The 54,306-nt window shown below is 74.6% G+C and carries 51 protein-coding genes; 20 read left to right on the plus strand and 31 right to left on the minus strand.

Annotated elements, in window-relative coordinates; all coding sequences use genetic code 11:
* Positions 1-144: 144 nt before the first annotated feature.
* The 8 genes from ACLFMI_RS25390 to ACLFMI_RS25425 all read right to left on the minus strand — a co-directional run bounded on the left by ACLFMI_RS25390 (position 145) and on the right by ACLFMI_RS25425 (position 8,564).
* Positions 145-1,464 (minus strand): M16 family metallopeptidase, encoded by a 1,320-nt coding sequence (locus ACLFMI_RS25390; RefSeq protein ID WP_410950526.1) that lies wholly within the window; start codon positions 1,462-1,464, stop codon positions 145-147.
* Between the two features lie 69 nt (positions 1,465-1,533).
* A complete protein-coding gene (locus tag ACLFMI_RS25395; RefSeq protein ID WP_410950478.1) occupies positions 1,534-3,843 on the minus strand; it encodes a polyribonucleotide nucleotidyltransferase in 2,310 nt (769 codons plus the stop codon).
* A gap of 246 nt (positions 3,844-4,089) precedes the next feature.
* Entirely contained in the window at positions 4,090-4,359 is a 270-nt protein-coding gene (gene rpsO, locus ACLFMI_RS25400; RefSeq protein ID WP_410950479.1) for a 30S ribosomal protein S15, read from the minus strand.
* 202 nt (positions 4,360-4,561) lie between these two features.
* Positions 4,562-5,158 carry a 2'-5' RNA ligase family protein gene (locus ACLFMI_RS25405; RefSeq protein WP_410950480.1) on the minus strand — a complete coding sequence of 199 codons (597 nt, stop codon included), beginning with the start codon at positions 5,156-5,158 and terminating at the stop codon, positions 4,562-4,564.
* A gap of 53 nt (positions 5,159-5,211) precedes the next feature.
* A complete protein-coding gene (locus tag ACLFMI_RS25410; protein WP_410950481.1) occupies positions 5,212-5,850 on the minus strand; it encodes a hypothetical protein in 639 nt (212 codons plus the stop codon).
* Between the two features lie 64 nt (positions 5,851-5,914).
* Entirely contained in the window at positions 5,915-6,934 is a 1,020-nt protein-coding gene (locus ACLFMI_RS25415) for a bifunctional riboflavin kinase/FAD synthetase (protein ID WP_410950482.1), read from the minus strand.
* A 49-nt stretch (positions 6,935-6,983) separates the two neighbouring features.
* Positions 6,984-7,880, minus strand: a complete 897-nt coding sequence (gene truB, locus ACLFMI_RS25420) for a tRNA pseudouridine(55) synthase TruB (RefSeq protein ID WP_410950483.1) — start codon at positions 7,878-7,880, stop codon at positions 6,984-6,986.
* Positions 7,881-7,904: 24 nt separating this feature from the next.
* Positions 7,905-8,564 (minus strand): response regulator transcription factor, encoded by a 660-nt coding sequence (locus ACLFMI_RS25425; protein WP_410950484.1) that lies wholly within the window; start codon positions 8,562-8,564, stop codon positions 7,905-7,907.
* 119 nt (positions 8,565-8,683) lie between these two features.
* On the opposite strand from ACLFMI_RS25425, the gene ACLFMI_RS25430 reads away from it, so the two are divergent.
* Both ACLFMI_RS25430 and ACLFMI_RS25435 read left to right on the plus strand, forming a co-directional pair.
* Positions 8,684-10,150 (plus strand): cation:dicarboxylate symporter family transporter, encoded by a 1,467-nt coding sequence (locus ACLFMI_RS25430; protein ID WP_410950485.1) that lies wholly within the window; start codon positions 8,684-8,686, stop codon positions 10,148-10,150.
* A 75-nt stretch (positions 10,151-10,225) separates the two neighbouring features.
* Entirely contained in the window at positions 10,226-11,983 is a 1,758-nt protein-coding gene (locus ACLFMI_RS25435) for a sensor histidine kinase (protein ID WP_410950486.1), read from the plus strand.
* Here ACLFMI_RS25435 and ACLFMI_RS25440 read toward each other — a convergent pair.
* The 9 genes from ACLFMI_RS25440 to rimP all read right to left on the minus strand — a co-directional run bounded on the left by ACLFMI_RS25440 (position 11,904) and on the right by rimP (position 21,115).
* Positions 11,904-13,268 (minus strand): MATE family efflux transporter, encoded by a 1,365-nt coding sequence (locus tag ACLFMI_RS25440; RefSeq protein WP_410950487.1) that lies wholly within the window; start codon positions 13,266-13,268, stop codon positions 11,904-11,906. The two genes, ACLFMI_RS25435 and ACLFMI_RS25440, sit on opposite strands and share 80 nt — an antisense overlap.
* 3 nt (positions 13,269-13,271) lie before the next feature.
* The gene (locus ACLFMI_RS25445; RefSeq protein WP_410950488.1) at positions 13,272-13,898 is read right to left on the minus strand and encodes a class I SAM-dependent methyltransferase; all 627 of its coding nucleotides are present in this window, start codon (positions 13,896-13,898) and stop codon (positions 13,272-13,274) included.
* A gap of 117 nt (positions 13,899-14,015) precedes the next feature.
* Entirely contained in the window at positions 14,016-15,026 is a 1,011-nt protein-coding gene (locus ACLFMI_RS25450; protein WP_410950489.1) for a DHH family phosphoesterase, read from the minus strand.
* Positions 15,027-15,033: 7 nt separating this feature from the next.
* Positions 15,034-15,480, minus strand: coding sequence for a 30S ribosome-binding factor RbfA (gene rbfA, locus ACLFMI_RS25455; protein ID WP_410950490.1), 447 nt, complete (start codon positions 15,478-15,480; stop codon positions 15,034-15,036).
* 44 nt (positions 15,481-15,524) lie between these two features.
* Positions 15,525-15,824, minus strand: coding sequence for a DUF503 domain-containing protein (locus ACLFMI_RS25460; RefSeq protein ID WP_410950527.1), 300 nt, complete (start codon positions 15,822-15,824; stop codon positions 15,525-15,527).
* Positions 15,825-15,942: 118 nt separating this feature from the next.
* Positions 15,943-18,996, minus strand: a complete 3,054-nt coding sequence (infB, locus tag ACLFMI_RS25465; protein WP_410950491.1) for a translation initiation factor IF-2 — start codon at positions 18,994-18,996, stop codon at positions 15,943-15,945.
* 96 nt (positions 18,997-19,092) lie between these two features.
* Complete coding sequence (locus tag ACLFMI_RS25470; RefSeq protein WP_410950492.1) at positions 19,093-19,470, minus strand: YlxR family protein; 378 nt, start codon at positions 19,468-19,470, stop codon at positions 19,093-19,095.
* A gap of 29 nt (positions 19,471-19,499) precedes the next feature.
* Positions 19,500-20,534, minus strand: coding sequence for a transcription termination factor NusA (gene nusA, locus ACLFMI_RS25475; protein WP_410950493.1), 1,035 nt, complete (start codon positions 20,532-20,534; stop codon positions 19,500-19,502).
* Positions 20,531-21,115, minus strand: a complete 585-nt coding sequence (rimP, locus tag ACLFMI_RS25480) for a ribosome maturation factor RimP (protein WP_410950494.1) — start codon at positions 21,113-21,115, stop codon at positions 20,531-20,533. Before rimP ends, nusA begins: the two co-directional genes overlap by 4 nt.
* 253 nt (positions 21,116-21,368) lie before the next feature.
* On the opposite strand from rimP, the gene ACLFMI_RS25485 reads away from it, so the two are divergent.
* Together ACLFMI_RS25485 and ACLFMI_RS25490 are read left to right on the plus strand one after the other, a co-directional pair.
* Positions 21,369-21,911, plus strand: coding sequence for a hypothetical protein (locus ACLFMI_RS25485; RefSeq protein ID WP_410950495.1), 543 nt, complete (start codon positions 21,369-21,371; stop codon positions 21,909-21,911).
* A 28-nt stretch (positions 21,912-21,939) separates the two neighbouring features.
* On the plus strand, positions 21,940-22,419 hold the full coding sequence (locus ACLFMI_RS25490; RefSeq protein ID WP_410950496.1) for a ferritin-like domain-containing protein: 480 nt from the start codon (positions 21,940-21,942) through the stop codon (positions 22,417-22,419).
* Positions 22,420-22,426: 7 nt separating this feature from the next.
* Here the strand turns inward: ACLFMI_RS25490 and ACLFMI_RS25495 are convergent, their stop codons facing one another.
* Positions 22,427-23,497 (minus strand): aminotransferase class V-fold PLP-dependent enzyme, encoded by a 1,071-nt coding sequence (locus ACLFMI_RS25495; protein ID WP_410950497.1) that lies wholly within the window; start codon positions 23,495-23,497, stop codon positions 22,427-22,429.
* Positions 23,498-23,535: 38 nt separating this feature from the next.
* Here ACLFMI_RS25495 and ACLFMI_RS25500 point away from each other — a divergent pair, with 38 nt between their 5' ends.
* Both ACLFMI_RS25500 and ACLFMI_RS25505 read left to right on the plus strand, forming a co-directional pair.
* The gene (locus ACLFMI_RS25500; RefSeq protein WP_410950498.1) at positions 23,536-23,946 is read left to right on the plus strand and encodes a secondary thiamine-phosphate synthase enzyme YjbQ; all 411 of its coding nucleotides are present in this window, start codon (positions 23,536-23,538) and stop codon (positions 23,944-23,946) included.
* Positions 23,947-24,104: 158 nt separating this feature from the next.
* Positions 24,105-24,869, plus strand: a complete 765-nt coding sequence (locus tag ACLFMI_RS25505; protein ID WP_410950499.1) for a hypothetical protein — start codon at positions 24,105-24,107, stop codon at positions 24,867-24,869.
* 67 nt (positions 24,870-24,936) lie between these two features.
* Here ACLFMI_RS25505 and ACLFMI_RS25510 read toward each other — a convergent pair whose 3' ends face one another.
* The gene (locus ACLFMI_RS25510) at positions 24,937-26,679 is read right to left on the minus strand and encodes a proline--tRNA ligase (protein WP_410950500.1); all 1,743 of its coding nucleotides are present in this window, start codon (positions 26,677-26,679) and stop codon (positions 24,937-24,939) included.
* A gap of 86 nt (positions 26,680-26,765) precedes the next feature.
* On the opposite strand from ACLFMI_RS25510, the gene ACLFMI_RS25515 reads away from it, so the two are divergent.
* A complete protein-coding gene (locus ACLFMI_RS25515) occupies positions 26,766-27,188 on the plus strand; it encodes a PPOX class F420-dependent oxidoreductase (protein ID WP_410950501.1) in 423 nt (140 codons plus the stop codon).
* 6 nt (positions 27,189-27,194) lie between these two features.
* Here the strand turns inward: ACLFMI_RS25515 and ACLFMI_RS25520 are convergent, their stop codons facing one another.
* From ACLFMI_RS25520 to ACLFMI_RS25530, 3 genes are all read right to left on the minus strand, one after another.
* Complete coding sequence (locus ACLFMI_RS25520; protein WP_410950502.1) at positions 27,195-28,253, minus strand: acyltransferase family protein; 1,059 nt, start codon at positions 28,251-28,253, stop codon at positions 27,195-27,197.
* A 223-nt stretch (positions 28,254-28,476) separates the two neighbouring features.
* Entirely contained in the window at positions 28,477-29,622 is a 1,146-nt protein-coding gene (gene metX / locus ACLFMI_RS25525) for a homoserine O-acetyltransferase MetX (protein WP_410950503.1), read from the minus strand.
* A gap of 45 nt (positions 29,623-29,667) precedes the next feature.
* Positions 29,668-30,978, minus strand: a complete 1,311-nt coding sequence (locus tag ACLFMI_RS25530; protein WP_410950504.1) for a bifunctional o-acetylhomoserine/o-acetylserine sulfhydrylase — start codon at positions 30,976-30,978, stop codon at positions 29,668-29,670.
* 285 nt (positions 30,979-31,263) lie between these two features.
* Here ACLFMI_RS25530 and yaaA point away from each other — a divergent pair, with 285 nt between their 5' ends.
* The 3 genes from yaaA to ACLFMI_RS25545 all read left to right on the plus strand — a co-directional run bounded on the left by yaaA (position 31,264) and on the right by ACLFMI_RS25545 (position 35,239).
* A complete protein-coding gene (yaaA, locus tag ACLFMI_RS25535) occupies positions 31,264-32,013 on the plus strand; it encodes a peroxide stress protein YaaA (protein WP_410950505.1) in 750 nt (249 codons plus the stop codon).
* 242 nt (positions 32,014-32,255) lie between these two features.
* Positions 32,256-33,188 (plus strand): serine protein kinase RIO, encoded by a 933-nt coding sequence (locus tag ACLFMI_RS25540; RefSeq protein WP_410950506.1) that lies wholly within the window; start codon positions 32,256-32,258, stop codon positions 33,186-33,188.
* Between the two features lie 254 nt (positions 33,189-33,442).
* Positions 33,443-35,239 carry a DEAD/DEAH box helicase gene (locus tag ACLFMI_RS25545; protein ID WP_410950507.1) on the plus strand — a complete coding sequence of 599 codons (1,797 nt, stop codon included), beginning with the start codon at positions 33,443-33,445 and terminating at the stop codon, positions 35,237-35,239.
* Positions 35,240-35,300: 61 nt separating this feature from the next.
* Here the strand turns inward: ACLFMI_RS25545 and ACLFMI_RS25550 are convergent, their stop codons facing one another.
* Both ACLFMI_RS25550 and ACLFMI_RS25555 read right to left on the minus strand, forming a co-directional pair.
* Complete coding sequence (locus ACLFMI_RS25550) at positions 35,301-35,747, minus strand: LapA family protein (protein ID WP_410950508.1); 447 nt, start codon at positions 35,745-35,747, stop codon at positions 35,301-35,303.
* 61 nt (positions 35,748-35,808) lie between these two features.
* Positions 35,809-36,267: a GNAT family N-acetyltransferase gene (locus ACLFMI_RS25555; RefSeq protein ID WP_410950509.1), complete on the minus strand. Its 459-nt coding sequence runs from the start codon at positions 36,265-36,267 to the stop codon at positions 35,809-35,811.
* Positions 36,268-36,320: 53 nt separating this feature from the next.
* On the opposite strand from ACLFMI_RS25555, the gene ACLFMI_RS25560 reads away from it, so the two are divergent.
* Positions 36,321-37,712, plus strand: a complete 1,392-nt coding sequence (locus ACLFMI_RS25560) for a mycothione reductase (RefSeq protein WP_410950510.1) — start codon at positions 36,321-36,323, stop codon at positions 37,710-37,712.
* Positions 37,713-37,721: 9 nt separating this feature from the next.
* Here the strand turns inward: ACLFMI_RS25560 and ACLFMI_RS25565 are convergent, their stop codons facing one another.
* Positions 37,722-38,537 (minus strand): lysophospholipid acyltransferase family protein, encoded by an 816-nt coding sequence (locus ACLFMI_RS25565; protein ID WP_410950511.1) that lies wholly within the window; start codon positions 38,535-38,537, stop codon positions 37,722-37,724.
* A gap of 323 nt (positions 38,538-38,860) precedes the next feature.
* On the opposite strand from ACLFMI_RS25565, the gene ACLFMI_RS25570 reads away from it, so the two are divergent.
* From ACLFMI_RS25570 to ACLFMI_RS25600, 7 genes are all read left to right on the plus strand, one after another.
* Positions 38,861-39,640 (plus strand): alpha/beta hydrolase, encoded by a 780-nt coding sequence (locus tag ACLFMI_RS25570; protein ID WP_410950512.1) that lies wholly within the window; start codon positions 38,861-38,863, stop codon positions 39,638-39,640.
* Positions 39,637-40,914, plus strand: a complete 1,278-nt coding sequence (locus tag ACLFMI_RS25575) for an NAD(P)/FAD-dependent oxidoreductase (protein ID WP_410950513.1) — start codon at positions 39,637-39,639, stop codon at positions 40,912-40,914. The genes ACLFMI_RS25570 and ACLFMI_RS25575 overlap by 4 nt, the downstream gene beginning before the upstream one ends.
* Positions 40,911-41,684 (plus strand): DUF1365 domain-containing protein, encoded by a 774-nt coding sequence (locus ACLFMI_RS25580; protein ID WP_410950514.1) that lies wholly within the window; start codon positions 40,911-40,913, stop codon positions 41,682-41,684. Before ACLFMI_RS25575 ends, ACLFMI_RS25580 begins: the two co-directional genes overlap by 4 nt.
* Positions 41,681-42,991, plus strand: a complete 1,311-nt coding sequence (locus tag ACLFMI_RS25585) for a class I SAM-dependent methyltransferase (protein WP_410950515.1) — start codon at positions 41,681-41,683, stop codon at positions 42,989-42,991. Before ACLFMI_RS25580 ends, ACLFMI_RS25585 begins: the two co-directional genes overlap by 4 nt.
* A 62-nt stretch (positions 42,992-43,053) precedes the next feature.
* Complete coding sequence (locus tag ACLFMI_RS25590) at positions 43,054-44,436, plus strand: class I SAM-dependent methyltransferase (protein WP_410950516.1); 1,383 nt, start codon at positions 43,054-43,056, stop codon at positions 44,434-44,436.
* Between the two features lie 4 nt (positions 44,437-44,440).
* Complete coding sequence (locus ACLFMI_RS25595) at positions 44,441-45,283, plus strand: DUF1295 domain-containing protein (protein ID WP_410950517.1); 843 nt, start codon at positions 44,441-44,443, stop codon at positions 45,281-45,283.
* A 29-nt stretch (positions 45,284-45,312) separates the two neighbouring features.
* Positions 45,313-45,780, plus strand: a complete 468-nt coding sequence (locus tag ACLFMI_RS25600) for a peroxiredoxin (protein WP_410950518.1) — start codon at positions 45,313-45,315, stop codon at positions 45,778-45,780.
* 43 nt (positions 45,781-45,823) lie between these two features.
* On the opposite strand, the gene map is transcribed toward ACLFMI_RS25600, so the two are convergent.
* The 3 genes from map to ACLFMI_RS25615 all read right to left on the minus strand — a co-directional run bounded on the left by map (position 45,824) and on the right by ACLFMI_RS25615 (position 49,122).
* Complete coding sequence (map, locus tag ACLFMI_RS25605) at positions 45,824-46,681, minus strand: type I methionyl aminopeptidase (protein WP_410950519.1); 858 nt, start codon at positions 46,679-46,681, stop codon at positions 45,824-45,826.
* 97 nt (positions 46,682-46,778) lie between these two features.
* Positions 46,779-47,165: a DUF3054 domain-containing protein gene (locus ACLFMI_RS25610; RefSeq protein ID WP_410950520.1), complete on the minus strand. Its 387-nt coding sequence runs from the start codon at positions 47,163-47,165 to the stop codon at positions 46,779-46,781.
* 118 nt (positions 47,166-47,283) lie between these two features.
* Positions 47,284-49,122: a penicillin-binding transpeptidase domain-containing protein gene (locus ACLFMI_RS25615; protein ID WP_410950521.1), complete on the minus strand. Its 1,839-nt coding sequence runs from the start codon at positions 49,120-49,122 to the stop codon at positions 47,284-47,286.
* A 171-nt stretch (positions 49,123-49,293) separates the two neighbouring features.
* Between ACLFMI_RS25615 and ACLFMI_RS25620 the strand changes: the two genes are divergently transcribed.
* Positions 49,294-50,256 (plus strand): IS481 family transposase, encoded by a 963-nt coding sequence (locus ACLFMI_RS25620; protein WP_410950528.1) that lies wholly within the window; start codon positions 49,294-49,296, stop codon positions 50,254-50,256.
* On the opposite strand, the gene ACLFMI_RS25625 is transcribed toward ACLFMI_RS25620, so the two are convergent.
* On the minus strand, positions 50,253-50,705 hold the full coding sequence (locus ACLFMI_RS25625) for a MarR family winged helix-turn-helix transcriptional regulator (protein ID WP_410950522.1): 453 nt from the start codon (positions 50,703-50,705) through the stop codon (positions 50,253-50,255). The two genes, ACLFMI_RS25620 and ACLFMI_RS25625, sit on opposite strands and share 4 nt — an antisense overlap.
* A gap of 59 nt (positions 50,706-50,764) precedes the next feature.
* On the opposite strand from ACLFMI_RS25625, the gene ACLFMI_RS25630 reads away from it, so the two are divergent.
* Positions 50,765-52,003, plus strand: coding sequence for an FAD-dependent monooxygenase (locus tag ACLFMI_RS25630; protein ID WP_410950523.1), 1,239 nt, complete (start codon positions 50,765-50,767; stop codon positions 52,001-52,003).
* A 46-nt stretch (positions 52,004-52,049) separates the two neighbouring features.
* Here ACLFMI_RS25630 and ACLFMI_RS25635 read toward each other — a convergent pair whose 3' ends face one another.
* Both ACLFMI_RS25635 and ispG read right to left on the minus strand, forming a co-directional pair.
* Positions 52,050-52,883 carry a GNAT family N-acetyltransferase gene (locus ACLFMI_RS25635; RefSeq protein ID WP_410950524.1) on the minus strand — a complete coding sequence of 278 codons (834 nt, stop codon included), beginning with the start codon at positions 52,881-52,883 and terminating at the stop codon, positions 52,050-52,052.
* Between the two features lie 20 nt (positions 52,884-52,903).
* Positions 52,904-54,058 (minus strand): flavodoxin-dependent (E)-4-hydroxy-3-methylbut-2-enyl-diphosphate synthase, encoded by a 1,155-nt coding sequence (ispG, locus tag ACLFMI_RS25640; RefSeq protein ID WP_410950525.1) that lies wholly within the window; start codon positions 54,056-54,058, stop codon positions 52,904-52,906.
* Positions 54,059-54,306 lie beyond the last annotated feature (248 nt).

Raw genomic sequence — 54,306 nt, forward strand, 5'->3', positions numbered from 1 at the left:
CTGTTCTGCCCACACGGGGCAGGCTGACCGGATCCGACCGGCCCGCCCACCCCGCTGGGCTTGATCAGTGTCCGCGATGTGGTGAGACATCAACTGTCTCGGATGTCCTGAGCACAGACACGCGGTCAGGACCGCGATAACCACTCACAGGTCGCGGAGCGGCGCGGGGAGGTCGGAGGCGTCCTCGTAGGGCCCGACGACGGCGGCGGTGAGGGGCTGGTCGAGCAGCTCGGCGGCGAGCGCGGCCACCTCGGCCGGGGTCACGGCGTCGATCCGGGCCAGGCTCTGCGCCAGCGAGCGCTGCCGGCCGTGGTCCAGCTCGGCGCGGCCGAGCCGGTTCATCCGCGAGGCGGTGTCCTCGCAACCCAGCACCAGCCCGCCGCGCAGCGCGCCCCGGGCCCGGGTCACCTCGGCCTCGTGCAGGCCCTCGGCGGCCACCCCGGCCAGCACGTCCCGGACGACGGCGGCGACCTCGCCGAGCCGCTCCGGGGCGCAGCCGGCGTACACCGACAGCGCGCCGGCGTCGGCGTAGCGCACGGTCGAGGAGTAGACCTGGTAGGCGAGCCCGCGCTGCTCGCGGACCTGCTGGAACAGCCGCGAGGACAGCCCGCCGCCGAGCGCGGTGTTGAGCACCGCCAGCGCCGGACGGCCCGGCGCGTGCCGTCCGGGTGTCGGGACACCGAGCATCACGTGCGCCTGCTCGGAGTCGTCGGGCTGCAGGCTCAGGTTCCCGGTCCGGGCCGGGCGAACCCCGGTGGCGGTGCGCGGCGGCACCGCGGCCGTGTCCCGGTGCCGGTCGGCGGCCGCCGACAGCGCGACCGCGACCAGCTCGGCCACCGAGGAGTGCTCCAGGTTCCCGGCCGCGGCGACCACCATCCGCGGGGTGGTGTACTCACCGCGCCAGAAGTCGTGCAGCGTGTCCCGGCTCATCGCCCGGATCGACTCCTCGGTGCCGATCACCGGGCGGCCCAGCGGGTGCTCGCCGAACAGGGTCTGGTCGAACAGGTCGCCGAGCAGGTCCTCCGGGTCGTCGTCGCGCATCGAGATCTCCTCGAGCACGACGCCGCGTTCCAGCTCGACGTCGGTGTGCGCGAGCTCGGCGTCGGTCACCACGTCCGCGAGCAGGTCCACCGCCAGCGCGACGTCGGTGTCGAGCACGTGCGCGTAGTAGCAGGTGTGTTCCTTCGCGGTGAACGCGTTCAGCTCACCGCCGACGGCGTCCATCTCCTCCGCGATCCCGGCCGCGGAGCGCCGGCGGGTCCCCTTGAACAGCAGGTGCTCCAGGAAGTGCGCGGCGCCGGCCCGCTCGCCGACCTCGTCCACCGAGCCGATCCCGATCCAGATGCCGATCGCGACCGACCGGACCCCGGGCACCGCCTCGGTGACCAGCCGGACACCGCCGGGCAGATCACTGCGCCGGACGGCGCCGTCGACGGTGTCCGGGTCGGCGGCGGGGGCCGACACACGGGCGGCGGCCCGGGAGCCGTACTGCTCCCGGGCCGCCGCCGCGTGGTCGTTCTCTCCCGGCACGGATCAGCTCGGGTTGGCGGCCTCGGCCGGAGCCTCGCCGGCCTCGGCCTCGGCCTCCACCGCGTCCCCGTCCGTGGCGGCGCCGCCCTCGGCGTCACCCTCCTGGACCGGGACCAGGCTGATCTTGCCGCGGTTGTCGATGTCGGTGACCTCGACGCGGATCTTGTCGCCGACCTTGCAGACGTCCTCGACCTTGCTGATCCGCTTCCCGTTGCCGAGCTTCGAGATGTGGACCAGGCCGTCCTTGCCGGGGACCAGCGAGACGAAGGCACCGAACGCGGCGGCCTTGACCACCGTGCCCAGGAACCGCTCGCCGATCTTCGGCAGCTGCGGGTTGGCGATCGAGTTGATCATGCCGATCGCCTCCTCCGCGGAGGGGCCGTCGTTCGCACCGACGTAGATCGTGCCGTCGTCCTCGATCGAGATGTCGGCACCGGTCTTCTCGGTGATCGAGTTGATCATCTTGCCCTTCGGGCCGATGACCTCGCCGATCTTGTCGACCGGGACCTTCACCGCGGTGACCCGCGGCGCGTACTTGCTCATCTCGTCCGGGCCGTCGATGGCCTCGCCGATCACCTCGAGGATGGTCAGGCGGGCGTCGCGGGCCTGGCCCAGCGCGGCGGCCAGCACCTCGGACGGGATGCCGTCCAGCTTGGTGTCGAGCTGCAGCGCGGTCACGAACTCCTTGGTGCCGGCGACCTTGAAGTCCATGTCGCCGAACGCGTCCTCGGCGCCGAGGATGTCGGTCAGCGCGACGTAGCGCGTCTGGCCGTCGACCTCGTCGGACACCAGGCCCATCGCGATGCCCGCGACCGGCGACTTCAGCGGCACGCCGGCGTTGAGCAGCGACATCGTGGACGCGCAGACCGAGCCCATCGACGTCGAGCCGTTCGAGCCCAGCGCCTCGGAGACCTGCCGGATCGCGTACGGGAACTCGTCGCGGTTCGGCAGCACCGGCAGCAGCGCCCGCTCGGCCAGCGCGCCGTGCCCGATCTCGCGGCGCTTGGGCGAGCCGACCCGGCCGGTCTCACCGGTGGAGAACGGCGGGAAGTTGTAGTGGTGCAGGTAGCGCTTGGAGGTCTCCGGACCGAGCGAGTCGATCGTCTGCTCCATGCGCAGCATGTTCAGCGTGGTGACGCCCATGATCTGGGTCTCGCCGCGCTCGAACAGCGCCGAGCCGTGCGCCCGCGGGACGACCTCGACCTCGGCCGACAGCGGCCGGATGTCGGTCAGGCCGCGGCCGTCGATCCGGACCTTGTCGGTCAGGATCCGCCGGCGGACCAGCTTCTTGTTCAGCGCCCGGAACGCGTTGCCCAGCTCGGCCTCGCGACCGGCGAAGCGCTCGCCCAGCTTGTCCAGCACCGACGCCTTGATCTCGTCGGTGCGGGTCTCGCGCTCCTGCTTGGGGCCGATGGTCAGCGCCTGCGCCAGCTCCTGCTCGACCGCCTCGGAGACGGCCTCGAAGGCGTCCGGCTGGTAGGCCGGGAACACCGGGTAGTCCGCGGTCGGCTTCGCCGCGACGTCGGCCAGCTGCTGCTGCGCGACGCACAGCGAGCGGATGAACGGCTTCGCGGCCTCCAGGCCGTCCGCCACGACGTCCTCGGTCGGGGCGGTGGCGCCGCCGTCGACGAGCTCGATCGTCTGCCCGGTGGCCTCGGCCTCGACCATCATGATCGCCACGTCGGCGTTGTCACCGTCACCGACGATCCGGCCCGCGACGACCATGTCGAACGCGGCACGCTCGAGCTGGTCGTGAGTCGGGAAGGCCACCCACTGGGTGTCGGTGCCGGCCTCGTTCGCGATCAGCGCGACCCGGACACCGCCGACCGGGCCGGAGAACGGCAGGCCGGAGAGCTGGGTGGACGCCGACGCGGCGTTGATCGCCACGACGTCGTAGGGGTCCTTCGGGTCCAGCGACATGATCGTCACGACGACCTGGACCTCGTTCCGCAGACCGTCCACGAAGGACGGGCGCAGCGGACGGTCGATCAGCCGGCAGGTGAGGATCGCGTCGGTGCCCGGGCGGCCCTCGCGGCGGAAGAACGAGCCGGGGATCCGGCCCGCGGCGTACATCCGCTCCTCGACGTCCACCGTCAGCGGGAAGAAGTCGAACTGGTCCTTCGGCCGCTTGGAGGCGGTCGTGGCGGACAGCAGCATGGTCTCGTCGTCCAGGTAGGCGACGACGGACCCGGCGGCCTGGCGGGCGAGCCGCCCGGTCTCGAATCGGACCGTACGGGTGCCGTAGGTCCCGTTGTCGATGACGGCGGTGCTCTCGTGCACGCCGTCCTCGGAGATAACGCTCTGTTCGGTCATACGGGGATGCTCTCCTCGTCGTTGGGAGTGTCTCGTTCTGCACACCGCCGACGACGTCCGGGAGCTCCTCGGCTGGGCCGGTCTTCGATCGAAGCCCTCGGGAACCCTGTTCCCGGGGACCACTACCGAGGACCGGCGGAGTGGACCCGTCGCCCGCGGCGGTGCGGATGCAGTTGTGCCGCACCGGGCACGGGGCCCGATGCGCGGCGACCCGGCACCGGGGATCCGGTACCGGGTCGCGGGGACTCAGCGGCGGAGGCCGAGCCTCTCGATCAGCGAGCGGTAGCGCGCCACCTCGACGGAGCGCAGGTACTTCAGCAGCCGGCGGCGGCGGCCGACCAGCAGCAGCAGGCCACGACGCGAGTGGTGGTCGTGCTTGTGCTGCTTCAGGTGCTCGGTCAGTCCGATGATCCGCTGGGTCAGCAGCGCGACCTGGGCCTCGGGAGACCCGGTGTCGCTCTCGTGCGTGCCGTACTTCTCCAGCGTGGACTTCTTCTCGGCGGTGGTCAGGGCCACTGCGGCAACTCCTTCATCATGTGCGGTCCGTGGGGCCGTGCCGCTCCCCTCGATCCGGTCCACGGATCGCCGGACACGCATCGCGGGTACCGGCGGAGCGGGCGGTAGACGGTCTCGGCCACCACGGACTGCAGCCGGACCCGGGACGAAACGGTACCAGCGACACCGCCGGCGGCCACCGCCGACCCGGCGGCGGTGCTGGTCAGGTCCGGTCGCGCGCGAGCGGCACCCGGTGCACCACCGTGTAGACGGGGCCGCTGCGGCCGGCGCCGTCCCGGCGCGTGTCACCGCGGACCGTGTCACCGCGGCTCGTGTCACCGCGGACCGTGTCACTGCGGCTCGTGTCACTGCGGACCAGCAGGACCTCGGCCGGGGTCCACCACGGCCCCGGGGCCGGGCCCGGGTCGTCGGCCAGCGCCGGCCGGCGCCGGTCGTCGCCCCGGGAACGGCGGGCCAGCGTGAGGTGCGGCCGGAACGCCACCGGATCCGCGCCCGCGCCGACCGCGAGGTCGCGCAGCGCCCCGTCCACCGTCTCCACCCCGGCCCACAGCACGCCGCGGAAGGTCCCGACGCCGGCCAGCCGCAGCCGCGGCGCGGGCCGCCCGGCGAGCGCGGCGTCCAGCACCCGGGCCCGGGGCCCGGGCTCGTCGTCGCCGTGGAATGCCAGGGTGATGTGCCGGCGCTCCGGCGGGACCGGCCGCCAGCCGCCGTCGGGGTGCCAGGGCGGGCGGACGGCGAGCGCGGCCTCGAGCGCGGCCGCCGCCTCCGGACCCGGCCACACCGCCGTGAACAGCCTCATCGGCGCCACCGGCGATCAGATCCTGTACCGCTGCGACGCGGACGGCCTGCGGGTCATCGGCGGGCGGCGGCGCGCCGGAGCACCTCGGCGATCTCCGGGAACGACGCGGCCAGCGTCGCGGCGGCGGCGACCAGGCGAGCGGGCGGCGTGACCCCGCGCAACGCGTCCTCCGCCGACGGCCCCGGCGGCGTGGACGGCCGGCGGGGCGCCGGGATCCGGGCGCCGGGCGGCGCCGTGGCCGTCCCCGGCGCTCTCCCGGACGTGCCCGCCCGGGCCACCGGCCGTGCCGCGGGCCCGGACACACCGGGGCCGCCGGCCGGATCCGGCAGGGCACAGCGGCAGCCCACGGCGGGCCCCCACGGCGTCCCGGCGGCGCGGACCCGGTCCAGCAGCGCGGCCACCTCGTCCGGCGGCACCGGCCCGCACGCCACCCGCCGGTCCAGCGCGGCCATCCGGCCCAGCACGGCCGGGTCGCCGATCTTCACCCGGCGGGCACCGGAGAGCTGGGACAGCATGGCCGGGCTGAGCCCGAGCACCGATGCGAGCCGGGCCTGGGTGATCCCGAGCGCCGCGAGCAGCCGGTGCACCCGCTCCCCCAGCGGCTCGCCGTAGAGCTCGCGCTGCCGGCGCCGGTTCGCCGCGACCGGGTCGCGGGTGGGACCGGCGGGCACCGGCTCGGCAGGATCGGTCATGGCCGGATGCTGCGCCGGGCCGCGCACGGGCCGGGTCGGTTCCGCCCCGGGTGGGGGTTTCCACTCAGCCGGTGCCGACCGGCCCCGGACCGGCGGTGGCGTCGTCCGGCCCGGTCGCGGCGCCGGCCGCGGTGAGGATCTCCCGGGCGTTCTCGACGTCGAGGTTCATCTGTGCGATCAGCGGCTCGATCCCGTCGTACCGCTCCTGACCGCGCAGCCGGGCGACGAACTCCACCTCGACCTCGTGGCCGTAGAAGTTCTCGTCGACGTCGAGCACGTAGGCCTCGACGGTGCGCACCCGCCCGGAGAACGTCGGGTTGGTTCCGACCGACACCGCCGCCATCAGCCGGCGGCCGCCGATGCCGAACCAGCCGGCGTAGACCCCGTCGGCCGGGATCGCGGTGTGCGGCGGGCACGCCACGTTCGCGGTCGGGAATCCCAGGTCGTGGCCCCGCTTGTGGCCGTGCACGACCACGCCGTCCACCCGGTGCCAGCGGCCCAGCGCGTGCGCGGCGTCCCGGACGGCGCCCGCGTCGATGCAGGATCGGATGTAGGTGGAGGAGAAGGTGACCTCGTCGGCGGTGTCGATGCTCGCTGCGCCTGCGCTCCGCTCGGTGATGAGGTCGAGCGCCTCGCAGACGAAACCGAAGCGGCGGCCGAGCTCGGCCAGCGTCGTCACGTCGCCGGCGGCCTTGTGGCCGAACGTGAAGTTCCGCCCCACCACGACGACGGCGGCGTGCAGCTTGTCGACGAGCACCTCGTGCGCGAACCCGGCCGGGGCCATCCGGGACAGCTGCTCGGTGAAGGGGATGACGCAGAAGACGTCGGCGCCGATCTCGGCGACCAGCTCGGCGCGCCGGTCGAGGGTGGACAGCCGGGCCGGGTGGGTGCCGGGGCGGACCAGCTCGGCCGGGTGCGGATCGAACGTCACGACGACCGCGGGCAGCCCCCGCTGCCGAGCTTCCTGCACCGCCCGGGCGATGAGCTGCCGGTGCCCGCGGTGCACCCCGTCGAACACCCCGACGGCCACGACGCACCGTCCCCAGCCGGGCGGTACGGCCTCCAGACCTCGCCAGCGCTGCACGGCGGTGAGCCTAGGGGAACAAGTCGGGCAGCCCACCCGGGGCCCGGGGTCAGCCGGCCGCGGCGAGTACCACGACCGGGCGGGCGACCGGGCCGCGGTCGGCCATCAGCGCCAGCGCCGTGCCGTCCGGGCCGAAGACGCCGAACGTGCCGGCGAGCCCCGCGGCCGGCAGCGACCGGCCGAACCGGACGTCGTCGGCGGCGGCATCGTCGACGTCCAGCCGGGGGAACGCGGTCCCGACGGCCGCGGCCACGTCCAGCGACAGCCCGGGGGCGGCGGCCAGCTCCTCGACGGTGCGGGCGTGCTCCAGGGTGAAGGGCCCGACCCGGGTGCGGCGCAACGCCGTCAGATGCCCGCCGGTGCCGAGCGCGGCACCCAGGTCGCGGGCCAGCGCCCGGACGTAGGTCCCGGACGAGCACTCCACGGCGACGTCGAGGTCGCACCACGGTCCGTCCCGGCACAGCCCGAGCAGCGCGAACCCGGAGACCGTCACCGGCCGGGCCGGGATCTCCACGGTCTCGCCGTCCCGGATCCGCTGGTAGGCCCGCTTTCCGTCGATCTTGATGGCGGACACCGCGCTCGGCACCTGCTCGATGTCGCCGGTCAGCGTGGCCATCGCGGCACGTACCGCGTCCTCGGTCACCCCGGCGGTGTCCGCGGGCTCCCCGAGCGGCGTGCCCTCGGCGTCGTCGGTGTCGGTGCCGGTCCCGAGCCGGACGGTCGCGGTGTAGGCCTTGGTGTCCAGCGACAGGTGGCCGAGCAGCTTGGTGGCCCGCTCGATCCCGACGACGAGCACGCCGGTCGCCATCGGGTCCAGCGTGCCGGCGTGCCCCACCTTGCGGGTGCCCATGATCCGGCGGAGCTTCCCGACGACGTCGTGCGAGGTCGGGCCGCGGTCCTTGTCGACGATCACGAGGCCGGGCGGCGGGGGCGGGTTGCGGGGCACGAGCGCCGATCGTAGGAGCGTGGCTCAGCGGGCCAGCCGGTACCCGACCCCCCGCACGGTGAGCACGACCTCGCGGTCGCCGAGCTTGGAGCGCAGCGACGCGACATGCGCCTCCAGGGTCCGGGCCGTCGAGGTGTCGGCGATCCCCCAGACCTGTTCGAGCAGCTCGGTGCGGGGCAGCACCGCGCCCTCCCGGCGGGCCAGCGCCGCCAGCAGGTCGAACTCCTTGCGGGTCAGCCCGACCTCCTCGCCGGCCGCGAGGACCGCGCGCCGGTCCAGATCCACGACGACGTCGCCGACCGAGATCGTGGCGCTCATCGCGGCACCGGTGGCGCGGCGCAGCACGGCCTCGATCCGGGCCAGCAGCTCCTCGGTGGACACCGGCTTGACCAGGTAGTCGTCGGCGCCCGAGCGCAGGCCCTGCACCCGGGCCGCGACGTCGCCGCGGCCGGTGATCGCGAGGATCGGCACCCGGGACCGCTCCCGGAGCTCCCTGCAGACGCCGAGGCCGTCCCGGTCCGGCAGGCCCATGTCGAGCAGCACGACGTCCGGCTCCCGCTCGGCGACCCCGGCCAGCGCCGCGCTCCCGCTGGTGACCAGGTCGGTCGGGTACCCGTGCGCGACGAGGGTGCGACGCAACGCGTCCCCGAGGACCGGGTCGTCCTCGACCAAGAGCACCCGCACGGCCGGGAGCCTAACCGGCCCTTCCTCAAGGCTTCCTCAAACCCGGTGCCGGCGCGGTTGTCGCGCGGAACGGCCCGCCCGCATGGTTCCCGGCACCGCACACGTCGAGGAGGACGGACATGGCCGAGGTCGCCGCAGCAGCCGGCTCATCCGGGGCGGGGAGATCCACCCCCACCCGGCAGAAGAAGAAGTTCTACGCCCAGCTCTGGTTCTGGGTGATCGTCGGCATCGCCGCCGGCATCGCGGTCGGGCTCGTCGCCCCCGGATTCGCCGCACAGACCAAGTGGATCGCCGACACCTTCGTCCAGATGATCAAGGTGATCATCGGGCCGGTCATCTTCTGCACCGTGATCGTCGGCATCGCCTCGCTGGGCAACCTGGCCCGGGCCGGCGGGCTCGCGCTGAGGGCGCTGGGCTACTTCCTGGTCATGACGGTGATCGCGCTGGCGCTGGGGCTGATCGCGGGCAACGTCTTCCAGCCGGGTGCCGGCTTCGAGGGCCGGCCGGACCCCGCGGCGCTCGCGAAGGCCGGTGACGAGGCCGCGACCGGTGGCCAGGAGTCGGGGATCATCCCCTTCATCCAGGACTCGCTGCTGCCGCACAGCTTCTTCGGACCGTTCGTGGAGAACTCGGTCCTGCAGGTCCTGGTGCTGGCGATCCTCACCGCGTGCGCGATCTCGGCACTGAACGACGACCTGCGCACCCGGCTGGTCGGCGGTATCGAGTCGATCGCCCAGGTGATCTTCGGGATCATCAAGATCATCATGTGGGCGGCGCCGGTCGCCGCGTTCGGCGGCATGGCCTACACCGTCGGCCAGATGGGCCCGGCGGCGCTGGCCGACCTCGGCAAGCTGATGCTGGTCTTCTGGGGCACCTGCGCGGCGTTCGTCCTCGTCGTGCTCGGCGCCGTGTCCTGGGCCGCCGGGTTCAACGTCCTCAAGGTCGTCCGGCTGATCAAGGACGAGCTGCTGATCATCGTCGGCACCTCGTCCTCGGAGTCGGTGCTGCCGCGGTTCCTGACCAAGCTGCAGTCGGCCGGCGCGTCCAAGCAGACCGTGGGCATGGTCATCCCGACCGGCTACTCGTTCAACCTGGACGGCACCTGCATCTACCTGACCCTGGGGGCGCTGTTCATCATCCAGGCCGGCGGCGAGACGCTGCCGATCGGTGCGCAGATCGGCCTGGCCGTGCTGATGGTCCTGACCTCGAAGGGCGCCGCCGGTGTCACCGGGGCCGGGCTGGTCACCCTCGCCGCGTCGCTGCAGGCCTTCGGCGGCGAGTTCTTCACCCCCGAGGCGATCGTGGTCGGACTGGCGCTGATCGTCGGCATCGACCGGGTGATGTCCGAGGGCCGGGCGCTGACCAACGCGATCGGCAACGTCGTCGCCACCCTGGTCGTGGCTCGCTGGAACGGCGAGCTGGACCGCGAGCGGCTCGCCGCGGTGCTGGACGACCCGACCCTGGTCGATGCCGACATGGCCGCCGCGCACGACGGTGCCGGGACGGGAACCGAGCCGGCCGACGAGGACACCGGGGACACCGCGCCGGAGTCCGGCACCCGGGAGAAGGTCGGTGCCGGCGCCTGAGCCCGGCGACCGGTCCTGCGCATGACGGCCGGTGCACGGTCCCGCCCCGCCACCCCGTGGTGGCAGGGTGGGCCCGTGCTCCGGCCGTTCCGTTCGTCGCTGCGCGGGTCGCGCCTGGTCCGGCAGCTGCTGGTGCTGCAGGTCGTGACCGTGCTGCTGACCGTCGGCGGCCTCGCCGCGCTCGGCGCCTACGGTGCCCGCGAGATCGAGACCGACGCCGCGGGCAGGCTCACCCGGGCGACCGCCACGAGCGTGGCCGCCGACCCCGAGGTCCTCGGGTCGCTGCGGGCCGGCGGTGACGTCCCCGCGCTCTCCCGCGTCCTGCAGCCGGTCGCCGAGCGGGTGCGCGCCACGACCGGCACCAGCTTCGTGGTCGTCATGTCACCGGCCGGGGTCCGCTACTCGCACTACGACCCGGCCCAGATCGGGCTCGGGTACCAGGGCACCGTCGCGCCCGCGCTGGCCGGCCGGACGTTCACCGAGATCTACACCGGCACCCTCGGGCCGTCGGTGCGCACCGTCGTGCCGGTCGTCGCCGACGGCCGGGTGATCGCCGTCGTGTCGGTCGGGGTGCTGCAGACCCGGGTCAGTGACCTGGCGCTGGGCTCGCTGCTGGCGATCGTCGCCGCCGCGGTGGTGGCGCTGCTGCTCGGCGTCGCGCTGGCCGTGCTGCTGGCCCGGCGGCTGCGCACCCAGACCCTCGGGCTGGAGCCCGAGGAGATCACCGCCGCCTACACCCACCACGAGGCCGTGCTGCACGCCGTCGGCGAGGGGCTGCTGGTCGTCGACGGGTCCGGACGCCTGGTCGTCGTCAACGCCGAGGCCCGCCGGCTGCTCGCGCTGGCCGGGGCCTGCCCCGCGGACCCCACGGACCCGGCCCGGCCCGGACGCCCGCTGACCGCGCTGGACATCGACCCGGCCGTGCTCGCCGTGCTGCGCCGTGGCCTGCACACCGACCTGCACGACGAGCCCGCGCTGGCCGGCGAGCGGGTGCTGCTGTGCAACAGCCGGGCTGCCGGCCCGGCGGCGGGCCCGGACACCCGGGTGTTCACCCTGCGCGACCGGACCGAGCTGGCCGGGGCGCTGCGCGAGCGCGACGACGCCCGGGACAAGGTCGCCGCGCTCTCCGGGCAGGCCCACGAGTTCGCGAACCGGTTGCAGACCGTGCTGACCCTGATCGAGCTCGGCGACAGCGGCGACGCGGCCGCGGCCGGCAGCGCGGCGCTGGACCGGACCCGCGGACCCGGCGCCCGGGTGACGGCCGCGGTGCTCGACCCGGTGCTGGCCGCCCTGCTCGCCGACAAGGCGTGGACCGCGGTGGAGAACGACGTCGCCTTCACGGTCGCCGACGCCTGCGACCCGGACGTGCTGCCCGGGCTACGGCTGCCGTTCGCCGCCGACGACCTGGTGTCGCTGGCCGGGAACCTGGTCGACAACGCCCTGGAGGCGGTGACGGCGCTGCCCCGCGACCGGGAGCGGTCGGTCGCCGTCACCGTCCGGACCGAGGGCGCGGTGGCCGTCCTGGAGGTGGCCGACAGCGGGCCCGGCGTCGATGCGGAGGCCGCGCGGGAGCTGTTCACCTTCGGCTTCAGCACCCGCTCCGGCTCCGGCGGGTGCCCGCGCGGGATCGGCCTGGCCCTGGTCGACCGGATCACCCGCCGGCTCGGCGGGGACGTCGCGGTCGCCCCGCGCACCGGCGGCGGGACGGTGTTCGCGGTGCGGCTGCCGCTGCCGGACGGGGCCGGGGAGCCGATCACGTCCGGACGGCCCCCGGAACCGCCCACCGGCCGGAACGGGCCCGCAGACCGACCGCCACCAGCCGGACCACCATGAACGCGGCCAGGCCGGTCCAGATCCCGGCCAGCCCCCAGCCGAACACCAGCGACAGCCAGATCAGCGGCAGGAACCCGGCCAGCGCGCCGAGCAGCGTCGTCGTGCGCAGGAACGCGGCGTCGCCGGCCCCGAGCAGCACGCCGTCCAGGGCGAACACCACGCCGGCGATCGGCTGCAGGGCGGTGAAGAACCACCACGCGGCCGGGACCGTCGCGAGCACCGCGGGGTCGGCCGTGAACACCGGGGGCAGCACGGTGTACAGGCCCGCGAACAGCACCCCGAACAGGCACCCCAGCAGCAGTCCGTAGCGGGTCACCCGGGCCGCGACCGCGCGTGCCCGGCCGGTGCCCGCCTCGTCGTGCGCGGCGCCCAGCGCGGACCCGACCAGCGCCTGCGCGGCGATCGCGACGGCGTCGAGCACCAGGGACTGGAACACCCACAGCTGCAGCACGATCTGGTGCGCGGCGACCGACTCGGCCCCGAACCGGGCGGCGACCGCCGTGGCGGACAGGAAGCAGGCCTGGAACCCCAGCGAGCGCAGCACCAGGTCGCGGCCCATCGTCACCTGGGCGCGCAGCACCGTGGTGTCCGGGGTCAGGCGGACCGGGTCGTCCGCAGGAGCACGGCGGCGCTCGACGGCCAGCGCCCGCAGGAAGAACCCGGCCGACACGCTCTGGGCGACCACGTTGGCCACCGCCGAGCCCTCCAGCCCCCAGCCGTCCCAGGAGCCGACGCCGTGCACCAGGAACGGGCAGAGCACCGCGGACAGCGCGTTGCCGGCGATCACGTAGCGCATCGGCCGCACGGTGTCCTGCACCCCGCGCATCCAGCCGTTGCCGGCCAGTGTCACGAGCACCAGCGGGGCGCCGAACAGGGCGACCCGCAGCCAGCCGACCGCGCCGTCGGCGATCTCGGCGCCGCCGGCGAGCGCCCCGGCGACCGGGGCCGCCAGCAGCTGTCCGGCGCCGAGCACCAGCAGCCCGACGGCCAGCGCCAGCCAGGTCGCCTGCACCCCCTCGGAGACCGCGGCGGCCCGCCGGCCGGCGCCGTAGAACCGGGCGGCGCGCGCGGTCGTCCCGTAGGACAGGAAGTTCAGCTGGGTGGTGACCTGCGCGAACAGCACTCCGGCGACGGCCAGCCCGGCCAGCGGCAGTGCCCCGAGCCGGCCGACGACGGCCGTGTCCACCAGCACGTAGAGCGGCTCGGCGGCCAGCACCGGCAGCGCCGGCACCGCCAGCCGCAGGATGTCCCGGGCGCCGCCCGTTGTGGTGTCGGGTCCGCGCACCGCTCAGTCGCGCAGCCGCGGACGCCGGCACAGGTAGCAGAACGCAGGCGGGAGGTTGCGCCACACCGTGCGGGTGGCGACGACCTCGTCGAACGTCTCCTGCAGCGTCGCCTTGAACCGCCGGGCCGACGGGATCGGCATCGTGTGCGAGTACGCGAACGTCGCGAACGCCCCGGTCTCGCCGGTCACCTCGACGACCTGGCCGAGGATCGCCCGCTGGGTGGCCCGGTCGAACAGCGACCAGGGCAGGCCGGAGATGACGGCGTCCACCTGCGTCACGTCCCGCTCGGCGAGCAGCTCGGTGAGCTTCGCGGCGTCACCGTTGATCACGTCGACGCCCGGGTGGCTGCGCTGCAGGTAGCGCGCCATCGCCGGGTCGAGCTCGACCGCGAGGTGCCGCCCGCCCGGCGCGATCCGGCGGGACACCTCGGTGGTCACCGCCCCGGTGCCCGGTCCGAGCTCGACCACGACCGGAGTGCCCTGCCCGGGCGCGATCCGGGCCAGTCGCGCGGAGAGCCGCGACGAGCTGGGCCAGACGGCCCCGACCCGGGCCGGGTTGCGCACCCACGCCCCGAGGAACTCACGCCATGCGCTGTCGCCCCCGGGGGCCGGAGCGGACTCGGAACTCACGACATACCTCCTCTGATCACAGGACACGCTACGGCTCGCACGCCGACCTCCCTACCCCGGACCACCCCCACCCGCGTGGTGGACTCTTGATGGCCTCCAGTGCCTCCCCGACGCGCGTCAGGGCTCCATGGTGTGGCAGGGATCAGGGGCGAGCTCGGCGCGCAGGAGGGTCAGGAGCCCGTCGCGGGTGCCGGCGCGTTCGAAGCCGGCGGCGGCCGGGTGCCCGCCGCCGCCGAGCGCGGTCGCGACCCGGGAGAGGTCCGGGGTCCCGGTGCCGCGCAGCGAGACCGACCACTCGCCCGGTGCCGTCTCGGTGAGCAGCGCGGCCACCCCGTCCCCGGCGGTGGCCAGCAGCTGACCGATCAGGGTCATCGTCTGGTCCCGGAAGCGGGTCGCGGTGGCCACGTCGACCTCCGCCCACACCAGCCCGGCCCCGGCGGCGGCGTCCGGCTCGCGGCGCGCCCCGGCCAGCACGGTGGCCTGCGCGGCCAGCCAGGCGAACGGCCGGGTGCCGGTGAGCTCGCGCAGCAGGTCGCGCGGTTCGGCACCGGCGTCCACCAGCTCGGCCCCGAGCCGCAAGGCGTCCGCGCCGCCCCAGCGGAAGCCGCCGGTGTCGGTGTAGAGACCCGCGAACAGCGTGCGGGACAGCACCGGGTCCAGCGGCGTGCCGAACTCGGCGAGCACCGCACGGACCAGCAGCACCGTCGCCGGTGCCGTCGGGTCGACCAGGTGATACGTCCCGAACCCGGTGAACGACGCGTGGTGGTCGATCACCAGCGTGGCGGTGGCGGAGTCCAGCCGGTCGGCCAGATCGCCGAGCCGGCGCGGCGACGAGATGTCGCAGCACACCAGCAGGTCCGGCTCCCGGGGGGCGTCCGCGGGCGGCACCGTCACCCCGTCCGGGTCGAGCACCGCGACGGTGCCGGGGGCCGGGTCCGGGCCGCCGAACGAGACGACCGCCCGGGTCCCGGCCCGGCGCAGCGCGGTCGCCAGCGCGATCGCGCTGCCGGCCGCGTCGGCGTCCGGCCGAACGTGCCCGACGACGAGTGCCTCCCGTGCCCCGCGCAGCAGCGCGGCGGCACCGGCGGGTGTCACCGGCCCCGGCACGGGGCCGGTCGGGCCGGTCACCGGCGGCTCACTCCTGCTCCTCCTCGCGGGGAGCGCGGTACGGGTCCGCATCGCCGGCCGGAGTCGCCGTCGCGGCCATCCGGGCCACCTCGGCGTCCGACTCGCGGGTGCGGGCCAGGAGCTCCTCCATCCGGCGGGCCTCGTCCGGCACCGCGTCCGGCACGAACGCCAGCGACGGCGTGTGCCGGACACCGGTCTGCTGCCCGACCCGGCTGCGCAGCACGCCGGCGGCGCTGGCCAGCGCCGCCGCCGCGCCCGCGGTGTCCGGGCTGGCGTCGACGGTCGCTCCCATCACCGTGTAGTAGACCGTGGCCTCGCGCAGGTCGCCGGTGACCCGGGTGTCGGTGATCGTCACCATCGCGAGCCGGGGATCCTTGACCTCGTGTTCCAGGGCCTCCGCGACGATCTGCGAGATCCGCTTCGCGAGCTTGCGGGCGCGCGCGTGGTCGACCATGTCGTGCTCCTTCCACCGGCTGACAGCCGCCGAGTCTAAGCGCGTCAGGAGGTCTCGTCGTCCGGACCGAACAGGCGCGTCCGGGCCGACAGCAGTTCCATCTCGGGGCGTGCGGCCACCAGCCGCTCGCACCGTTCCAGCAGCGACCGGACGTGCCCGGCGTCGGCGGCGACGCAGCTCACGCCGATCAGGGCGCGCCGGTACAGGTCCTGGTGACCGGCCTCGGCGGCCGCCACCTCGAACCGGCGCAGCTCGGCCAGCAGCGGCCGCACCGCGGACCGCTTCTGCTTCAGCGACCGGACGTCACCGAGCAGCACGTCGCACTCCAGGGCACCGATGTACACCTGCACCTCCGGGACTCCGGGACACCGAGACACGAGCGGGGCGGCCGGTTCCCCGGCCGCCCCGCTCGACGTGCTCACGCCGCTCAGTTCCGCTGCCTCGTCCCTCGACCGCCGGGACTCAGGCGCGCGGCTTCTCGCGCATCTCGAACGTCTCGATGACGTCGTCGACCTTGATGTCCGAGTAGCTGCCCAGCGTCAGACCGCACTCGTAGCCCTCGCGGACCTCGACCACGTCGTCCTTGAACCGGCGCAGCGACGAGATCGGGAGGTTCTCGTGGATCACCCGCGAGTCGCGCATCAGGCGCGCCCTGGCGTTCCGGCGGATCTCCCCGCCCATCACCAGGCAACCGGCGATGGTGCCGAACTTGGAGGACTTGAAGACCTCGCGGACCTCCGCGCGGCCAAGCTCGACCTCCTCGTACTCCGGCTTCAGCATGCCCTTCAGGGCCGCCTCGATCTCGTCGATCGCCTGGTAGATCACCGAGTAGTAGCGGATCTCGACGCCCTCGCGGGTGGCCAGCTCGGTGGCCTTGCCCTCGGCACGGACGTTGAAGCCCATGACGATGACGTTGTCCGCGATGGCGAGGTTGATGTCGCCCTCGGTGATGCCACCGACGCCGCGGTGGATGACCCGCAGGTCGACCTCCTCGCCCACGTCCAACTTGATCAGGGCTTCCTCGAGCGCCTCCACGGTGCCCGAGTTGTCACCCTTGATGATCAGGTTGAGGGTGTTGGTCTCCTTCAGCGCGGCGTCCAGGTCCTCCAGGCTGACGCGCTTGCGACGGCTCGCCAGCTCGGCGTTGCGCTCGCGGGCGCGCCGCCGATCGGCGATCTGGCGGGCCACCCGGCCCTCGTCGACGACGAGGAACGTGTCGCCCGCACCCGGGACCGACGTGAGGCCGATGACCTGCACCGGACGCGACGGGAGCGCCTCGGTGACGTCCGCGCCGTGCTCGTCGACCATCCGCCGGACACGCCCGGAGGCGTCGCCGGCCACGACCGAGTCGCCGACCTTCAGCGTGCCGCGCTGGACCAGCACCGTGGCCACCGGGCCGCGGCCGCGGTCCAGGTGCCCCTCGATGGTGACGCCCTGGGCGTCCATGTCGGGGTTGGCCCGCAGGTCGAGCGCCGCGTCCGCGGTCAGCAGGATCGCCTCGAGCAGCGACTCGATGTTGGTGCCCTGCTTGGCCGAGATCTCGACGAACATGGTGTCGCCGCCGTACTCCTCGGCCACCAGGTTGTACTCGGTGAGCTGCTGGCGGATCTTGTCCGGGTTCGCACCCTCGACGTCGATCTTGTTCACCGCGACCACGATCGGCAGCTCCGCCGCCTGGGCGTGGTTGATCGACTCGACGGTCTGCGGCATCACGCCGTCGTCCGCCGCCACCACGATCACCGCGATGTCGGTGGACTTCGCACCGCGGGCACGCATGGCGGTGAACGCCTCGTGGCCCGGGGTGTCGATGAACGTGATCAGCCGCTCCTCGCCCTCCAGCTCGGCAGGGACCTGGTACGCGCCGATGTGCTGGGTGATGCCACCGGACTCGCCCCCGCGGACGTTGGCCTTGCGGACCGTGTCCAGCAGGCGCGTCTTGCCGTGGTCGACGTGACCCATGACGGTGACCACCGGCGGGCGGGCCGCCAGCGCGTCCTCGTCGCCGAGGTCGCCGAACTCGATGTCGAACGACTCGAGCAGCTCGCGGTCCTCCTCCTCGGGGGACACGACCTGGACCCGGTAGTTCATCTCCTGGCCGAGCAGCTCCAGGATCTCGTCCGACACCGACGCCGTCGCGGTGACCATCTCACCGAGGTGGAACAGCACCTGCACCAGCGAGGCCGGGTTGGCGTTGATCTTCTCGGCGAAGTCGGTCAGCGATGCGCCACGCGGCAGCCGGATCGTCTCGCCGCCGCCCTTGGGCAGGCGGACGCCGCCCACCGAGGGCGCGGCCATCGAGTCGAACTCCTGGCGCTTCTGCCGCTTCGACTTGCGCCCACGACGGGCCGGACCACCGGGACGACCGAACGCGCCCGCGGCACCGCCGCGGCCACGAGCACCGCCACCACCGGGACGGCCACGGAAGCCACCGGCCGGGGGCGGACCACCGGGACCGCCGCCACCGGGACGGAAACCGCCGCCGCCACCACCGGGACGACCGCCACCGGGACCACCACGGCCACCGCCGGGGCCACCACGGCCGCCACCGGGACCGCCACGGCCGGGAGCACCGGGCCGGCCGGCCGCCGGACGCGAGGGCATCATGCCCGGGTTCGGACGCGGGGGCATGTTGCCCGGGCTGGGCCGCGGGCCACCCTGGCCCGCGCCACCACCGGCGCCGCCCGCGCCGCCGGCACCGCCGGGACGCGGCGGGCGCGGCGGGGCCTCACCGGAGCGGGCGGCCGGCGCCGCGGCGCCGCCACCGGACTGACCGCCACCCTGCTGGGGTGGCGGGCCCGGACGCGGAGCCGGCTTGGGCGAACCCTGGCCGACACCGAACGGGTTGTTGCCGACCCGCGGCTGGCGCGGGCCCGGCTTCGGCGGGCGGGGGCCGTCGCCGCCACCCGGACGCGGGGCACCGCCCTGCTGGCCGCCGGAGGCGGGCCGCCCCTCCTCGGGCTGCTGCGGCGCCTCGGCGGGCTTCGGTCCCGGCTTGGGACCGGGCTTCGGCGCGGCGGGACCCGGTTTCGGGGCCGCCGGTGCCGGGGACCCGGCGTCCGCGGCCGGAGCCGCGGGCTCCTGCCGGTCGGGCTTCGGCGCGGCCGGACCCGGCTTCGGGGCGGCCGGCCGGGACGGCGACGGGGCACCCTGCGGCGGGCCCGGACGCGGTCCGGGCTTCGGCGCGGGCCCGGACGGCGACGCACCGGGCGTCGGGCCGGGCTGGGGTGCGCTCGGACGGGACGGCGACGGAGCACCGGACCCACCCCGCGGCGGGGCGCCACCACCGGCGCGCGGACGACCGCCGCCGGGGGCACCGGAACCGCGGCGCTGGCCGTTGCCACCACCACCGGAACCACCGCCGGCCATCGAGTCGCGCAGCTTGCGCGCGACCGGGGCCTCGACGGTGGACGAGGGAGACTTCACGTACTCCCCGAGGTCCTGCAGCTTGCTGAGGACCTGCTTACTGCTGATACCGAGCTCTTTCGCGAGCTCGTGCACGCGGGCCTTGCCTGCCACTGCTCTCCTTGTTCGAAACGGAGGCCGGGCGGCACTTCCCGCTCGACCTCATGCCTAGTGTCGAAGCACGTTCATGGTGCGATCTTCACAGCTGGCTCATGACGGGTCGACCTTGCTTTCTTCCGCTGTCGGCCCCGGGAAGGTCCCGGAACCCTGCTGATCCTGCAGCCGCTTCCGTACGTCGGTGGCGTCCAGTGCGCCCCGGACGCGGAGCGCCCGGGTGAACGCCGAGCGACGCTCGGCCCGGTCGAGGCACCCCGTGACGGGGTGCAACCAGGCACCCCGGCCGGGGAGGCGGCGGCGCGGGTCCGGGACGAGATGTCCGTTCTCCGCGACCACCCGCAACAGTCCGTCGGCCTGCTCCCGGGCCCGGCACCCGACGCAGGTGCGGATCGGACCCGACCCGGCGCGTTCGGATGACGGCCCACGGTGGCGGGCCGGTACCGAGTGTAGCGCAGGGGTCCCGGCGGGCATTCCCGTGCCCGCCCGCCCCGCCCTCCGGCCTACGACGGCACCCCGACCGGATCGCCGTCCGGCCCGAGCTGGGGACGTGGATCGGCGTCACTCCGGATGTCGATCTTCCAGCCGGTCAGCCGGGCCGCCAGGCGGGCGTTCTGCCCCTCCTTGCCGATGGCCAGCGACAGCTGGAAGTCCGGGACCACCACGCGGGCGATCCGGGCCCGCTCGTCGAGCACCGTCACCGACACCACCTTGGACGGCGACAGCGCGTTCCCGACGAACTCGCCCGGGTCCTCCGACCAGTCGATGATGTCGATCTTCTCGCCGGCCAGCTCCCCCATCACGCCGCGCACCCGGGCGCCCATCGGACCGATGCAGGCGCCCTTCGCGTTCAGCCCGGGACGGGTGGACCGCACGGCGATCTTGGAGCGGAACCCGGCCTCGCGGGCCACCGACACGATCTCCACCGAGCCGTCGAGCAGCTCCGGGACCTCCAGCACGAACAGCCTGCGGACCAGGTTGGGGTGGGTCCGCGACAGCGTGATCGACGTCCCGCGGGGGCCGCGGTTCACGCCGATCACGTAGCAGCGCACCCGGTCGCCGTGCCGGTAGACCTCGCCGGGCACCTGCTCGGCCGCCGGCAGCACGGCCTCGGTCCCGCCGCCCAGCTCGACGACCACCACGCCGCGGGCGTTCGCCCGGGCGTCGCGCTGCACGACACCGCCGACGACCTCGCCCTCCTTGGTGGAGAACTCGCCGTAGGTGCGCTCGTGCTCGGCGTCGCGCAGCCGCTGCACGATGACCTGGCGGGCGGTGGTGGCGGCGATCCGACCGAAACCCTCGGGGGTGTCGTCGAACTCGGGGCCGGGCGTTCCGTCGGCGTCGGCGTCCGCGGGGTCGCGCACCATCACCCGCACGACACCGGTCTTGCGGTCGATGTCGATCCGGGCGTCGTCGTGCCGGCCCTCGGTGTGCTTGTAGGCGGTGAGCAGCGCCGTCTCGATGGCCTCGAGCACGGTCTCGAACGGGATCTCCTTGTCCCGCTCGATGGCCCGCAGCGCGGGGATGTCGACGTTCACCGGTTCTCCTCGTTCGCGCCGTCGGTCCCGGCGCTCCGGTCGGTGGCGCCGTGGTTCGGGTCCAGCAGGGCGGCCTCGGCGTTCGGCGGAGCCTTGAACTCGACCTGCACCCGCGCGCGGGTGATGTCGGCGTAGGCCAGCTCGCGCAGCTCGGGCTGCTTGCGGCCGGGCACCGCGACCTGGACGCCGTCGTCGTCGGCGCGCCCGATCCGGGCCTCCAGGCTCTCCCCGCCGGCCAGCTCGATCGACGCCAAGCGCAGGAAGTTGCGCTTCCAGTGCCGCGGCCGGGTCAGCGGCCGGTCGATGCCGGGCGAGGTCACCTCGAGGGTGTAGGAGCCCTCGATCAGGTGCTCGTGCGGGTCCAGCTCGGCGGCCGCGGTGCGACTGAGCCGGGCGATGTCGTCGAGATCGATACCGGTCGCGGTCGCGCCGTCGGGAAGGTCGACGACCAGCTTGACCGCGTGCCGCCGGCCGGCGGTGCGGACCTCCACGGCGTCGATCTCGAGCCCGGCACCGGTGACCACCGGTTCGAGCACGCCGCGCAGCTGCGCGGACAGCTGTGCGGGGTCCGGACTGCTCATCGATGCCTCTCCTCGTTCGTCGCTCGTTCGCCGCCCACCGTGGCGCCACCGTCCGGACGCGACGCACCGCGACCGCGGCGAGCGGCGTGCGGGGACGGCGGGGTGGCGGACGGAGCGCGAACGGCGTGGACGGCCGACGAGCCTATCGCGCCACTCCCCGGCGCCGGGGGTCGCGGTCGGCGAGCGGTCCGGCCGCCCGGTCGGCACCCGTCGGTGGCGGGCGCTCCGGGCCCGGCTGGCAGCATGAGCGACCGTGACGGACCGGAGACCCACCGTGCCGGTACCGGCCGCGTCGCCCGGAGCCGGATCCGCGACGGCGGCCGCGACCGGCGAGCCCGCGGGCCGCCGGGCCCCCTCCTACAACCGCCGGCAGGTGCTGGTGAGCGCCGCCGCGGCCGCCGCGCTCCCCGCGCTGCTCGCAGCCTGCTCCGGCGACGCCGACCAGCGCGCCGACGCCGGCGACGCCCTGCTCGCGATGGCCGACGGTGCCCGGATGGACGCGGCCCTGGTGGCCGCCGCGGTCACCGCCGACCCCGGGCTCGCCGGGCGGCTGGAGCCGCTGCGGGCCGCGCGGATGGCGCACGCCACCGCGCTCGACCAGGTCGGCGGGCGCACCCCCGGCGAGGTCGTGGCCCCGGCCACCCCACCGGCGGCGGACCTGGCCGCGGTGCGCGACTCGGTGGCCGCGTCCGGGCGGACCGCGGTCGACGTCGCGACCCGCGCGTCCGCGCTGCAGGCCGGTCTGGTCGCCGAGGTGGCCGCGTGCTGCGCGGCGTACGCGGCGGATCTCGGATGACCGGCCGCGGCCGGGAGGAGGTGGACACGTGAGCCCCGCACACCGGGTCCCCGCCCAGGACGAGAAGCCGCCGAGCGCGCAGATCGCGGTCGAGGCCCTGCAGCGCGCGCTGGCCAGCGAGCACGCCGCGGTGTGGGCGTACTCGCTGGCACTGGCGTTCGTCGAGCCGGACGTCCGCGCCCGGGTCGAGAGCGACCTCGGCGCGCACAAGAAGCTCCGGCAGGACGTCTCCGCCGCGCTCACCGAACTCGCCGAACGTCCGGTGTCCGCCCAGCCCGCCTACAGCCCGCCGCAGCCGGTCGCCGACGCCGAGTCGGCCTACCAGCTGCTGGCCACCGCGGAGACCGACACCATCGCCGGCTGGCGGTCGTTGGTCGAGCGCGCACCGAACCCGGACATGCGCAGCGCGGGCCTGACCCGGATGACCGACTCCACCATCCGGTGCGCGTTCTGGCGGGGCGTGACCGACCAGACCCCGCGGGTTCCGGTCTTTCCCGGACGCGTCTGAGCTCGCGTCAGGTGCCGAGCGCGCGGGCCGCCAGATCGACGTCGTCGGGCGTGTTCGCCAGGTGGAACGACAGCCGCGCCGCCCCGCCCCGGACGGCCGCGGTGATCCCGGCGGCGGCCAGCCGCCCGGCGGCGTCCGGGGCGGGTACCGACACGATCGCCGATCCGGCCGGCGGCATCCCGAGCCGCTCCCGCAGCGCGTCGGCCAGGCCGGTGCAGTGGTCCCGCAGCGCGCCCGGGTCCAGCCCGGCCAGCCACGGCACGGTGACCGCGGACCCGGCATGCGCGAACCACACCGGCGACTCCTCGCCGCCCGGCGGTCCCGGCCGGGCCGGCGGGTCGGGGGTGTAGAGCCCGCCGCCCCAGCGGTCCCTGGTGCCGTACCAGCCGGCGCCGTGCCAGACGACGTCCGGCCAGGCCCCTGCCGGCCCGGGCCCGTCCACCCAGGACGGTCGCAGCGCCAGCCAGGCGGTGCCGCGCGGGCCGAGCAGCCACTTGTACCCGGCCCCGACGACGGCATCGGCCCTGTCCAGCCGTAGCGGCAGCCAGCCGGCGGCCTGGGTGACGTCGAGCAGCAACCGGGTGCCGTGCCGCTCCCGGGCGGTGAGCAGCGCCTCGACGTCGGCGATCCGGCCGTCCGCGGACTGCACCACCGACACCGCGACGAGGTCGTGCCCGCCGGCGTGCGCGGGGAGCTCGTCCAGCCCGACCTCGGTGACCCGCACGCCCCGGCCCTGCACCGCGAACGGCCGGGTGACGCTGGAGAACTCGCCTGCCGCGACCAGCACCCGGGTGCCGTCCGGCACCGCCGCGGCGAGCGGGGCGATCAGCCCGGACGCCGTCGAGCCCTGCGCGACGTCGGTCACCGGCACCCCGACCAGCGCGGCGAACCCGGCCCGGGCGGTCTCCACCGCGTCGTCGAAGTCCTTCGGTGACAGCCGCGCCTCCGACCACGCCCGGACCGCGCCGGCCACCGTCGCGGCGGCGTCGAGCGGCGGGACGCCGATCGAGGCGGTGTTCAGGTACCCGGGTCGACGTGGGAACTCGCGGCCGAACGCGTGCACGGTGTCGGTCTCCACGCTGCCCGACGCTAGCCGTCGTCCTAGGGTCGGTGGCCGTGCACAGCGAGCTGATCGAGATCCGGACCGGCGCCGAGGAGTCCGTGGTGGACCTGACGGACCGGATCGGCCGCTTCCTCTCCGACGCCGGGGGCGGCGACGGGCTGCTGAACGTCTTCGTCCCGCACGCGACGGCCGGCATCGCCGTGATCGAGACCGGCGCGGGCAGCGACACCGACCTGCTCGCGCAGCTGCGCGAACTGCTGCCCGCCGACGGCCGGTGGCGGCACCGGCACGGCAGCGCGGGACACGGGCGCGACCACGTGCTGCCGGCGATCGTGCCGCCGTCGACGACGGTCCCGGTGCTGGACGGGCGGCCCGCGCTCGGCACCTGGCAGTCGATCTGCCTGGTCGACACCAACGTGGACAACCCGACCCGGTCGGTGCGGCTGTCACTGCTGCCCGGCTGAGCTCGCGGCTCCCCCGGCTGCGTCCACGCCGCTGCCCGTCCCGGGTCCGCTCGACGCGCATGCGCCCGCCCGGGGCCGCGGCTACCGCCGGGCGACGGCCGCCGCACGCCCGCCGTGCGGCTGGCCGGGGCCCCCGGCGCCCGCCGTAGGCTGCGCCGGTGACCTCCCCCGGCCGGACGTCGACGACCGACCGTCCGGGCGCCGCTCCGCAGGACCGCCCGGCCGATCCCCGTGCGCGCCGATGGTGGCGTCCCGGGCTGGCGGCCGCCGTCGTCGTGCTGCTGGTCGCCGGGACCGTGGCCGCGCTCGGGTTCCGCCCCGGCCCGGCGACGCCCGCCGCGGGCCCGCCGCAGCAGGCCGCGGGGCCTGCCGCGTCCGAGGCCTTCGCCGTCACACCGCCGGCCGGCTGGTCCGCCGGCGACGCGGGCGCGCCGCCGCTGGACGTGTTCGGGGTGCCGTTCGTGCGGCTGGCCGAGGTGGCGCCGTTCAGCGCGGGGAACTGCCCGGTTCCCGCCGCACCCCGCGGGACGGCCGCCGCCGCGCTGGTCGCGGTCCCCGCGGGGACGACGGTGGAGCAGGCCGCGCAGGCGTTCGCGCGCGGCGCCGGGGAGTCCGCCTACGCCGGGGCCACGCCCCAGGTCGCGGTCGGCCCGCCGGCGCCCCGGCCGGGCCCGGAGAGGGCCGAGCCGGGCACCTGGGTGGAGGCCACCGTCCGCACCGACGGCACCGCCGGCGGGCAGCCGGGCTGCCGGGCCACCGACGGGGCGGTCGGCGTCCTCGCGGTGCCGCGCACCCAGGGCCGGGACGGCTCGACCGGGGTCGCGATCCTCGTCGTCACCGCCGACGCCGGTGGCGGTCCCGGCGACACCGTCCCCCGCGAGGACCTCACCGACCTCGCGGCCTCCGCCGTCCGCCCCGGCTGACCGGGTGTGATCGGCGGGATCGTGACCGAGCCGCCGGATACCGGTGCTCCGGTCACGATCCCGGCGATCACTGCCGGACGACCGCCGCGATGTGCTCGGCGGCGCCCGCGCGCGGGATCTCGGTCCGCTCGCCGGAGGCGCGGTCCTTCAGCTCGACCGTACCGTCGGCCAGCCCGCGCCCGACGACGACGATCGTCGGGACGCCGACCAGCTCGGCGTCGGCGAACTTCACGCCGGGGCTGGCCTTGCGGTCGTCCAGGACCACCGACAGGCCCTGGGCCTCCAGCTCGGCGGCCAGCGCCTCGCCGCCGTCGAGCAACTCGGCGGACTTGCCGGCGACGACCACGTGCACGTCGAACGGTGCCACCGAGCGCGGCCAGACCAGCCCGGACTCGTCGTGGCTCTGCTCGGCGATCGCGGCGACCAGCCGGGAGACGCCGATGCCGTAGGAACCCATGGTGATCCGGACCGGCTTGGAGTCCGGGCCCAGCGCGTCGAGGGCGAAGGCGTCGGCGTACTTGCGGCCGAGCTGGAAGATGTGCCCGATCTCGATGCCGCGGGCCGCGGTCAGCACACCGCTGCCGTCCGGCGAGGGGTCGCCGGCGCGGACCTCGGCGGCCTCGATCGTGCCGTCCGGGGTGAAGTCCCGCCCGCACACCAGGTCGACGACGTGGTGGTCGGCCTTGTCCGCGCCGGTCGCCCACGCGGTGCCGGTGACGATCCGCGGGTCCACCAGGTACCGGATGCCGTTGGCGGCCAGTGCCCCCGGTCCGATGTAGCCCTTGGTCAGGAACGGGTTGCGGGCGAAGTCGGCGTCGGTCAGCAGCTCCACCTGCGCCGGTTCCAGCGACGCCTCGAGCCGCTTCATGTCGACCTCGCGGTCCCCCGGCACCCCGACCCCGAGCAGCTCCCACTCGTCGGCGCCGGGCTGGGAGATCTTGACCAGGACGTTCTTCAGCGTGTCCGCCGCGGTGAAGGTGCGCTCGGTGTGGGCGTTCAGGAACGCCACCAGCGTGTCGATCGTCGGGGTGTCCGGGGTGTGGTGCACCTGCGCCGCGGGCAGGCCGTCGACCGGGATCTGCGGCGGCGCGGGCGTCGTCACGGCCTCGACGTTCGCCGCGTACCCGCCGGGCCCGCGGACGAAGGTGTCCTCACCGGTGCTCGACTCGGCCAGGAACTCCTCGGACGCCGAGCCGCCCATCGCGCCGGACGTCGCGGCCACGATCACGTAGTCGAGCCCGAGCCGGTCGAAGATCTTGATGTAGGCGTCACGGTGCTTGACGTAGGACTCGGACAGGCCCTCGTCGGACAGGTCGAACGAGTACGAGTCCTTCATCAGGAACTCGCGGCCGCGCAGGATCCCCGCCCGGGGACGCTCCTCGTCCCGGTACTTGGTCTGGATCTGGTAGAGGATCACCGGGTAGTCCTTGTAGGACGAGTACTCGCCCTTCACCGCGAGGGTGAACAGCTCCTCGTGGGTGGGGCCGAGCAGGTAGTCGGCACCCTTGCGGTCCTTGATCCGGAACAGCGCGGGGCCGTACTCGGTCCACCGGTTCGTCGCCTGGTACGGCTCGCGCGGCAGCAGCGCCGGGAACTGGATCTCCTGGCCGCCCATCGCGTCCATCTCCTCGCGCACCACGTTCTCGACGCGGCGGAGCACCTTGAGACCGAGCGGCAGCCAGGAGTAGCCCCCCGGGGCGACGCGACGGACGTAGCCGGCGCGGACCAGCAGCTTGTGGCTGGGCACCTCCGCGTCGGCCGGGTCCTCGCGCAGGGTCCGCAGGAACAGCGACGACATCCGGGTCAACACCCGGGGAACGGTACCGAGGCCCCCGGTGCGCCCTCACCCCGGTTCCGCTGGGAACAGTGACCTGGGTCATCCACGTTGGGCAGGTCATGGGAGACGAACAGCACGCACTGCTGGAGAGCGTCCGCCAGGGCGTCCTCGCCACGATCAAGCGCAGCGGGATGCCGCAGCTGTCGCCGGTGACGCCGTACTACGACCGGGACGCCGGGACGATCCGGGTCTCGATGACCGAGGGCCGTGCCAAGACCGCGAACCTGCGCCGCGACCCCCGGGCGGCGCTGTCGGTCGAGAGCTCCGACGGTCGCGCCTGGGCCACCGCGGAGGGTCCGGTCGAGCTGACCGGGCCGAGCGAGGACCCGCACGGCCCGGAGGTGCAGGCGCTCGTCGACTGGTACCGGGCCGCGGCGGGCGAGCACCCGGACTGGGAGGAGTACCGCGAGGTCATGGTGCGCGACCGCCGGGTCCTGATGACCATGCGGGTGCAGCGGGTCTACGGCGAGCGGATCGGCTGAACCCGCTCAGCCCGTCGCGGGCCGCGCCGCCCAGCGCCCGGGCAGGTCGTAGAGCCACCCGCAGCGGGCCCGGAGCAGCGCCCGGTGCAGGAGCAGCGCGGCCACCACGGCGAGGGCGGTGACCAGCGCGACCATCACGTACTGCGCCGGCGCCGGCAGCTGCAGCCCGGCCAGCAGCGTGGTCACGACGCCGATCACGAGCACGTTCGTCAGGTAGATCGGCAGCGTGCGGCGGCCCAGGGCGATCACGACCCGCCCGATCCGCCACCGCACCAGCTCGGCGGCGACGAGCACCCCGCCGGTCACGGCGAGCAGGTTCAGCACGAACGCGACGCCCGGCACCTCGTGCAACCCGAGCAGCACCGCCCCCGCGGCCGCACCGGCCGCGACGACGCCGGCGACGGCCACCCGGGGCAGCGACGCCGTGGCCGCCAGCCGCTCCACCAGCCGGCGGCCGTGCCAGCCGAGCACGAAGAAGAACGCGTAGCGGGCCATGAACTCCCAGCCGAACGACGCGATCTCGATCGTCCCCGCTCCGACCAGGGCGCTGAGCAGCGCGGTCACCGCGAGCAGCGCGGGAGCCGGCACCGGCCTCAGCAGCCGGGCCGCGACCGAGAACACCGCGAGCGCGTACAGGAACCACATCGACGGCGCCGGGACCAGCGGGCTGAGCAGCAGCGCCGTCGTGTCCTGGGTCGCGATCGACGGCGCGATGCCCGCGGGCAGCAGCGCGAACAGCCCGAACTGGGCCGTGGTCCAGAGCAGGTAGAGCCAGCCGAACAGGGCGACCCGCCGGTGCAGCAACGTCCGCCAGGGCCGCGCCAGGGCGGTGGCCAGGAACAGCCCGGACGCCAGGAAGAACAGCGGCATCCGCAGCGACGCGAGCGCGGTGTTGAGCATGCTCAGCGGTCCGGGCACGAGCCCCTGCGGCTCCAGGAACATCACCGCGTGGTGCAGCACCACGAGCACGATGCACAGCCCCTTCGCGGCGTCCACCCATGCGGTGCGGCCGGCCGCCCCGCGGGCGTCTCCGGCCGCGCGCGGCCGCGGGAAGGTCTCCGGCACGACGGCGCGGGGATCCGCGGCGCGGAGGGGCTGAGCTCGATGGCGCGCCATGCGGAACACTCCGACGTCGGGGCCATGGTCGCCGCGGAGCGTACGCCGTCGGCCCTGAGTACCCGCTGAACAGCGGCCCCGCTGCTGAGAACCCGCTGAAGACCGGGCCGCCGGGCGACCGGGTCGGCCTCGTTCAGGGCCCGCGGCAACCCCAGCCACGGCTTTTCCCGCCTCAGGAGGCAGGTTCGTCGAGCAGGTCCGCGAGCAGCCGGGCGACCGTCGGCGTCTCGATCAGGAACCCGTCGTGCCCGTACGGCGAGTCGATCACCTTCAGCTCCGCCGCGCCGGGGATGCCGTCCACCAGCTCCTGCTGCTCGGGCAGCGGGTAGAGCCGGTCGGAGGTGACGCCCGCGACGTAGGTCCGGGCACGGGCCCGGGACAGCGCCGCGGCAGCGCCGCCACGGTCCCGGCCGACGTCGTGATGGTTCATCGCCTGGGTCAGCCGCACGTAGGATGCCGCGTCGAACCGGCGCACCAGCTTGGCCGCGTGATAATCGAGGTAGGACTCGACGGCGTACCGGCCGCCGTCGAGCGGGTCCTCGCCGTCCTGCGGGTCGCGGCCGAACCGGGTGGCCACCTCGTAACCGGAGCGGTAGCTCAGGTGCGCGATCCGCCGCGCGACGCCGAGGCCGCGCCACGGCCCCTCACCGGGGCCGAGGTCGTGGTAGTCGCCGCCGTGCCAGCCGGGGTCGGCGCGGATCGCCTCGATCTGCGGGGCGGCCCAGCCGATCTGGTCCGCCGTCGACGCGGTCGGCCCGGCCAGCAGGAATGCCCGCTGCACCCGCTCCGGCTCGGTGACCGCCCACTCCAGCGACCGCATCGCGCCCATCGACCCGCCGACCACGCAGGCGAACGACTCGATCCCGAGCGCGTCCGCGAGGTACCGCTCGGCGGCGACCGAGTCCCGCACGGTGACCAGCGGGAACCGGCTCCCCCACGGCCGCCCGTCCGGCGCCGTGGACGCCGGGCCGGTCGAGCCCTGGCAACCGCCGATCGCGTTCGGCGCGACGACGAACCAGCGTTGCGGATCCAGCGGCATCCCGGGGCCGATCAGGCCGGGCCACCACCCCGACGTGGGGTGCCCGGGGCCGGCCGGGCCCTCCACGTGCGGATCGCCGGTGAGCGCGTGCAGCACCAGCACCGCGTTCGAGCCGTCCGGAGCAAGCGTGCCCCACGTCTCGTAGGACAGCCGGACTTCGGGCAGCTCGCCACCCGCCTCCAGCTTCAGCGGGGCGGGAAGGTCCAGGAACCGGCGGCGGCCGGGGTCGTCCCCCTCCCGCCAGGCACCGCTGGCGGGAGGAAGCAGGGAGTCGTTCACACCCAAGAGTGGACCAGATCCGGTTCTCGGTCCGGCACGCAGCTCTCACCCACCCTTGGCCGCGCGGAACCCGGCGTCGAGGTCGGCCTTGATGTCCTCGATGCCCTCCAGCCCGACCGAGAGCCGGACCAGGCCCGGGGTGACGCCGGTGGCCAGCTGCTCCTCGCCGGAGAGCTGGCTGTGCGTGGTGGACGCCGGGTGGATCACCAGGCTGCGCACGTCGCCGATGTTGGCCAGGTGGCTGTGCAGCTCCAGGGCGTCGACGAACGTCCGGCCGGCCTCGATGCCGCCGCGCAGCTCGAACGACACGATCGCGCCGCCGCCCCTGGGCAGGTACCGCTGCTGCAGCGCGTGCCACGGGCTGGACGGCAGCCCGGCGTAGTGCACCTTCTCCACCTCGTCGCGCTGCTCCAGCCACTCGGCCAGCGCCTGCGCGTTGCCGGTGTGCCGCTCGAGCCGCAGCGAGAGCGTCTCGATGCCCTGGATGAGCAGGAACGCGCTCTGCGGCGAGAGGGCCGGGCCGAGGTCGCGCAGCAGCTGCACCCGCAGCTTGATCAGGTATGCCTGCGGGCCGAGCACCTCCCAGTAGTTCAGGCCGTGGTAGCTCGGGTCCGGCGTGGTCAGGCCGGGGTAGCGCTCGGCGTGGGCACCCCAGTCGAAGGTCCCGGCGTCGACCACGACGCCGCCGATGGTGGTGCCGTGCCCGCCGAGGAACTTCGTCGCCGAGTGCACGACGATGTCCGCTCCGTGCTCGATCGGGCGCAGCAGGTACGGCGTCGGGATCGTGTTGTCGACCATCAGCGGCAGGCCCGCGGAGTGTGCCACCTCCGCGACCGCGGCCACGTCGAGCACGTCACCGCGCGGGTTGCCGAGCGTCTCGCCGTAGAGGGCCTTGGTGTTCGGCTTGATCGCCGCGCGCCAGGAGGCCGGGTCGTCCGGGTCGTCGACGAACGAGACCTCGATGCCCATCTTCGGGAACGTGTAATGGAACAGGTTGTAGGTGCCGCCGTAGAGCGAGGCGGACGACACGATGTGCGAGCCGGCCTCGGCGATGTTGAGCAGCGCCAGGGTCTGGGCGGCCTGCCCGGAGGCGAACGCGACCGCGCCCAGACCGCCCTCGAGGGCGGCGACGCGCTGCTCGAGCACGTCCGTGGTCGGGTTCATGATCCGGGTGTAGATGTTGCCGAGCTCGGACAGGCCGAACAGGTTCGCGGCGTGCTCGGTGTCCCGGAAGGTGTACGACGTCGTCTGGTAGATCGGCGTGGCGCGGGCGCCGGTGGCCGGATCCGGCGCGGCGCCGGCGTGTACCTGCTTGGTCTCGAACGACCAGTTGGCGGTGACCTCGGGATCGGTCATGACGGGATGGCTCCTCGGGGTAGGACCGGCGGCGCCGCTGCGGCGCCCGGCCGGGTCGTTTCGGTGCTGCGGGGCCGCCGGGCGGGGTGATCGAGCGTCAGCCGCGGGGACGACAGGCGGCGCTCGTGATCCGCATCAGGTCGACGTGCAGGCGCGCCACGAGGCAGGTCGCGAGGCAGGTCACGGACACAGAACCTAGTCATCCCGGGCACACCCCACAACGCCCCGACCGGGGTGCGCAGGCCCCCGGGGCGGGCGGCACCGGCGGAACTAGGCTGGACCGCCGTGCTCGTGCTGCTGCCACCCTCGGAGACCAAGCGCGACGGCGGGGACGGCCCGCCGCTCGACCTCACCGCGCTCTCGTACGACGCCGAGCTGGGCGCCGTCCGCAAGGAACTGGTCGACGAGCTGGTCGCACTGGCCGCCGACCGGCCCGCGGCCCGTGCCGCGCTGGGCGTCTCGCAGCGGCAGGACGCCGAGATCGACCGGAACGCCGCGCTGCGCGAAACAGCGACGATGCCGGCCCTGGACCGCTACACCGGCGTCCTCTACGACGCGCTGGCACCGGCCACCTTCACCCGGGCCACCCGCGACCGGGCGCGCTCCCGGCTCGCGGTGTGCTCGGCACTGTTCGGGCTGCTCGGCGCGGACGACCCGGTGCCCGCCTACCGGCTCTCGGCCGGCTCGAAGCTGCCCGGCTCGGGGACGCTGGCGGCGCGCTGGCGGCCCGCGCTGGACTCGCTGCTGGCCCGGATCGCCGGCGACGAGCTCGTCGTCGACCTGCGCTCCGGTGGCTACGCCGCGCTCGGCGCGGTCCCCGGGGCGGTCACCGTCAACGTGCTCGCCGAACGCGCGGACGGCACCCGCTCGGTGGTCAGCCACCACAACAAGGCGCACAAGGGCGGGCTCGCCCGGCTGCTGGCGACCTCGCGTGCCGAGCCCACCGACGCCGCCGCCGTGTCCCGGATCGCGCGCCGCGCCGGGCACGCGGTGGAGCGCACCGGTGACCACCTGGACCTGATGATCCCGGCGTAGACGGCCGGCCGGTGCGGAAACCCGGTTGCCGGTCCGACCGGGCCGGGGCAGGGTACGCGGACACCGGAGGGGCCGGGGCGCGAGCCGCTCGCGCGAGCAGGGACGAGGGGGCGTGCGCCGTGGCCGTCGACCGCATCGGGGCGCGGACCGCGCGCCCGTTCCACCCGTCCCCGCCCCGCGGCTGACCCGACGCACGGACGTCACCGGCCGCGCGGCGCCCTGCTGCCCTCCGGAGCCGACGAGTGCATTCCTCCCGATCCACCGAACCCGTCCGCCGTCGCAGGCCACGCTTCGACGACGACGAACCCGACCTCCCGTTCCGCCCCATCCCCGGCGCGCCCGACCTGGACGGGCGGGCCGGGCACGATCCGGACGCCCCGCCCGAGGGCGACCGCTGGTCCACCTGGTCCAGCCTGCCCGCCGGGGCCCGCGGGCCCCGGCCGTGGCCGTCCTGGCTGGTCACCGACACCGGCGCAGTCGACCGGGACCGCGGGGTGCTCAAGACCGGCAAGGAGGCCGACGTGCACCTCGTCGAGCGTGGCCTGCCGGGGGGCCGGCCGGGCGTACTGCTCGCGGCCAAGCGCTACCGGGACGGCGCGCACCGGATGTTCCATCGTGACGCCGGGTATCTCGAGGGACGGCGGGTCCGCCGATCCCGGGAGACCCGGGCGATGGCCCGGCGCACGGCCGTCGGGCGGGAGCTGATCGCCGGTCAGTGGGCCGCCGCCGAGTTCGATGCGCTGTCGCGGCTGCACACCGCCGGGGCGCCGGTCCCCTACCCGGTGTCCTGCGACGGCACCGAGGTGCTGCTGGAGTTCCTCGGCACCCCGGAGGGCGTCGCGGCGCCCCGGCTGGCCGCGCTGCGCCCCTCCGGGGACGAGCTGACCGGGCTGTGGGACGCCCTGGCCGGCGCGCTCGGGAACCTCGCCGACCTCGGGTACGCGCACGGTGACCTGTCCGCCTACAACGTCCTGGTGCACGGCGGGCAGCCGGTGCTGATCGACCTGCCGCAGGTCGTCGACGTCGTCGGGAACCCGCAGGGTCCGTCCTTCCTGGAGCGTGACGTGCGCCGCATCGGCGAGTGGTTCACCGCCCGGGGACTGGCCGCCGGGCGACCCGCGGAACTGCTCGCCGACCTGCGGGAACGGGCCCGGCTGGGGGCCGGGGAGGGCTGACCGCCGAGGTGGGGCCGGTCCCTGTACCCCTGCCTGTGCCGGCCCCATCCCGGACCGGCCCCGCGGGCCCGTCCGGTGTAGCCGGCGATCGACGGCGTAGCGTGGATCGACGAGCGCCCGGCCGAGAAGCCGCCGGGCCGAGCATTCCCATCACGGGCGCGGGCCGCGACGACGCCGAGCCGCGCCCGGGCCCGTCGGCCGAGCAGCCCTCACAGCGGTCTCCGCATGACGTGCCACGTCTTGCGAGGAGCCCTGTGACCAGGCCCCAGTTCCGCCCGCCGTCCTCCGACGCGGGCTCCACGGCCGCGCGCCCCGCGCGCCGCCGCGCGACCCGGCCGACCGGCGCGGCCGCGTCGACCGACAGCCGTGCCCGGCGCCCCGACCATGCCCGGCCGGGCCGTTCCGAACGGGACGGCGCCGACCAGCCGCGCACCGACCGTGCCGCCGACCGCTCCCGCTCCGACCGGCCCAGCACCACCGGCGGGGACGCCGGCGGGAACCGGGCCTCCCGGCGCGCCGAGGCCGCCGAACGGGCGGGGGGCCGGACCGGCGGCCGCCGGTCCGGCCCGGACGGCGGCGGTCACGCACGGACCACCGCGCAGAACGGCGGCGGGCGGCGCAACGGCTCGGCGGGCAGCAGCTCGGCGGGCAACGGCTCGGCCCGCAACGGCGGACGGAAGCGTTCCCGCGGCGGCAACGGGCCCGGCCCGGCCACCCGGGCGCCACGCTCCGGGCCGACCGTGCCCACCGACGTCGAGCCGTGGACCGCACCGGAGTCCGGGATGCCGTCGTTCGCCGCGCTCGGGCTCCCGGCCCGGCTGGTGACCGCGCTGGAGGGGCAGGGCTTCACGACCCCGTTCCCGGTGCAGGCCGCGACCCTGCCGGAGACCCTGGCCGGCCGGGACCTGCTCGGCCGCGGGCAGACCGGCTCCGGCAAGACCCTGGCCTTCGGTCTGGCGCTGCTCGCCCGGCTGGCCGGCGAGCGCTCCCGCCCGACCGCCCCGCGCGGCCTGGTGCTGGTGCCGACCCGCGAGCTCGCCACCCAGGTCGTCGAGGTGCTCACGCCGCTGGCGGCCGCGATGGACCTGCGGGTCACCGACGTCGTCGGCGGGATGTCGATGAACCGGCAGATCGCCGAGCTACGCCGCGGCGTCGACCTGCTCGTCGCCACCCCCGGCCGGCTCACCGACCACCTGCAGCAGGGCACCGCCGACCTGTCCGAGGTCTCGATCACCGCGCTGGACGAGGCGGACCGGATGGCCGACATGGGCTTCCTGCCGCAGGTCAAGACGATCCTGGACCGCACCCCGGCCGACGGTCAGCGGCTGCTGTTCTCCGCGACCCTCGACGGTGACGTCGACGCCCTGGTCCGCCGGCACCTCACCGACCCGGTGACCCGGTCGGTGGCCCCGGCGACGGCGAGCATCGACACCATGGAGCACCACGTGCTCGTCGTCCGGAAGGACGACCGGCCCCGGGTGATCGCCGAGATCGCCGCCCGGGAGGGCCGGACGATCCTGTTCGTGCGCACCAAGCACGGCGCCGACCGGATGGTGCGGGTGCTGCGCCGGGAGGGCGTCGCGGCCGGGCCGCTGCACGGTGGCCGGTCGCAGAACCAGCGCAACCGGGCCCTCGACGAGTTCCGCACCGGCGAGGTACCGGTGCTGGTGGCGACCGACGTGGCCGCCCGCGGCATCCACATCGACGACGTCGGGCTGGTCGTGCACATCGATCCGCCGGCCGACCCGAAGGCCTACCTGCACCGGGCCGGGCGCACCGCGCGGGCCGGCGAGGAGGGCGTCGTCGTCACCCTGGCCGCGCCCGAGCAGCGGGCCGAGGTCGACACCCTGACCCGGCAGGCGGGAGTCCGGCCGGCCGTCGCCGAGGTCACCCCCGGCGACGCCGAGCTGGTCCGGGTGACCGGGGCACGGGCGCCGTCCGGGGAGCCGGTGATCGTCACGAAGCCGGCCCAGCCGGTCCGGAAGAAGCAGCCGTCCCGGGGCGGGCAGGGCGCCCGCGCGGGGCAGCCGCCGCGGCGGCGCCGCCGCTGAACCGCCCCGCCGCGTTCCGGGGCACCGCCGGCCCGACCGGCGGCGGCCTGGGGCGCGGCGGTCAGCCCTTCCGGGCCTGCCTGCGCAGCTGCAGCATCCGCGCCGTCCCCGGGATCGCGACCAGCAGGATCCCGGCGATCGCGGCGAACAGCAGCGCCACCCCGGTGGGCAGGCTCCCGGTCAGCCACAGGAAGTTGATCGCGACCGGCTCGGTGTTCTGCAGGATGAACACCAGCAGGAAGATCAGTACGACCGCGGAGAGGATGAGCCCGGCCCACAGCCCGCCGACCCGGGTGCCGGGGACCGGGCGTCGCACCGTCGGCGATTCGTCCCCGGGCGGGCCCTCCCGCGGCCCGTCATCGGTCGGTACGGCGACCGTGGGCTGCTCGGAGTCCCGCCCGGTCTCCGGCAGCCGCATCGCCGGGCGGGTCGCCGGATCCGCCGTCGGGTCCTCCGGTCCCACCCGGCCCCAGGCCTGCCCGCTTCCCCGGCCTCGCTCCTCGCTCACGTGCGCAAGTATGGCGCAGGCGCTCGTGAGTGGTTGTCGCGGTCCTGACCGCGACAACCACTCACGGGCGCGCCAGCGCCATCGGGACGTGCGGGATCCCGTCCTCGAGGAAGGACGGCCCGGTGGCGGTGAAGCCGTACCGGGCGTAGAAGCCGACCTGCTGCTCCTGGGCGTCGAGCACGCAGCCCCCGGTGCCGACCTCGGCCAGCACGGCCTCCATCAACCGGTGCCCGAGACCGCGGCCGCGGGTGTCGGCGCGGGTGCAGACCCGGCCGATCCGGTGCCCGCCGCCGGGCTCCACGAGCAGCCGCAGCGTGCCGAGGACCTGCGCGTCCCCGTCGGACAGCCAGTAGTGCCGGGTGCGCGGCTCCAGGTCACGGCCGTCGAGCTCCTGGTAGGCGCACTCCTGCTCCACCACGAAGACCGCGCTGCGCAGCGCCAGCAACGCGTAGAGCGTCCCGGTGTCGAGGTCGGCGGCCCAGCTGCGGCGCACCGTCGCGCCGGGAGTGTGCACGGTCACCGGGAGTGGGTACCAGGCCACGTACCACCCCGGGAAGCGGATAGCCTCGAAGCGTGGCTCACCACGATCTCGTCGTCATCGGCACCGGCTCCGGCAACACCTTCCTCGACGAACGGTTCGCCGGCCTGGACATCGCACTCGTCGAGCACGGTGTGTTCGGCGGGACCTGCCTGAACGTCGGCTGCATCCCGACCAAGATGTACGTCTACGCCTCGGACGTCGCCGAGCTGATCCGGCACGCCTCGAGCTACGGCGTCGACGCCTCGGTGGACAAGGTCCGCTGGACCGACATCCGGGACCGGATCTTCGACCGGATCGACCCGATCTCCGACGGCGGCCGGAGCTACCGGGTCGAGCGCAGCCCGAACGTCACCGTCTACTTCGGCCACGCCCGGTTCACCGGCGAGCGCGAGCTCGCGGTGGACCGCACCGACGGCTCCGGTACCGACCCGATCACCGCCGACCGGGTGGTCGTCGCCGCCGGGTCACGGCCGAGCGTGCCGCCGACGGTGGCCGGTTCCGACGTGCCGTTCGAGACCTCGGACACCGTGATGCGGGTGGACGCCGTGCCGCGCCGGCTGACGATCCTGGGCGGCGGCTACATCGCCGCCGAGTTCGCGCACGTGTTCTCCGCGCTCGGCGCCGAGGTCACCGTGATCACCCGCGGCCCGCGGCTGCTGCGCCACCTCGACGACACACTGTCCGAGCGGTTCACCGAGATCGCCGCCGGACGCTGGGACTGCCGGCTGGGCCGCCAGGTCGCCGCCGTGCACGGGGACGGCAGGGGCGGCCCCGGCGAGGTGACCGTCACCCTCGACGACGGCGCCGAGATCATCGCCGACACCCTGCTGGTCGCCACCGGCCGGATCCCGAACGGCGACCGGATGGACCTGGACCGGGCCGGGATCACCATGCACGCCGACGGCCGGATCGCTGTCGACGAGTTCCAGCGCAGCGTGTCCGCCGACGGGGTCTGGGCACTCGGCGACGTCAGCTCCCCGCACCAGCTCAAGCACGTCGCCAACCACGAGGCGAAGATCGTCGGGCACAACCTGGCGACCCCGGACGACCTGCGCGGGACCGACCACACGCACGTCCCGGCCGCGGTGTTCACCGACCCGCAGATCGCCTCGGTCGGGATGACCGAGGCGCAGGCCCGCGACGCCGGCCTGGACGTGACGGTGAAGGTGCAGAACTTCGGGGACGTCGCCTTCGGCTGGGCGATGGAGGACGGCACCGGCATCTGCAAGATCCTCGCGGAGCGGGGCACCGGACGGATCCTCGGCGCGCACCTGCTCGGCCCGCAGGCGTCCACCCTGATCCAGACGCTGATCCAGGCGATGGCGTTCGGCCTGGACGCCCGGACGATGGCCACCGGGCAGTACTGGATCCACCCGGCGCTGCCCGAGGTGATCGAGAACGCCCTGCTCGGCCTGGATATCTAGCCGAGACGATCAGCTCGCCTCGCGCTCGACGCCCGCGGAGCCCGGCACCTCAGGGCGGTCGGGGCCGGTCCCGTGGGCGTCCGGGTCGAACGGCTCGGCCGGGCGGGTCTCGCCGCGCACGTCCTCCAGCAGCCCGGTGACCGCATCCATGATCTTCTTCGTGGCCGCGTCCATCGTGCTGCGGGTCAGCGGCTTCCCGACGAACTCGGACAGGTCGACCGGCGGCCCGAGGACCACGCTCACCCGCCGCCGCGGGAACAGCTGCGGACGCCCGTCGGCCGGCAGCACGTCCTGGCTGCCCCAGTTGGCCATCGGGATCACCGGCGCCCCGCTCTTGAGCGCGATCCGGGCGACACCGTTCTTCGGCCGCATCGGCCAGCCCGCCGGGTCCACCGTGTAGGTGCCCTCCGGGTAGACGGCGACGATCTCACCGGCGGCCAACGCGTCGATCGCGCCGGCGAACGACTCCGCCGCCCGCTTCGATGCCCGGTACACCGGAACGTGCCCGCCCCCGCCGAGCACCCACTTGACGACCGGGACCTGCCACAGCTCGGACTTGGCCATGAACCGCGGGATCCGGCCGTGCGCGGTGCCGAACGCGATGTCGAAGATCGGGTCGGAGAACGAGACGTGGTTCCCGACCAGCAGCGCTCCGCCGGTGCGCGGCAGGTGCTCGCCGCCACGCCAGCCCAGCCGGGTCCGCCACATCACGATCGGCCAGATCACCGCGATCGCCAGCCCGAACCAGAATCCCGAGCCGCGACGCCGCCGCGTCACCGTCGCCGCGATCCGCTGCCGCACCGTCAGTTCCGGTGGCATACCCATGTCGCCGGTTCCCCTCGTCCGCCTGTCTGCCCCGCGCCCGATCGCCCCGGGATGGCCCGGTGGGTCCCGATCGCCGTGCGGGGTGGTCCCCTCCATCATCGTGCGTCGCCGAGTGGCCGGTTCGACGCGGTCGGGCGATGATCCGAGAGCACACCCTCGCTCCACCGCCGACCCTGCGTCATCGTCCCGTGCCCGTCCGGCCCGCCGCGCTGTGACCCCGGTCGCACTGCCCGGCCCGGGAGGGCCGCCCCACGCGAACCCCCTGCCGGGGGGACCGTCCCGGAGCCCCGCACACCCCACCCCGTCCCGTCCCGGAGGCACCCGTGCCCGCCCACCCGCAGCCCCGGCTGGAGACCGCCGGCGATCCGCACCCCGAACCCGCCGCGGTCGTGCTGGTCGCGCACGGCGGCAAGGCGCACTCCACGGCTCCGGCCACCCGGCGCGGGCTCGCGTACCAGCGGATGCGGCCGTTCGCCGGGGCCCTGGAGCGGGCCGGGCGCGCGCACCGTTCCGAGCGCGGCGAGGGCGTCGCGGTGTACCTGCTCCGCTACCGGGTCCGGGGCTGGAACGGCCCGGCCGCCGACGCGTACGCCGACGCCGTGTGGGCGACCGGCGAGATCGCCCGCCGGCATCCGGACCGGCCGGTCGTGCTCGTCGGGCACTCGATGGGTGGTCGGGCGGTGCTGCGCGCGGCGGGCGCCCCGGGCGTCGTCGGGGTCTGCGGGCTGGCGCCCTGGCTGGACGCCTCGGACCCGGTCACGCAGCTGGCCGGCCGGTCGGTGCTCATCGCGCACGGGGACCGGGAGCGGATGACCGACCCCGCCGCCTCCTACGCCTACGCGCTGCGCGCCCGCGAGGTGACGTCCCGGGTGGCGCGCTTCGACATGCTCGGCGACGGCCACGCCATGCTCCGCCGGGCCGGCGACTGGACGTCGCTGGTGCGACGTTTCGCACTCGGTGAGCTCGGGGCCGAACCCCGGGACCCCTTGATCACGAATGCCATGCGAGAACCCGCACCGGCTGGGCTGCGGGTCGCGCTGGAGGCCGGCGCCGGGCCACGACGCCCGGTGACGGATCCACCGAACACGAAGGACAGGCGATGAGCGAACGGCAGACGGTCGCGGTGGTGGGCAGCGGGGTGTCCGGCCTGACCGCGGCGTACCTGCTCGCGCACCGCCACGACGTCACCCTCTACGAGGCCGACGACCGTGTGGGCGGGCACGCCCACACCCACGAGCTCACGACCTCCGACGGCGGCGTCACGAACGTCGACACCGGCTTCATCGTGCACAACGACCGCACCTACCCGAACCTGCTGCGGCTGTTCGGCGAGCTCGGTGTGGCCACCCAGGACTCGGACATGTCGATGTCGGTGCGCTGCGACGGCTGCGGTCTCGAGTACGCCGGTGCGCGGAAGCTGGGCGGTCTGTTCCCGCAGGCGTCCAACGTGGTCCGCCCGCCGTACCTGAGGATGCTCGGCGAGGTGGTCCGGTTCCACCGGCACGCCCGCCGGGTGCTCGACGACCCGGACGCCGGCGACGTCACCCTCGGCGCCTTCCTCGCGATCGGCGGCTACTCGCGGTACTTCGTGCAGCACTTCATGATCCCGGTGGTGTCCTGCGTGTGGTCGGCCGGCGCGGCGGTCTCCACCAGCTACCCGGCCCGCTACCTGTTCACCTTCCTGGACCACCACGGGATGCTCGGGATCGGCGGCTCGCCGCAGTGGCGCACCGTCACCGGCGGGTCCGCGTCCTACGTGGACCGGATCGTCAAGCAGCTGCCCGCGGTGCGCACCGGCAGCCCGGTCCGGTCGGTGCTGCGGACGCCCGCCGGCGTCGAGCTGCGCGACGCGGCCGACACCGTCGCCGGGTTCGACCGGATCGTGATCGCGACGCACCCGGACCAGGCGCTGTCGCTGCTGGCCGACCCCACCGACGACGAGCGCGCCGTCCTCGGCGCGTTCGGCTACTCGCGCAACGAGACCTGGCTGCACCACGACACCTCGGTGCTGCCGCGCTCGACCCGGGCGCGGGCGTCCTGGAACTACCTCAAGCCCGCCTGCGCCGACACCGGCGAGGAACCGGTGCTGGTCAGCTACGACATGAACCGGCTGATGCGGCTCACCGACCCGGACGACTGGGTGGTCACCCTGAACGGGGCCGGCCGGATCGACCCCGACGCCGTGGCGGCCCGGATGCGTTACGAGCACCCGATCTATACGCCGACCTCGGTCGCCGCCCAGCGCCGGCTGCCGGAGCTGAACACCGGGGTCACCGCCTACGCCGGCGCCTACCACGGCTGGGGCTTCCACGAGGACGGCTGCGCCTCCGGGGTCCGCGCGGCTCGCGACCTCGGCGTCGAGTGGGGTTCCCGGTGACCGCGCCGGCGCTCTACGACGCCGAGGTCCGGCACGCCCGCCGCCGCGACATCCGGACGGCGTTCGCACACCCGATCTACCTGTGGCTGGTCGACCTGGACGAGCTGCCCCGGCTGCCCGCCCCGCTGCGCCCGTTCGCCCGGTTCCGCGCGGCGGACCACCTCGGCGACCCGCAGCGGAGCATCCGGGAGAACGTGGACGCCTACCTCGCCGCGCACGGGATCGACCTGGCCGGCGGCCAAGTGTTGATGCTCGCGCACGCCCGGGTGCTGGGCCACGTGTTCAACCCGATCTCGGTGTTCTGGTGCCACCGCCCGGACGGGACGCTCGCCTGCGTGCTCGCGGAGGTGCACAACACCTACGGCGAGCGGCACTGCTACCTGCTGCACACCGACGAGGAGGGCAGGGCCCGGACGGACAAGGAGTTCTACGTCTCGCCGTTCCTCACCGTGGACGGCCACTACTCGATGTGGCTCCCGGTGCCGGCCGAGCGGCTCGGGGTGTCGATCACCCTGCACCAGGACGGCCGCCCCGCCCTGGTCGCGACGCTGGCCGGTACCCGCCGCCGGGCGACCCCGCGCGAGGTGCTGCGCACCGTCCTGCGCCGCCCGCTGATCACCCAGCGCACCTCGGCACTGATCCGCAGGCACGGCATCGCCCTGTGGCTGCGCCGGCTGCCCGTGGTGCGGCGTCCCCGCCCGCCCCAGGACCAGACCACCCAGCTGACCGACGACACACCGGACCGTTCCCAGGAGGGGGTCACGCGATGACCACGCAGCACGACCTGTCCCGCACCGGCGCGACCGACCGCCCGCGGAACGGTGCTGTCCGACCGCGCACGCACGCCGTACCGCGGCCGAACGAGGGGCTCTGGCCCGGCCTGGCCACGCCGCCGGCGGCCCCGGTCAAGGCCCGGATCGCGGAGAGCCTGTTCCGCAACGCCGTCCGCAACCTCCCGGTGCGGGTGGTGTTCCCGGGCGGCGAGCGGATCGGCGCCGGCGGGCCCGACGCCCCGGTGATGCGGATCGAGCGGCCGGGAGCGTTCTTCGCCCGCCTCGGTGCCGATTCCAAGATCGGGTTCGGCGAGTCGTACATGGTCGGCGACTGGACCACCACCGACCTGCCCGGCCTGCTCACCCCGTTCGCGGCGAAGCTGTCCACGCTGATCCCGCCGGCGCTGCAGCGGGTCGCCCGCCGCTGGGTAGAGGCCCGCCAGCCGCGCGAGGAGGTCAACTCGCTGGAGGGCTCCCGGGAGAACATCCACCGGCACTACGACCTGTCCAACGACCTGTTCGCGCTGTTCCTGGACGACACCATGTCCTACTCGTCGGCCTGGTTCGCCGACGGGTCGGACGACCTGGTGCTCGCCCAGGAACGCAAGATCGACGGCGTCCTGGACATGGCCGGGGTCCGGAGCGGCATGCACGTGCTGGAGATCGGGACCGGTTGGGGCGGACTCGCGACGCGGGCCGCGCAGCGCGGGGCGCGGGTCACCACGCTGACCCTCTCGCAGGAGCAGAAGGAGCTCGCCGAGGCCCGGCTCGCCGAGGCCGGCGTCGCGGACCGGGTGCAGGTGCTGCTGCGGGACTACCGCGAGGCGCAGGGCTCCTACGACGCCGTGGTCTCGGTGGAGATGGTCGAGGCCGTCGGCGTCGCGTACTGGCCGACCTACTTCGCCGCGCTGGACCGGCTGCTCAAACCGGGCGGCCGGGTGGGCCTGCAGGCCATCACGATGCCGCACGACCGGATGGTCGTCTCCAAGGACGACTACACCTGGATCCACAAGTACGTCTTCCCCGGCGGCATCATCCCCTCGGTCACCTCGATCGAGCAGAACCTGGCCGCGGACACCACGCTGCACATCGCCGAGCGGCGCAGCCTGGGCTTCGACTACGCCCGCACGCTCGGCCACTGGCGGGAGCGGTTCCTGGACCGTCGGTGCGACGTCCAGGCCCTCGGCTTCGACGAGACCTTCCGCCGGATGTGGGAGTTCTACCTGGGCTACTGCGAGGCCGGCTTCCGGGTGGGATACCTCGACGTCTTCCAGTTCTCGCTGCAGCGCCGCCCGTCCTTCTGATCCGTTCCCCGAACCTGACCGTTCACAGAACCCGATCCGTTCACAGAACGCGAGGAGCATTCGTGAGCACCACGCCCGCCCGGCGCCTGGCCGACCTGCTCGAGAACGTCCTGGGCGCCCCGCTGCCGGTGCGGCTGCGCGCCTGGGACGGCAGCGAGGCCGGCCACGCCGGGACGCCGGACGACCCGAACCCGCCGACGGTGATCGTGAAGCGGCGGCGCGCGCTGCGCCGGCTGCTCTGGTCGCCCGGCGAGCTCGGCCTGGCCCGGGCGTTCGTCTCCGGTGATCTGGACGTCGACGGCGACGTCGCGGACGGGCTGTCCCGGTTCTGGGCCCTCTCGCGGCCGGGCTCCGGCACGGTCCGGCCGGACCTGCGGCAGAAGCTCGGCGCGCTGCGGACCGCGGCCCGGCTCGGCGCCGTCGGCCCGCCGCCGAAGGCCCCGGCCTCGGAGGCGAGGCTCGGCGGCCGGCTGCACTCGCGGCGCCGGGACCGGTCCGCGATCAGCCACCACTACGACCTGTCCAACGAGTTCTACGCGTTCCTGCTCGACCCGCAGATGGCGTACTCCTGCGGATACTGGACCCACGACGAGGGACCGGGCTACGGCCTGGTCGACGCCCAGCGGGACAAGCTGGACCTGATCTGCCGCAAGCTCGGCCTCGGGCCCGGGATGCGGCTGCTCGACGTCGGCTGCGGCTGGGCGTCACTGCTGGTACACGCCGCCGAGCACTACGGCGTGCACGCCACCGGCGTCACGCTGTCCGCGCAGCAGCGCGACTACGGCGTCGAGCGGGTCCGCCGGGCCGGGCTGTCCGAGCGCGTCGAGATCCGGCTGCAGGACTACCGGGAGGTCGGTGCCGGATCCGGCGACCGGCCGTTCGACGCCGTCGCCTCGATCGAGATGGGCGAGCACGTCGGGCAGGACAACTACCCGGTCTACGCGGAGCGGCTGCACCGGCTGCTGCGCCCGCACGGCCGGCTGCTGCTGCAGCAGATGTCGCGCGGCGCGGCCGGTGCGAACACGGCACCGGGCGGTGGGGCGTTCATGGAGGCCTACGTCGCGCCGGACATGTACATGCGCCCGCTCGGCGACACGCTCGGGTTCCTGGAGCGGGCCGGGCACGAGATCGTCGACGTGCACTCGCTGCGCGAGCACTACGTGTGGACGGTCCGCCCGTGGCTGGCGACGCTGCAGACCCACCGGGACACCGCGGTCCGCATGATCGGCGAGGAGCAGTGGCGGATCTGGCTGCTCTACCTGGCCGGTGCGGCGCTGGCGTTCGAGGAGAACCGGATGGGCGTGCACCAGATCCTCACCGTCCGTCCCGGCGCCGACGGGACCTCCGGACTGCCGCGCAGCCGCACCGGCATCCTCGGCGTCGACCCCGCGCCGGACCGGCACGCGGCCCCGGCGCGCGCCCACGAGCGCGTCGCGGCACCGTGATCGCGTGAACCCGTTCCCCTGGGCGCCGTGGGCCGCCAACCTCGGCATCACGCTGGTGGCCGTGCTGGTCCTGATGACGGTCGCGCTGGCCGTCGGGGTGAAGCGCGGCCGGCACGACGGCGTCGACGTCGTCTGGGGGATCGGGTTCGTGCTGATCGCCGTTGTGAGCGCTGTCACCGCCTCCGCTCTCGACCCGGCCGGGGACCCGTGGCGACGCTGGCTGGTGGTGCTGCTCGTCGCCGTCTGGGGCGGGCGGCTGGCCTGGCACATCGAGCGCCGCAACCGCGGGAAGCCGGAGGACCAGCGCTACGTCGACCTGCTGGCGAAGGCCCCCGGCAACCCGGCCGCGTACGCCTTCCGGAAGGTCTACCTGACCCAGGGCGCGATCATGTGGGTGGTGTCGCTGCCGGTGCAGCTGGCCCAGTACGGCTCGGCCGGCACCTGGGGCCTCGTCGTGACGGTGCTCGGGGTCCTGGTGTGGGCGGTCGGGTTCGGCTTCGAGGCCGTCGGCGATGCCCAGCTGGCCCGGTTCACCGCCGACCCGGCCAACCGGGGCCGGGTGCTGGACCGCGGGCTGTGGCGCTACACCCGGCACCCGAACTACTTCGGCGACGCCTGCGTCTGGTGGGGCCTGGGGATCCTGGCGCTGCACCACCCGGCCGGGCTGATCGGGCTCCTCGGCGTCGCGGCGATCACGGTCAACCTGGTGCAGGGCACCGGCGCGGCGCTGCTGGAACGCGACATCGAGCAGCGCCGGCCCGGCTACGCCGACTACGTCCGGCGCACCAGCGGCTTCCTGCCGCTCCCACCCCGAACCGCGACGGCCCCCGGCACGAACACCCCCTGATCGATCCCGCACCCCCCGAGGAGACACCCATGGCCGTCGGCGATCTGGCGACCGACTTCGAGCTGGCCGACGAGGCCGGCACCCCGCGCCGGCTGACCGAGCTGCTCGCGTCCGGCCCCGTCGTGCTGTTCTTCTACCCGGCCGCGATGACCGGTGGCTGCACCGCCGAGGCCTGCCACTTCCGGGACCTGCAGGCCGAGTTCGCCGAGGTCGGCGCGCAGCCGGTCGGAATCTCCAGCGACCCGGTGGCCAAGCAGGGGACGTTCGCGGCCGCCAACGGCTTCGGCTTCCCGTTGCTGTCGGACGCGGAGCACACCGTCGCGAGGTCGTTCGGCGCGTGGCGCGCCTGGCTGCCCGGCAACTTCCACACCCGCCGGCGCACCTTCGTGATCGACACCGACCGGCGGATCCTGGCCGAGATCGGCAGCGAGACCCGGATGGACAAGCACGCCGACGACGCCCTCGCCGCCCTCCGTCAGCGGCAGCAGACCACGTAGCACCCCCTCGACCCGCACAACGCGCGCCGGTGGGAGCGAGCGTCTACGGGAGGGTGAGGATCTCGGCGCCGTCATCGGTGACGACGAGGGTGTGCTCGAACTGGGCCACCCAGGACTTGTCCTTCGTGACGACGGTCCAGTCGTCCTCCCAGGTGTCGTGCTCGATCCCGCCGAGCGTGATCATCGGCTCGATCGTGAAGGTCATCCCCGGCTCGAGGACGGTGTGCACGTCCGGCTGGTCGTAGTGCAGCACCACCAGTCCGGAGTGGAACTCGTGGGCGATGCCGTGCCCGGTGAAGTCCCGGACGACGCCGTAGCCGAACCGCTTGGCGTAGGACTCGATGACCCGCCCGACGACGTTCAGCTCGCGACCCGGGCGGACGGCCTTGATCGCCCGCATGGTCGCCTCGCGGGTCCGCTCGACCAGCAGCCGGGCCTCCTCCGAGACGTCGCCGGCCAGGAACGTGGCGTTGGTGTCGCCGTGCACCCCGCCGACGTAGGCGGTGACGTCGACGTTGCAGACATCCCCGTCGTCGATCACCGTGGTGTCCGGGATCCCGTGGCAGATGACCTCGTTGAGGCTGGTGCAGCAGGACTTCGGGAAGCCGCGGTAGCCCAGCGTCGACGGGTAGGCGTCGTGGTCGACCAGGAACTCGTGCACGACCCGGTCGACCTCGTCGGTGGTGATGCCGGGCCGGACGGTCTCCCCCGCCAGCGCCAGTGCCTGCGCGGCGATCTTCCCGGCGTACCGCATGGCCTCGATGGTCTCGGGGGCCTGCACGTCACCCGCCCGGCTGCGCGCCGGGGCGGCCTTGCCGACGTACTCCGGCCGCGGGATGTGCGCCGGCACCTCGCGGATCGGGGTCGGCGTGCCGGGGACGAGCAACGTGCGGGTGGCCATGTCAACCATGGTAGGCCCCGCGGCGGTCGCGAGGCCGCGCACGCGGGTGTGAGCCCGCTTCCCCGGACCCGACCTCGACGTCCGCTGCGCACTCCGGTCAGCCCCGGCTGGCCTCCCGCGGCGCCCGCAACCGGGTCACCGCGCCGGCGAGTCCTCGCCAGCCCAGCAGCAGCACCGCGAGCGAGATCGTGGCCACGACCGCGAATGACAGCGGGAGCCGGCCCACGAACCCGAGACGCAGCAGGAAGCCGACCACCACGGCCCCGGCGAGCACCACCGCCCCGGCACGCAGCGACGCTGGCGCGGCCCGCACCCACGGCGTCGTCCAGGCGGCGCCGGCACCGACCAGGAACGGCAACGCGGTACCGATCAGGCCGCCGAGGCCGCCGGTCTCGGCGTGGCTGAGCCGCCCGACGGCGGCGAACACGATCACCGCGACCAGGTCGGCCACCAGGGCGAGCGCGGGGATCCGGGTGGGATGCACGGCGACCAGCGTAGGCCGCGACGCAACACGGCACCCGCCGCACCGGCCGGTGGTCACGAGTTCGGAGCGGATCCGGCCACCGATGACCGGATCCGTTCCGAACAGTGGATCACCGCCGTCATCGCGGGACGTTCTGCAGGAACCGGGCCGTGAGCCCGACCGCCGGGCCGGACGACTCGCCGTCCACGATCAGGGTGGCGAACGCCAGATCCCCGCGGTAGCCGGTGAACCAGCCGTGCGCCTGGTTCTCGCCGCCGGAACCGGCGTACTCGGCGGTACCGGTCTTGCCGAACACCTCGCCCTGCCCGTTCGCCGCGGTCCCGGTGCCGGAGGTGACCACGGCCCGCATCATCGGCCGCAGCTGGTCCAGGATCGCCCGGTCCGGGGTGCCCGGCGCGACCACGGCCTCGGTCGGCCGGCCCCGGATCAGGGACGGCGTCACCGGGGCGCCGTGCGCGACGGTGGCCGAGATCATCGCCATCCCGAACGGTGACGCCAGCACGTCGCCCTGGCCGAAGCCGTCGGAGGCCCGCTGCAGGTCGGCGGTGGCCGGGTCGACCGAGCCGGTGATCGTCGTCATGCCGGGGATCTTCCAGTCCGCGCCGAAGCCGAGCTCCTTGCCTGCCCTCGGCAGGCCGTCCGGCGGCAGGCCCAGCGCCAGGCGGCCGAACGTGGTGTTGCAGGACCGCGCGAACGCCTGCTGCAGCGGGACCGTGCCGAGCGCGAACGAGTCCTCGTTCGGGACCGTGCGGCCCTCGATCACGGTGGTGCCGGGGCAGTCGACCGGGCTCCGCGGGTTCAGGTTCTGCTGCTGCATCGCCGCGTACGCGGTGACGATCTTGAAGGTGGAGCCCGGCGGGTAGCGGCCGGTGAGTGCGAGCGCCCCGTCGGCATCGGCCGCGGCGTTCTGGGCGACCCCGAGCACCGCCCCGGTGGAGGGCCGGATCGCGACGATCATCGCCTGCCGGGACTCGCCGTCGACGGCGGTCTGGGCCGCCTCCTGCACGGTGCGGTCCAGCTCCAGGGTCACCGGGGTGCCCGGGCCGGGCGGGGCCCCGGCCAGCGACGTGACGGGCGCGCCGTCCGGCCCGACGGCGTCCACCGACCAGCCGGGCGTGCCGCCGGTCGGGCCCTCGATCTCCGGCCGGACGCCCTGCATGACCTGGCTCGCGAACCCGGCGTCCGGGGCGAGCAGCCGGGTCGAGGGCACGAACCGGACGCCGGGCAGGTCGTAGATCCGGTCCCGGACCCGCTGGTAGTCCGGCTCGCGCAGCACCGCCACCGTGTAGGCCTGCCCGTCCGGGGTGCCGTTCGCCCCGCCGGTGATCGACTCCCGGGTGATCGACGGGTCGATCCCGCTCAGCGCCGAGCCGAGCGTGGCCGCGGTGTCGGCGAGGTTGCCCTGCCGCTTGTCCAGGGTGATCGTGACGACCGGCGTCGGCGCGAGCAGGGTCGCGCCGGTCGAGTCCAGCACCGGGGCCGGGGTGGCGTTCACCGTGCGGTTCACCGGTCGCTGGCCGTCGCCGAGGCCGGGCGCGAACGCCGACGGGGACCAGTCGATCGCCCAGCCGGTGTCGTTGCCGGCGGTCTTCGGAGCGGGCGCCAGCGGCAGCTCCACGGTGTAGGTCCAGCGCCTGCCCTGCCCGAGGTCCCAGTCGGCCTCGACGGTGGCGGTGGCCCGCTCCCCCTCGGTCCGGGTCTCGGTGACCCGGGCGGTCAGCGCGGTGGCCGAGAGGTCGCGGCGGGCCCGGTCGAGGTACGCGGTCGCGGCCGCCGGGTCGTCGGTCAGGGCGCCCGCCGTCGGGGCGTCCCCCGCCGCCCAGGCGGTGACGTACTCCTCGGCGGCGTCCGAGGCGCCACTCCACGGCCGCAGCAGCGCGACGACGACACCGGCGGCGGCCAGCACGACGATCACGACGGCCAGGACGGCAGGGCGGTTCCGCAGGGAGCGCAGCACGGTCGTCGAGTATGCCGATGATCGATCACGCTCGCAGGAGCCCCTAGCTGTGCTGTCCGGGCACGTTGGTGACAGTTCGGCACGCCCGTCCGATGATCTTGAGACGAGCGAGGGCCTCCGGGTTCGGTGTGGATCACCACGAAACACGCCGAAGCCCGAGGAGGCCCTCTGGTGATCCACCGTAACGCCCCGCTGACCCCGACCGGCCGGCTGCGCCTGGCTCGGTGTGTCGTCGACGACGGCTGGGACCTGCGCCGCGCCGCGGAGCGGTTCCAGGTCGCCCACACCACCGCCGCTCGCTGGGCCGGGCGCTACCGCCACTGCGGTGAACCAGCCATGAACGACCGCTCCAGTCGCCCGCACCACAGTCCTCGCCGCACCAGCCCGGCCGTCGAAGGCGAGGTCCTACGGCAGCGTGACGAGCACAAGATCGGGCCGCTGCGCATCGCCGGCCGGGTGCCGGTCGCCGCCTCGACCGTGCATCAGGTCCTGCGCCGCCACGACCGCCCGAGCCTGGCCGCCTGCGACCGCGCCACCGGCGAACCGATCCGCCGCTACGAACGCGCCCGCCCCGGCGAACTCGTCCACGTCGATGTGAAGAAGCTCGGCCGGATCCCCGACGGCGGCGGACACCGCGTCCACGGCCGCGCCGTCGGCCGGGCTAACCAGACCCGCGCCGGTGGGCGCGGCTATCTGTTACTGCACACCGCCCTCGATGATCACTCGCGGCTGGCCTACACCGAGACCCTGCCCGACGAGAAAGCCGCCACCTGCGCAGAGTTCCTGCGCCGAGCGCACGCCTGGTTCGCCGGCCACGGCGTGACCGTCGAGCGAGTGCTCACCGACAACGCCTGGTCCTACCGCAAGACCACCTGGCACAGAACCTGCCGCGACCTGGGCATCGGGCGCCGGTTCACCCGGCCCTGGCGTCCGCAGACGAACGGGAAAGTGGAGCGTTTCCACCGCACCATGCTCAACGAGTGGGCCTACCACCGGCCGTATCAGTCCGAGACCGAACGCCAGGTCGCGTTTGAGGACTGGCTCGACTGGTACAACTTCCACCGACCCCACACCGGAATCCGAGGCCACGCACCAGCCGACCGCGTCACCAACCTCTCCGGATCACACACCTAGCCGTCCCGCTCGGCGGCGGCGAGCCGCTCGCGCACCGTCCGCAGCATCGCGACGAGCTCGGCGGCCCGCTCGTCGTCCAGGCCGGTGGAGGACGCCGAGTTGAAGGCCCGCACCAGCGGCCAGGCACGGTCGAGGGCTGCACGGCCGTCGTCGGTGAGCTCCAGACCCGCGCGCCGGCCCCGCCCGCCCGGCCCGTCCCGGCGGACCAGGCCGCGCTCCACCAGGTCGGTGACCAGCTCGCCGACGCTCTGCGGGCGCAGCATCACCACCCGCGCGAGCTCCGCCTGCGACGGCGGGGGTGACCCGGTGCGCTCCCGGTCGGCCAGCTGGGCCAGGACGCCGAACCGGGTCGGGGTCAGCCCGGCCTCGGCGAACACCCGGTGGAAGCCGCGCGCGGCCAGGTGCGCGGTGCGCACCAGTTCCCAGAGCGGGACGTCGACATCTTGCACGCGGCGAGGGTATCAGGCACCTGATAGTCGAATCAGGTACCTGATACCAAGGGGATGCGATGCGGGTCGTGGTGGCGGGCGGCGGGATCGGCGGGCTGGCGCTCGCCCAGGGGCTGCGCAGCGCGGGGGTCGAGACGGTGGTGCACGAGCGGGACGCCCGGCCGGAGGACACCGGCGGCTACCGGTTGCACCTCGACGACGACGCCTGCGCCGCGCTCGGCCGGCTGCTGCCGCCCGACGCGCTCCAGGCCGTGCTCGCGTCGTCCGGAGGCGGCTCGGGGTTCCGCCGGTTCTCGGTCTGCGACCACCACATGCGGGTGCTGTCCGCCAGGGACATGCCGGCCGGCGACCGGCTGATGATCGGGCGGATCCCGTTGCGGGCGCTGCTCGCGCACGGCCTCGACGTCCGCTGGGGTTCGGCATACACCGGGCACAGGACCGGGCCGGACGGGCGGGTGCGCGCCGAGTTCTCCGGCGGCACCGAGACCGCGGAGGTGCTGGTCGGGGCGGACGGGGCCGGCTCCGCGCTGGCCCGCACGCTCGCCGGTCGCCCGCAGTCGTCGCCGACCGGCGTGGAGGGGATGGCAGGCCGGGTCCCGCTGGACGGCGACGCCCTCGCCGCCCTCCCCGAGCCGTTGCGGCACGGACCGGCCCTGGCCATGGGCCCCGGCGGGCTCGGGCTGTTCCTCAGCGTGCACGACCCGGCCACCAGCCCGCTCGCCCCGGCGTCGTGCACCGGGCCGGCCGCGATCACCGAGCCCGCGTCACTGGTGTGCGGCCCGATGCTGGCGGGCGGGCGGTACCCGCGCGACCCCCGCGGCCTCGACGGGCCCGGCCTGGTCGCGCTGGTCGGCGAACTGCTGCGGGACTGGCATCCGGACCTGCGCCGGCTCGCCGGGCGGCTCGACCCGGCGGGCATCGGCCACTTCCGGTTCCTGGCCGCCGACCCGGACGCCGACCCCGCCCCCTGGCCGACCGGCCGGGTCACCGCGATCGGCGACGCGGTGCATGCCATGCCGCCGACCGGCGGGCGGGGCGCGGCCACCGCGATCCGGGACGCCGACGTGCTGGCCCGCCGGCTCGCAGCGGCCCGGGACGGCACGACGACCGTCCCGCTCGCCCTGCACGGCTACGAGCGGGAGATGGCCGGCTACGGACCGCAGGCCGTCCGGGAGTCGCTGCAGCCGTTGGCCTGGCAGCGCAGGCTGTCCGGGCGCGGCGGGCAGGTCGCGCTCGCCGCGGCGGGTGCGGCGGCGGGGCTGCGCGAGCGGATCGTCCGGGGACGGGCGGCTGCCTGAGGTTCCCGACGGTGGCCGGCCTCGCGGTCGGAACGACGACTCGGAGTCAGAACAGCACGGTGGCGAACTGCGCGACCTGGGTGAACCCCACCCGCCGGTAGGCGGTGCGGGCCGGCGAGTTGAAGGCGTTGACGTAGAGGCTGGCGCGCCTGCCGGTGGCGGCCAGGGCGACCGCGACCGAGGCGGTACCGGCGGTACCGAGGCCGTGCCCGCGCCAGGCCGGGTGCACCCACACCCCCTGGATCTGCCCGACCGCCCGGGACATCGCGCCGATCTCGGCTTTGAAGACGACCTCGCCCTCGTGGAACCGGGCGAACGCGCGGCCGGAGGTGATCAGCTCGGCGACCCGGGCGCGGTAACCGGCGCCGCCGTCGCCGTCCCGGGGGTCGACGCCGACCTCCTCGGTGAACATCGCGACCGCCGCCGGGAGGTAGCGGTCGAGCTCGTCGAGGCGGACGTGCCGTACCTGCGGGTCGGGCGGGATCGCGGGCGGACCCTGCAGCGTCATCAGCGGCTGGTCGGCCCGGATCTCCCGCGGTGGGCCCCAGCCCGCGGAGAGCTCGTCCCACAGCGGCATGACCAGCTCGGCCCGGCCGACCAGCGACGAGCAGATCCGTCCGGCCCGGCTGGCGCGCTCGGCGAAGGCACGGATGGCCGCGCGCTCGCCGCGCAGCGGGACGAGGTTGGCACCGGAGAAGCAGAGCCCGTCCGCCGGCGCCCCGTAGGACCACAGCTCGCCACCGAGCCGCCACGGGTCCAGGCCGACGGCCTCGACGCGTGCGGCGACCATGCAGGACGCGACCGGATCGGCGTCGAGGGCATCGTGCACCCCGGAGCGGTGACGATCGTCGAGAAGCCGGGCCCCGGCCACCCTCAGCACGGATTCACCATGCCATGCCGTCAGCCCACCGTCACCTGTGGCTCACCCGCGGTGTCCCCCGTCTCACCCATCTCCTCGGCGATCCGCATCGCCTCGTCGATCAGCGTCTCGACGATCTGGTGCTCGGGCACGGTCTTGATCACCTCGCCCTTGACGAAGATCTGGCCCTTGCCGTTGCCGGACGCGACGCCGAGGTCGGCCTCCCGCGCCTCGCCCGGACCGTTCACCACGCAGCCCATGACGGCCACCCGCAGCGGGACCTCCATGCCGGTCAGGCCGGCCGTGACCTCGTCGGCGAGCTTGTAGACGTCGACCTGGGCGCGCCCGCAGGACGGGCAGGAGACGATCTCCAGCTTGCGCGGGCGCAGGTTCAGCGACTCCAGGATCTGCTGGCCGACCTTGATCTCCTCGACCGGCGGCGCGGACAGCGAGACCCGGATGGTGTCGCCGATCCCCTGGCGCAGCAGCGCCCCGAACGCGACGGCCGACTTGATGGTGCCCTGGAACGCCGGACCGGCCTCGGTGACGCCGAGGTGCAGCGGGTAGTCGCACTGCTCGGCCAGGATCTCGTAGGCGCGCACCATGACGACCGGGTCGTTGTGCTTGACCGAGATCTTGACGTCGTGGAAGTCGTGCTCGGCGAACAGGCCCGCCTCCCAGAGCGCGGACTCGGCCAGCGCCTCCGGGGTGGCCTTGCCGTGCTTCTCGAGCAGCCGCTTGTCCAGGGAGCCGGCGTTGACGCCGATCCGGATCGGCGTGCCGGCATCGCGCGCGGCGTGCGCGATCTCGCGGACCTGGTCGTCGAACTTGCGGATGTTGCCCGGGTTCACCCGGACCGCGGCGCAGCCGGCCTCGATCGCGGCGAACACGTACTTGGGCTGGAAGTGGATGTCGGCGATCACCGGGATCTGGGACTTCGTCGCGATGGCCGGCAACGCCTCGGCGTCGTCGGCGGACGGGCACGCGACGCGGACGATGTCGCAGCCCGCGGCGGTCAGCTCGGCGATCTGCTGCAACGTGGCGTTGACGTCGGAGGTCAGGGTGGTCGTCATCGACTGCACGGAGATCGGATGGTCGGAGCCGACGCCGACCGGCCCGACCTGCAGCTGCCGGGTCTTCCGGCGCGGAGCCAGGGTCGGCGCGGGCGCGGCGGGCATACCCAGTGAGACGTTCACGGCCCCCACTATCCCATCGGTGCGCCGTGCCTGCCGCGCCCCGTGAGCGGAGGCACTTCGTGCCCGTGAGTGGTTATCGCGGTCAGGACCGCGATAACCACTCACGAGCCCGAAGGGCCTAAGAACGTGTTGTGAAACCCGGTGATCGTCCGGCGCGGCGGTGCTGGTAGCCCGGACGAGGTGTTGATCATCAGTTCGGGTGTGCCCGTGTTCGTGCCGCCCGGCTTATGACTCGTCGTTGACCGATG

The organism is Pseudonocardia nantongensis, from assembly GCF_046546495.1.
GTDB lineage: Bacteria > Actinomycetota > Actinomycetes > Mycobacteriales > Pseudonocardiaceae > Pseudonocardia > Pseudonocardia nantongensis.

Coding starts and splice junctions, on each gene's coding strand:
- ACLFMI_RS25470 (WP_410950492.1), bottom strand. CDS start 19,470: ATGCCCGCCGGGACCCCTGCGCTACACTCGGTACCGGCCCGCCACCGT.
- ACLFMI_RS25430 (WP_410950485.1), top strand. CDS start 8,684: ATGGCCGAGGTCGCCGCAGCAGCCGGCTCATCCGGGGCGGGGAGATCC.
- ACLFMI_RS25575 (WP_410950513.1), top strand. CDS start 39,637: ATGAGCGAACGGCAGACGGTCGCGGTGGTGGGCAGCGGGGTGTCCGGC.
- rimP (WP_410950494.1), bottom strand. CDS start 21,115: ATGAGCAGTCCGGACCCCGCACAGCTGTCCGCGCAGCTGCGCGGCGTG.
- map (WP_410950519.1), bottom strand. CDS start 46,681: ATGGCCACCCGCACGTTGCTCGTCCCCGGCACGCCGACCCCGATCCGC.
- ACLFMI_RS25565 (WP_410950511.1), bottom strand. CDS start 38,537: ATGGGTATGCCACCGGAACTGACGGTGCGGCAGCGGATCGCGGCGACG.
- ACLFMI_RS25410 (WP_410950481.1), bottom strand. CDS start 5,850: ATGACCGATCCTGCCGAGCCGGTGCCCGCCGGTCCCACCCGCGACCCG.
- ACLFMI_RS25585 (WP_410950515.1), top strand. CDS start 41,681: ATGACCACGCAGCACGACCTGTCCCGCACCGGCGCGACCGACCGCCCG.
- ACLFMI_RS25395 (WP_410950478.1), bottom strand. CDS start 3,843: ATGACCGAACAGAGCGTTATCTCCGAGGACGGCGTGCACGAGAGCACC.
- ACLFMI_RS25630 (WP_410950523.1), top strand. CDS start 50,765: ATGCGGGTCGTGGTGGCGGGCGGCGGGATCGGCGGGCTGGCGCTCGCC.
- ACLFMI_RS25405 (WP_410950480.1), bottom strand. CDS start 5,158: ATGAGGCTGTTCACGGCGGTGTGGCCGGGTCCGGAGGCGGCGGCCGCG.
- ACLFMI_RS25515 (WP_410950501.1), top strand. CDS start 26,766: ATGGGAGACGAACAGCACGCACTGCTGGAGAGCGTCCGCCAGGGCGTC.
- ACLFMI_RS25530 (WP_410950504.1), bottom strand. CDS start 30,978: ATGACCGATCCCGAGGTCACCGCCAACTGGTCGTTCGAGACCAAGCAG.
- rbfA (WP_410950490.1), bottom strand. CDS start 15,480: ATGGTCGACCACGCGCGCGCCCGCAAGCTCGCGAAGCGGATCTCGCAG.
- ACLFMI_RS25600 (WP_410950518.1), top strand. CDS start 45,313: ATGGCCGTCGGCGATCTGGCGACCGACTTCGAGCTGGCCGACGAGGCC.